Origin of the sequence: Actinocorallia aurantiaca, assembly GCF_039533685.1 — a bacterium.
In the GTDB taxonomy this organism is placed as follows: Bacteria; Actinomycetota; Actinomycetes; order Streptosporangiales; family Streptosporangiaceae; genus Actinocorallia; species Actinocorallia aurantiaca.
Genome location: NZ_BAAATZ010000009.1, coordinates 1 through 55,839, shown reverse-complemented (window position 1 = coordinate 55,839; position 55,839 = coordinate 1). Strand labels below are relative to the sequence as shown.

Annotated in this window: 54 protein-coding genes and 1 pseudogene (1 of these 55 only partly in view); 24 read left to right on the top strand and 31 right to left on the bottom strand. The window is 70.8% G+C overall.

Annotated elements, in window-relative coordinates; translation table 11 throughout:
- Window positions 1–426: the 5' end (the start) of a sensor histidine kinase gene (locus ABD327_RS13010; protein ID WP_344450588.1), read on the bottom strand. It extends 690 nt beyond the left edge of the window; only the first 426 of its 1,116 coding nucleotides appear in the window; the start codon lies at window positions 424–426; its stop codon lies beyond the left edge, outside the window.
- Window positions 423–1,097, bottom strand: coding sequence for a response regulator transcription factor (locus ABD327_RS13005; protein ID WP_344450587.1), 675 nt, complete (start codon window positions 1,095–1,097; stop codon window positions 423–425). The genes ABD327_RS13010 and ABD327_RS13005 overlap by 4 nt, the downstream gene beginning before the upstream one ends.
- A 154-nt stretch (window positions 1,098–1,251) precedes the next feature.
- Between ABD327_RS13005 and ABD327_RS13000 the strand changes: the two genes are divergently transcribed.
- Entirely contained in the window at window positions 1,252–1,797 is a 546-nt protein-coding gene (locus ABD327_RS13000; protein ID WP_344450586.1) for a M15 family metallopeptidase, read from the top strand.
- A 52-nt stretch (window positions 1,798–1,849) separates the two neighbouring features.
- Here the strand turns inward: ABD327_RS13000 and ABD327_RS12995 are convergent, their stop codons facing one another.
- From ABD327_RS12995 to ABD327_RS12980, 4 genes are all read right to left on the bottom strand, one after another.
- Window positions 1,850–3,430 carry a hypothetical protein gene (locus ABD327_RS12995; protein WP_344450585.1) on the bottom strand — a complete coding sequence of 527 codons (1,581 nt, stop codon included), beginning with the start codon at window positions 3,428–3,430 and terminating at the stop codon, window positions 1,850–1,852.
- On the bottom strand, window positions 3,427–4,323 hold the full coding sequence (locus tag ABD327_RS12990; protein WP_344450584.1) for an ABC transporter ATP-binding protein: 897 nt from the start codon (window positions 4,321–4,323) through the stop codon (window positions 3,427–3,429). Before ABD327_RS12990 ends, ABD327_RS12995 begins: the two co-directional genes overlap by 4 nt.
- A 168-nt stretch (window positions 4,324–4,491) precedes the next feature.
- Entirely contained in the window at window positions 4,492–5,748 is a 1,257-nt protein-coding gene (locus ABD327_RS12985) for a sensor histidine kinase (protein ID WP_344450583.1), read from the bottom strand.
- Entirely contained in the window at window positions 5,726–6,385 is a 660-nt protein-coding gene (locus tag ABD327_RS12980) for a response regulator (RefSeq protein ID WP_344450582.1), read from the bottom strand. The genes ABD327_RS12985 and ABD327_RS12980 overlap by 23 nt, the downstream gene beginning before the upstream one ends.
- A 100-nt stretch (window positions 6,386–6,485) precedes the next feature.
- Here ABD327_RS12980 and ABD327_RS12975 point away from each other — a divergent pair, with 100 nt between their 5' ends.
- From ABD327_RS12975 to ABD327_RS12965, 3 genes are all read left to right on the top strand, one after another.
- Window positions 6,486–7,556, top strand: coding sequence for a lipase family protein (locus ABD327_RS12975; RefSeq protein ID WP_344450581.1), 1,071 nt, complete (start codon window positions 6,486–6,488; stop codon window positions 7,554–7,556).
- A 314-nt stretch (window positions 7,557–7,870) separates the two neighbouring features.
- Window positions 7,871–8,317, top strand: a complete 447-nt coding sequence (locus ABD327_RS12970; RefSeq protein ID WP_344450580.1) for a hypothetical protein — start codon at window positions 7,871–7,873, stop codon at window positions 8,315–8,317.
- Window positions 8,318–8,573: 256 nt separating this feature from the next.
- A complete protein-coding gene (locus ABD327_RS12965) occupies window positions 8,574–11,501 on the top strand; it encodes a peroxidase family protein (RefSeq protein ID WP_344450579.1) in 2,928 nt (975 codons plus the stop codon).
- Between the two features lie 39 nt (window positions 11,502–11,540).
- On the opposite strand, the gene ABD327_RS12960 is transcribed toward ABD327_RS12965, so the two are convergent.
- From ABD327_RS12960 to ABD327_RS12945, 4 genes are all read right to left on the bottom strand, one after another.
- Window positions 11,541–12,461 carry a hypothetical protein gene (locus tag ABD327_RS12960; protein ID WP_344450578.1) on the bottom strand — a complete coding sequence of 307 codons (921 nt, stop codon included), beginning with the start codon at window positions 12,459–12,461 and terminating at the stop codon, window positions 11,541–11,543.
- A 120-nt stretch (window positions 12,462–12,581) separates the two neighbouring features.
- Window positions 12,582–12,911, bottom strand: coding sequence for a helix-turn-helix domain-containing protein (locus ABD327_RS12955; protein WP_344450577.1), 330 nt, complete (start codon window positions 12,909–12,911; stop codon window positions 12,582–12,584).
- Window positions 12,908–13,069 carry a type II toxin-antitoxin system RelE/ParE family toxin gene (locus ABD327_RS12950; protein WP_425547105.1) on the bottom strand — a complete coding sequence of 54 codons (162 nt, stop codon included), beginning with the start codon at window positions 13,067–13,069 and terminating at the stop codon, window positions 12,908–12,910. Before ABD327_RS12950 ends, ABD327_RS12955 begins: the two co-directional genes overlap by 4 nt.
- A gap of 31 nt (window positions 13,070–13,100) precedes the next feature.
- Window positions 13,101–13,880 carry a DUF2470 domain-containing protein gene (locus tag ABD327_RS12945; RefSeq protein WP_344450576.1) on the bottom strand — a complete coding sequence of 260 codons (780 nt, stop codon included), beginning with the start codon at window positions 13,878–13,880 and terminating at the stop codon, window positions 13,101–13,103.
- Window positions 13,881–13,957: 77 nt separating this feature from the next.
- Between ABD327_RS12945 and rpsD the strand changes: the two genes are divergently transcribed.
- Both rpsD and ABD327_RS12935 read left to right on the top strand, forming a co-directional pair.
- Window positions 13,958–14,566, top strand: coding sequence for a 30S ribosomal protein S4 (rpsD, locus tag ABD327_RS12940; protein WP_344450575.1), 609 nt, complete (start codon window positions 13,958–13,960; stop codon window positions 14,564–14,566).
- 49 nt (window positions 14,567–14,615) lie between these two features.
- Window positions 14,616–16,376 (top strand): WD40 repeat domain-containing serine/threonine protein kinase, encoded by a 1,761-nt coding sequence (locus ABD327_RS12935; RefSeq protein ID WP_344450574.1) that lies wholly within the window; start codon window positions 14,616–14,618, stop codon window positions 16,374–16,376.
- A gap of 3 nt (window positions 16,377–16,379) precedes the next feature.
- Here the strand turns inward: ABD327_RS12935 and ABD327_RS12930 are convergent, their stop codons facing one another.
- From ABD327_RS12930 to ABD327_RS12885, 10 genes are all read right to left on the bottom strand, one after another.
- Window positions 16,380–16,853, bottom strand: a complete 474-nt coding sequence (locus tag ABD327_RS12930) for a MarR family winged helix-turn-helix transcriptional regulator (protein ID WP_344450573.1) — start codon at window positions 16,851–16,853, stop codon at window positions 16,380–16,382.
- A 91-nt stretch (window positions 16,854–16,944) separates the two neighbouring features.
- Window positions 16,945–17,820: a hypothetical protein gene (locus ABD327_RS12925; protein ID WP_344450572.1), complete on the bottom strand. Its 876-nt coding sequence runs from the start codon at window positions 17,818–17,820 to the stop codon at window positions 16,945–16,947.
- Between the two features lie 19 nt (window positions 17,821–17,839).
- On the bottom strand, window positions 17,840–19,168 hold the full coding sequence (locus tag ABD327_RS12920; protein WP_344450571.1) for an MlaD family protein: 1,329 nt from the start codon (window positions 19,166–19,168) through the stop codon (window positions 17,840–17,842).
- A complete protein-coding gene (locus ABD327_RS12915; protein WP_344450570.1) occupies window positions 19,165–20,178 on the bottom strand; it encodes an MCE family protein in 1,014 nt (337 codons plus the stop codon). The genes ABD327_RS12920 and ABD327_RS12915 overlap by 4 nt, the downstream gene beginning before the upstream one ends.
- Entirely contained in the window at window positions 20,179–21,198 is a 1,020-nt protein-coding gene (locus ABD327_RS12910; protein WP_344450569.1) for an MCE family protein, read from the bottom strand.
- Window positions 21,195–22,253 carry an MlaD family protein gene (locus ABD327_RS12905; protein WP_344450568.1) on the bottom strand — a complete coding sequence of 353 codons (1,059 nt, stop codon included), beginning with the start codon at window positions 22,251–22,253 and terminating at the stop codon, window positions 21,195–21,197. Before ABD327_RS12905 ends, ABD327_RS12910 begins: the two co-directional genes overlap by 4 nt.
- The gene (locus ABD327_RS12900; RefSeq protein WP_344450567.1) at window positions 22,253–23,350 is read right to left on the bottom strand and encodes an MCE family protein; all 1,098 of its coding nucleotides are present in this window, start codon (window positions 23,348–23,350) and stop codon (window positions 22,253–22,255) included. The genes ABD327_RS12905 and ABD327_RS12900 overlap by 1 nt, the downstream gene beginning before the upstream one ends.
- Window positions 23,350–24,426: an MCE family protein gene (locus ABD327_RS12895; protein ID WP_344450566.1), complete on the bottom strand. Its 1,077-nt coding sequence runs from the start codon at window positions 24,424–24,426 to the stop codon at window positions 23,350–23,352. Before ABD327_RS12895 ends, ABD327_RS12900 begins: the two co-directional genes overlap by 1 nt.
- Complete coding sequence (locus ABD327_RS12890) at window positions 24,423–25,277, bottom strand: ABC transporter permease (protein ID WP_344450565.1); 855 nt, start codon at window positions 25,275–25,277, stop codon at window positions 24,423–24,425. Before ABD327_RS12890 ends, ABD327_RS12895 begins: the two co-directional genes overlap by 4 nt.
- Before the next feature lie 17 nt (window positions 25,278–25,294).
- Window positions 25,295–26,098 (bottom strand): MlaE family ABC transporter permease, encoded by an 804-nt coding sequence (locus ABD327_RS12885; RefSeq protein ID WP_344450564.1) that lies wholly within the window; start codon window positions 26,096–26,098, stop codon window positions 25,295–25,297.
- A 226-nt stretch (window positions 26,099–26,324) separates the two neighbouring features.
- Here ABD327_RS12885 and ABD327_RS12880 point away from each other — a divergent pair, with 226 nt between their 5' ends.
- Both ABD327_RS12880 and ABD327_RS12875 read left to right on the top strand, forming a co-directional pair.
- Window positions 26,325–27,518, top strand: coding sequence for a M20 metallopeptidase family protein (locus ABD327_RS12880; RefSeq protein WP_344450563.1), 1,194 nt, complete (start codon window positions 26,325–26,327; stop codon window positions 27,516–27,518).
- A gap of 54 nt (window positions 27,519–27,572) precedes the next feature.
- Window positions 27,573–28,229 (top strand): aggregation-promoting factor C-terminal-like domain-containing protein, encoded by a 657-nt coding sequence (locus ABD327_RS12875; RefSeq protein WP_344450562.1) that lies wholly within the window; start codon window positions 27,573–27,575, stop codon window positions 28,227–28,229.
- A gap of 4 nt (window positions 28,230–28,233) precedes the next feature.
- Here the strand turns inward: ABD327_RS12875 and ABD327_RS12870 are convergent, their stop codons facing one another.
- The gene (locus tag ABD327_RS12870; protein WP_344450561.1) at window positions 28,234–29,634 is read right to left on the bottom strand and encodes an ABC1 kinase family protein; all 1,401 of its coding nucleotides are present in this window, start codon (window positions 29,632–29,634) and stop codon (window positions 28,234–28,236) included.
- 104 nt (window positions 29,635–29,738) lie between these two features.
- On the opposite strand from ABD327_RS12870, the gene ABD327_RS12865 reads away from it, so the two are divergent.
- Both ABD327_RS12865 and ABD327_RS12860 read left to right on the top strand, forming a co-directional pair.
- On the top strand, window positions 29,739–31,202 hold the full coding sequence (locus ABD327_RS12865) for an AarF/UbiB family protein (protein WP_344450560.1): 1,464 nt from the start codon (window positions 29,739–29,741) through the stop codon (window positions 31,200–31,202).
- Between the two features lie 20 nt (window positions 31,203–31,222).
- Window positions 31,223–31,615: a hypothetical protein gene (locus ABD327_RS12860; RefSeq protein ID WP_344450559.1), complete on the top strand. Its 393-nt coding sequence runs from the start codon at window positions 31,223–31,225 to the stop codon at window positions 31,613–31,615.
- A gap of 220 nt (window positions 31,616–31,835) precedes the next feature.
- Here ABD327_RS12860 and ABD327_RS12855 read toward each other — a convergent pair whose 3' ends face one another.
- Window positions 31,836–32,429 (bottom strand): TetR/AcrR family transcriptional regulator, encoded by a 594-nt coding sequence (locus ABD327_RS12855; protein ID WP_344450558.1) that lies wholly within the window; start codon window positions 32,427–32,429, stop codon window positions 31,836–31,838.
- A gap of 130 nt (window positions 32,430–32,559) precedes the next feature.
- Between ABD327_RS12855 and ABD327_RS12850 the strand changes: the two genes are divergently transcribed.
- Both ABD327_RS12850 and ABD327_RS12845 read left to right on the top strand, forming a co-directional pair.
- A complete protein-coding gene (locus tag ABD327_RS12850; protein WP_344450557.1) occupies window positions 32,560–33,567 on the top strand; it encodes a carboxymuconolactone decarboxylase family protein in 1,008 nt (335 codons plus the stop codon).
- The gene (locus ABD327_RS12845; RefSeq protein ID WP_344450556.1) at window positions 33,567–33,926 is read left to right on the top strand and encodes a carboxymuconolactone decarboxylase family protein; all 360 of its coding nucleotides are present in this window, start codon (window positions 33,567–33,569) and stop codon (window positions 33,924–33,926) included. Before ABD327_RS12850 ends, ABD327_RS12845 begins: the two co-directional genes overlap by 1 nt.
- A 154-nt stretch (window positions 33,927–34,080) precedes the next feature.
- Here ABD327_RS12845 and ABD327_RS12840 read toward each other — a convergent pair whose 3' ends face one another.
- Window positions 34,081–34,728 carry a TetR/AcrR family transcriptional regulator gene (locus ABD327_RS12840; RefSeq protein ID WP_344450555.1) on the bottom strand — a complete coding sequence of 216 codons (648 nt, stop codon included), beginning with the start codon at window positions 34,726–34,728 and terminating at the stop codon, window positions 34,081–34,083.
- An 89-nt stretch (window positions 34,729–34,817) separates the two neighbouring features.
- On the opposite strand from ABD327_RS12840, the gene ABD327_RS12835 reads away from it, so the two are divergent.
- Window positions 34,818–35,438, top strand: a complete 621-nt coding sequence (locus tag ABD327_RS12835; protein ID WP_344450554.1) for a TetR/AcrR family transcriptional regulator — start codon at window positions 34,818–34,820, stop codon at window positions 35,436–35,438.
- Between the two features lie 47 nt (window positions 35,439–35,485).
- On the opposite strand, the gene ABD327_RS12830 is transcribed toward ABD327_RS12835, so the two are convergent.
- Window positions 35,486–36,076 (bottom strand): TetR/AcrR family transcriptional regulator, encoded by a 591-nt coding sequence (locus ABD327_RS12830; protein ID WP_344450553.1) that lies wholly within the window; start codon window positions 36,074–36,076, stop codon window positions 35,486–35,488.
- 137 nt (window positions 36,077–36,213) lie between these two features.
- On the opposite strand from ABD327_RS12830, the gene ABD327_RS12825 reads away from it, so the two are divergent.
- On the top strand, window positions 36,214–37,167 hold the full coding sequence (locus tag ABD327_RS12825; RefSeq protein WP_344450552.1) for an alpha/beta hydrolase family protein: 954 nt from the start codon (window positions 36,214–36,216) through the stop codon (window positions 37,165–37,167).
- Here ABD327_RS12825 and ABD327_RS12820 read toward each other — a convergent pair.
- The 3 genes from ABD327_RS12820 to ABD327_RS12810 are packed head-to-tail and all read right to left on the bottom strand — an operon-like array spanning window position 37,164 to window position 40,244.
- Window positions 37,164–38,084 (bottom strand): MBL fold metallo-hydrolase, encoded by a 921-nt coding sequence (locus ABD327_RS12820; protein WP_344450551.1) that lies wholly within the window; start codon window positions 38,082–38,084, stop codon window positions 37,164–37,166. The two genes, ABD327_RS12825 and ABD327_RS12820, sit on opposite strands and share 4 nt — an antisense overlap.
- On the bottom strand, window positions 38,081–38,776 hold the full coding sequence (locus tag ABD327_RS12815) for a dienelactone hydrolase family protein (protein WP_344450550.1): 696 nt from the start codon (window positions 38,774–38,776) through the stop codon (window positions 38,081–38,083). Before ABD327_RS12815 ends, ABD327_RS12820 begins: the two co-directional genes overlap by 4 nt.
- 34 nt (window positions 38,777–38,810) lie before the next feature.
- Window positions 38,811–40,244 (bottom strand): flavin-containing monooxygenase, encoded by a 1,434-nt coding sequence (locus tag ABD327_RS12810; protein WP_344450549.1) that lies wholly within the window; start codon window positions 40,242–40,244, stop codon window positions 38,811–38,813.
- 85 nt (window positions 40,245–40,329) lie between these two features.
- Between ABD327_RS12810 and ABD327_RS12805 the strand changes: the two genes are divergently transcribed.
- From ABD327_RS12805 to ABD327_RS12795, 3 genes are read left to right on the top strand one after another with little or no spacing between them, the layout of a single operon-like run.
- Window positions 40,330–40,968, top strand: a complete 639-nt coding sequence (locus ABD327_RS12805) for a TetR/AcrR family transcriptional regulator (RefSeq protein ID WP_344450548.1) — start codon at window positions 40,330–40,332, stop codon at window positions 40,966–40,968.
- A gap of 35 nt (window positions 40,969–41,003) precedes the next feature.
- Window positions 41,004–42,110 (top strand): ferritin-like domain-containing protein, encoded by a 1,107-nt coding sequence (locus tag ABD327_RS12800; RefSeq protein WP_344450547.1) that lies wholly within the window; start codon window positions 41,004–41,006, stop codon window positions 42,108–42,110.
- A complete protein-coding gene (locus tag ABD327_RS12795; RefSeq protein WP_344450546.1) occupies window positions 42,107–42,952 on the top strand; it encodes an SDR family NAD(P)-dependent oxidoreductase in 846 nt (281 codons plus the stop codon). Before ABD327_RS12800 ends, ABD327_RS12795 begins: the two co-directional genes overlap by 4 nt.
- A gap of 25 nt (window positions 42,953–42,977) precedes the next feature.
- Here ABD327_RS12795 and ABD327_RS12790 read toward each other — a convergent pair whose 3' ends face one another.
- Window positions 42,978–43,598, bottom strand: a complete 621-nt coding sequence (locus ABD327_RS12790) for a 4'-phosphopantetheinyl transferase family protein (RefSeq protein WP_344450545.1) — start codon at window positions 43,596–43,598, stop codon at window positions 42,978–42,980.
- Window positions 43,599–43,668: 70 nt separating this feature from the next.
- Here ABD327_RS12790 and ABD327_RS12785 point away from each other — a divergent pair, with 70 nt between their 5' ends.
- From ABD327_RS12785 to ABD327_RS12775, 3 genes are read left to right on the top strand one after another with little or no spacing between them, the layout of a single operon-like run.
- On the top strand, window positions 43,669–45,258 hold the full coding sequence (locus ABD327_RS12785) for a serine/threonine-protein kinase (protein WP_344450544.1): 1,590 nt from the start codon (window positions 43,669–43,671) through the stop codon (window positions 45,256–45,258).
- Entirely contained in the window at window positions 45,255–46,706 is a 1,452-nt protein-coding gene (locus ABD327_RS12780) for a VCBS repeat-containing protein (protein WP_344450543.1), read from the top strand. Before ABD327_RS12785 ends, ABD327_RS12780 begins: the two co-directional genes overlap by 4 nt.
- A 17-nt stretch (window positions 46,707–46,723) precedes the next feature.
- Window positions 46,724–47,908, top strand: a complete 1,185-nt coding sequence (locus ABD327_RS12775) for a PQQ-dependent sugar dehydrogenase (RefSeq protein WP_344450542.1) — start codon at window positions 46,724–46,726, stop codon at window positions 47,906–47,908.
- Between the two features lie 337 nt (window positions 47,909–48,245).
- On the opposite strand, the gene ABD327_RS12770 is transcribed toward ABD327_RS12775, so the two are convergent.
- A complete protein-coding gene (locus ABD327_RS12770; protein WP_344450541.1) occupies window positions 48,246–49,067 on the bottom strand; it encodes a hypothetical protein in 822 nt (273 codons plus the stop codon).
- A 58-nt stretch (window positions 49,068–49,125) separates the two neighbouring features.
- On the opposite strand from ABD327_RS12770, the gene ABD327_RS12765 reads away from it, so the two are divergent.
- Complete coding sequence (locus ABD327_RS12765; RefSeq protein ID WP_344450540.1) at window positions 49,126–50,637, top strand: ATP-dependent DNA ligase; 1,512 nt, start codon at window positions 49,126–49,128, stop codon at window positions 50,635–50,637.
- Here ABD327_RS12765 and ABD327_RS12760 read toward each other — a convergent pair.
- Both ABD327_RS12760 and cds1 read right to left on the bottom strand, forming a co-directional pair.
- Entirely contained in the window at window positions 50,634–51,923 is a 1,290-nt protein-coding gene (locus ABD327_RS12760; RefSeq protein ID WP_344450539.1) for a M50 family metallopeptidase, read from the bottom strand. The two genes, ABD327_RS12765 and ABD327_RS12760, sit on opposite strands and share 4 nt — an antisense overlap.
- A gap of 50 nt (window positions 51,924–51,973) precedes the next feature.
- Window positions 51,974–53,116, bottom strand: coding sequence for an L-cysteine desulfhydrase Cds1 (cds1, locus tag ABD327_RS12755; RefSeq protein WP_344450538.1), 1,143 nt, complete (start codon window positions 53,114–53,116; stop codon window positions 51,974–51,976).
- Window positions 53,117–53,345: 229 nt separating this feature from the next.
- Between cds1 and ABD327_RS12750 the strand changes: the two genes are divergently transcribed.
- The 3 genes and pseudogenes from ABD327_RS12750 to ABD327_RS12740 all read left to right on the top strand — a co-directional run.
- The gene (locus ABD327_RS12750) at window positions 53,346–54,668 is read left to right on the top strand and encodes a M50 family metallopeptidase (protein ID WP_344450537.1); all 1,323 of its coding nucleotides are present in this window, start codon (window positions 53,346–53,348) and stop codon (window positions 54,666–54,668) included.
- Between the two features lie 101 nt (window positions 54,669–54,769).
- A complete protein-coding gene (locus ABD327_RS12745; RefSeq protein WP_344450536.1) occupies window positions 54,770–55,534 on the top strand; it encodes a bestrophin-like domain in 765 nt (254 codons plus the stop codon).
- Window positions 55,531–55,839: pseudogene (locus ABD327_RS12740) on the top strand (hypothetical protein); the annotation flags it as partial. The gene ABD327_RS12745 and the pseudogene ABD327_RS12740, both read left to right, overlap by 4 nt.

Genomic DNA, 55,839 nt, shown 5'->3' with positions numbered 1-55,839 from the left:
GGCGAAGCGCCGCTGCTCCTCGAACGAGCGCTGCAGGCGGTCGAGCATGGTGTCGAAGGTGTCGGCGAGGTCGGTGAACTCGTCTTTGCGGCCCGTCAGCCGGATGCGGTGGTCGAGGGAGCCGTCCGCGGCGCGCACGGCGGCCCGGTTGATGTGCTGGAGCGGCCGCAGGACCCACCCGGCCAGCAGCCAGCCGCCGCCCAGACCGATCACTGCCAGCACCGCCAGCGCGGCGCTCGACGCCTTCACCAGGGCCTCGAGGATCTCCCCGCGCGAAGAGACCGTTCCCGTGGCCCGCGGGTTCGCCGCAGTGAGGGGATAGTCAGGTATGTACCGCATCCCCAGATAGATGATCGCCATGGTGACCGCCCCCGAACCCACGAGGAAGCACCCGTAGCCCAGGGTGAGTCGCAGCCTCGCGGTCACGGCCGGGGGGTCCCGTCGTCCATTCGGTAGCCGACGCCCGGCACCGTGGCGATGACGGAGGGTTCGCCCAGCCGGGCCCGAAGGGACGAGATCGTGATGCGGATGGCGTTGGTGAACGGGTCGGCGTTCTCGTCCCACGCCCGTTCCAGGAGTTCCTCCGCGCTGACGACGCCGCCGCGCGCGGTCAGTAGGATCTCCAGGACGGCGAACTGCTTGCGGGCGAGGGCCACGTAGCGTCCCGCCCGGTAGACCTCGCGACGGAACGGGTCGAGCCTGATCCCCGCGTATTCGACGACCGGCGGCGTCCCCCGCGCCGGGCGGCGGGCCAGGGCACGGAGCCTCACCACGAGTTCGGGCAGGTCGAACGGCTTGGTCAGGTAGTCGTCGGCGCCCAGCTGGAAGCCGTCGATCTTGTCGATGAGACCGACCGCCGCGGTGAGCATGAGCACCCGGCAGCCGAGACCCCGCTCGACCACGATCCGGCACACCTCGTCCCCGTGCACGCCGGGAAGGTCGCGGTCGAGCACCACGACGTCGTAGTCGTGGACGCCGAGCCGCTCCAGCGCCGCTTCACCGTCCGGAGCGAGATCGGCCGCGATCGCCTCCAGCCGCAGGCCGCTCTGGATCGCCTCGGCGAGATAGATCTCGTCTTCGACGACGAGCACACGCATAAGACCCCGATTCGACCTCGACCATCCCCGGCCACGTCACCTTATGCAAGCGCGTCTATCGAAAAGCTATGCGAAAAGGCATACGGCCCGGCAACACGGGCTGCGGTGCAGTGAGCACATGCGACCTCGTCTTCTTCCACCCCCGCTCGGAGCCATGAGCGCCCTGTTCCTGGCCCTGAGCGGCTGTGGCCTGCCGTCAACGCCGGACGCCCTGCCCCGTTCAGTCGTCCCGGGCCCGGCGACGGCAGCAGCGCCCCAAGGCGACGGGCACATCACCGCCGGCCGCGGCCTGGACCCCTTCGACACCGGCCACTCCGCCATCACCGGACTGGACCGGCGGCTGCTGCGAGCCGTCCGGGAGGCGGCGACGAAGGCGAAAGCCGACGGCGTGGACCTGTTCATCACCTCCGGCTGGCGCAGCACCGGCTACCAGCGCCGCCTGTTCGACCAGGCCGTCACCCGGTACGGCAGCCGAGAAGAAGCGGAACGTTATGTCCTCTCCCCCGAAAAGTCGTCCCATGTCCGGGGAAGGGCCGTCGACATCGGTCCGACCGATGCCGCCGACTGGGTCGTCCGCCGAGGCGCCGCGTTCGGCCTCTGCCAGATCTACGCCAACGAGATGTGGCACTTCGAACTCGCGACCCGCCCCGGAGGGACCTGCCCTCCGCAGCTCCCCGACGCCACCGCGGTGAAGTACTGACGCCGCCGTGATCTTGAGAATGCCGAGGTGCTGCCCGAAACGTTTCCGCCCGTCAGACGTGGCGGGTCGTCCAGGCGGAGCCCCGGGCGGAGGTGGTGAGCAGGGTGAGGACCAGCAGGAGACCCCCCAGGGCGGTCACGGCCAGGGGGTGGGGACCTGCGGGAGTGCCGTCGGTGCGGGCGGCGCCCATGAAGTCCAGAGGGGCAAGGCCGTTGAAGGCGCAATACCACAGGGCGGGGTAGACGGCCTGGAACAGGCGGGGGGTGCGGGTGAGGGTTCCCGCGGCCAGGGCCAGGGACGGGATCAGGAGCGCGCCGCCGAGCCAGGCGGCCATGCCGGGGCGGTCGCCGGAGGCTGCCATCCGGGCGAGCGGAGCCAGGCCCAGCAGGGCCGTGACGGCCAGACCGGCCGTCCACTCGGCCAGCAGGCGGCGGTGCGGCGCCGGGTAGGCGCCGATCAGGCCTTCCATGCCGTCGCGCTGGTGGCGGGTGCCCAGCCTCGACCAGAGTAGAACGGGCCACACCCATGCCAGCGGCAGCACCACGGGGGCCACGGATCCGATGGGGACCGCCAGCCCGACGGCGGCCAGGGCCGCAGCGCCCAGCCACCACCACCTGGTGGCCTCCCGCGCGATGATGGTCAGTTCGCCGGCCAGCAGCCTGCCGAAGGTGTTCCCGTACACCGGGGCGGTGGCGGGCAGGCCGCGGTAGGCGGGGGCGGGCGGGAGTTCAAGCTCGGCCGTCGGAGCCTGCTCGGAGGTTCGGCGGAAACCGCCACGGGCCGGGTCGAAGCGGGCGAACCACAGGGCGGGCAGCAAAGCCACGGCGAGGGCTGCCAAGACGACCAGGGCTCGGCCGCCCAGGAACCCGGCGGCCAGCGGGAAGCCGTCCCAGGGGAAGGACTCCAGGGGTTCGGGCTCCTGGGTCAGGCCCAGGCTGAAGGAGCTGCGGGGTTTCCACAGGCCTTGGTCGATCATCGTGGCGCGTAGTGCCTCGACGACGTGCTGGACGCCGAGGACGTCGACGGGGGCACGTTCGGACAGGCCGCCGACCGCCACGGTCAGCCACACGAAGAACCAGCCGACGTTGCCGATGCCGCCGCGCAGCACAGGGAGCGTCTCGAACAACAGCGCCGCGGCGGCGGTCGCCGCAGCCATCGGCAGGGCGATCACCACGAACGGGACCAGCAGCGCGACCGGGTCGATCGCACGGTCCTCGGCGCGGGCGAACTGCATCACCGCCGCCGTCGCCGCCAGGACGCCCACCATCGAGCCGAGCACCATGAGGTTGCTGAGGAACTTCGCGGCCAGGTAGGCGGGGGTGCGCAGCGGCGTCGCGGCGACGAGGCGTCCGACGCCGGTGCGTTCGTCGTGCCCTATGGCTCCGCGCACGACGTAGAAGCCGCCGAGGGTCAGCCACAGGGCGGCGGCCAGCGCGGCGGCCGTCCCGACGTAGGCGCTGTCGTAGACGCCGCGGTAGCCGCCGATGTTCATGATCGCCCAGGTGGACCCGGTGCCGGGGACGGCGAGGTAGCCCAGGATGACCGCGGCGAGCAACGTCACCGCGTAGACGGGACGGCGTACCCGGTCACGGAAGTCGCCCAGGGCCAGGCCGCCGATGTTCTGGAGCGTCACCGGAAGCCTCCTGAAGCGAAGCTCGGGGCGGGGGCCGGCTGGACGAGGCCCAGATACACGTCCTCCAGGTCGGGTGCCGCCGGAGCCGCGCCCCGGCTCGGGGGCGCATCCGAGATCACCCGCATCCGCACGCCTTCCGCGGTACGCACCATCCTGCTCACCACGCACCTCATCCGGACGGCGTCCGCCTCGGCCGGGGACACCAGCAGCTCCCAGACGCGGCCCTGTGCCAGGCGCAGCAGCTCGTCCGGGGTGCCGCGGCGCAGCAGCCTGCCGCCCGCCACGACCGCGATGTCGGAGGCCACCGACTCGATGTCGGAGACGATGTGCGTGGACAGCATGACCACCCGGTCCGCGGCCAGGTCGGCGAGCATGGTGCGGAACCGGACGCGCTCCTGCGGGTCCAGGCCCGCCGTCGGCTCGTCCACGATGATCACTCTCGGGTCGGCGAGCAGCGCCTGGGCGATCCCGACCCGCCGGAGCATGCCCCCGGAGTACTTGCCCAGCGGGCGCTTGGCAGCCTCTGTGAGGTTCACCGCCTCCAGTAGTTCCCCGATACGGGCTTTCGACGAGCGCGCCGACATGCCCTTGGCCGCCGCCAGATAGGACAGGAACTCGCGGGCCGTCAGGTTCGGGTAGGCGCCGAAGTCCTGCGGCAGGTAGCCGAGGTGGCGGCGCAGCGCGTCCGGGTGGGCGACGACGTCGACGCCGTCGAACAACACCTTCCCGGACGTGGGACGGGTGATGGTGGCGGCGATCCGCATCAGCGAGGACTTGCCCGCCCCGTTGGGCCCCAGCAGGCCCAGCATCCCCGGCCCGAGGCGCATCGTCATGCCGTCGACGGCGCGCTTGCCGCCCTTGTAGACCTTGGTGACGTCGATCAGTTCCAGCACCGCCGCCTCACTTCCCGTCCGTCGGCGGGCCGTCTGCCGGTGCCACGACGGGTGTGTTCTTGGGAAACATCGCAATCCTCCTGAAGCGCCGACTTGATCGGCTCCCCTTCAGACTCGCGTCCCCGAGGGTGCGTCCACATCTGCCGTTCGGCAGATATCCGGCGCGGCTCAGTCCGGAACGTCCGCCTTGCCGGCGTGCGGGACGCGTGCGGCGGGCATCGTGCACACCACCAGCCAGCCGCCCGCGTCGTCGGGGCCCGCGGACAGGGTGCCGCCCTGGCCCTGGACCCGCGCCTCCAGTTCGGCGAGGCCGGTGCCGCCCGAACCGCGCATCCGGTCCAGGCCCGTGCTGATCCGGCCGCGTGCGCCTCCGTCGTCGCGGACGCGGACCTCCACACCGGACGCGGTGCCTCGGGCGGACACCTCCACCCGGTTCGCCCAGCGGGCGTGCCGCCGGACGTTCGTCAGCGCTTCGAGCACCACCCGGTAGACGGTGCCGTCCGCCTCGCGGGTCAGGCGTCCGGCGGCGTCGGGATCGAACTCCAGCACGGCGTCCGGAAATCCCGGGGCCGCGAACCGGCCGACGAGCTCGGGCAGGTCGTCCAGCCCGTACAGGCGGGTCGGCGGCGGGCCGGCGGAGATCTGCTCGTCCGGGTCGCGCAGCGCCTCCAAGGTCTGGTCCATCGAGTCCAGGGCGCGCAGGGCCGCCTCCTCGATCCGCCGCTGCACCGCCCGCGCGTCCCCGGCGTCCAGGTCGCGGAGCTGGGCCGCCTGCGCCTCCAGGACGATGCCGGTCACCTCGTGGGCGACGAAGTCGTGCAGATCACGGGCCAGCGACAGCCGCTGCGCGCGACGGGCCTCGCCGACCGCGCGGACCCGCCGCCGGTCCAGTCCCCGCAGGTAGGCGCCGACCCCGACGGCGCACGCCACCGGGAACAGGAACAGCGCCGAGCCCACGAACGACGCCTTCAGCCACTCATCGTCCGACGTCAGCAGGGCCGGCCGCAGCGCCAGGGCGAGCACCACCACGCTGATCGCCGTGACCAGCCCGCCCGCGCGGCGCGGCGGCGTCCGCCGGACCGCCCGCCCGGCGAGCACCAGCAGCGCCGGGAACTCCACCATGCTCCACAGTTCGAGCGGGTCCTGCGGCCCACGGTAGGCCGCGCTCACCACCAGGGACACGGTGACGGTCGCCGCCACCGCCGCCGTCAGCGTGACTCCGCGGTACGGCCATCGCATCAGTGCGGCGGCCGCCGCCGCACATGCCGGGAGCCCCGCCGCCAGCGTGTCCGGAAGGACGAACAGCAGCGCGGCGGCCGCCGCTGCCGCCGCCGCGCACAGGAGCACCGGCCGCCCGGGTGAATCCCGTGCGGCGGAACCCTCCTCCCACCTTCCGCCGCGCTCAGCGCGGCCGTTGCGAGACATAGCCCAGCTCCCAGGCGTACACCGCGATCCCCACCCGGTTCCCCACTCCGAGCTTGCGCTGGATGTTCGCCAGATGCGTCTTCACGGTGCCGGGCGAGATGAACAGCTCCGCGGCGATGTCGGAGTTGCTCTTGCCCAGCGCGACCTGCCCGGCGATCTGCCTCTCGCGCTCGGTGAGGGGTTCGCGCGGCGGCGCGAGGGCGGGCTCGGGCTCGGTCACGTGCCGCAGCAGCCGCACCGTGATCGAGGGGCTGATGAGGCTGTCCCCGTTCACCGCCGCCCGCACCGCCTCCACCAGCAGTGCGGGGCCCGACCGCTTGAGCACGAATCCAGACGCCCCGTGCCGCAGCGCCGGATACACGTACTCGTCCAGGTCGAACGTCGTCAGGATCACCACCTTGACGGGTTCGGCCGCCTCGGGCCCGGCGAGCCGCCGGGTGACCTCCAGCCCGTCCAGACCGGGCATCCGGATGTCCACCAGTGCCACGTCCGGCCGCGACCGCCCCGCCAGCCGCAGCGCCTCGACGCCGTCGGCGGCCTCCCCGATCACCTCGATGTCGGGATGGCTCTCCAGAATGGTGCGCACCCCGCGCCGCACCATCTCCTGATCATCGGCGATGAGTACCCGTATAGACACGTCAGGCAGCCTATGTCGCACTGCACGAAATTCCTCTTCGGGCGGGTCGATCCGGTGTTCTCCCAGGTGAGAGGGGGAGGATGGAATCGGGGGTGTCGGCATGGGGGAATGCCGTACGTGGGAGGTGCAGGCTCCCGGTTACCGGGAGCTGCGGCCTTTCGACGAGGGGGAGAGTCCGGGGTTCCCGGTGTACAGGGGGCTGGAGGAGCTGCTGCTCTCCGCGGAGAGCCATCCGGATCCGGTGCTCCGGCACGTCATGGCGGTCTGCTCGGCGTACGCGTACGCGGGGCCCGAGACGGTCGCGATGATCATGGCCAGGCTGGGGCTGGAGGACAACCGGTGCCGGATCGTCCGGATGTCGGCGGACGGGATGTTCATCCGCTCGACCGCGTTCCTGGTGCGGAGCCGGAGCGGCCGGGTCGCGATCCTGTGCTACCGGGGCACCGAGCCGGTGAACCTCGTCAACTGGCTGGCGAACCTCGACTTCGAGCCGGAGCGCACGAGCTACCAGTTCGGAGACCCGTGCAACACGGTGCACGGCGGGTTCTACCGGAACACGCGGGCCACCCGCTACGACGTCATGAACGCGCTGAAGGGGATGGAGGACCTGGAGGCGCTCTACATCACCGGGCACAGCCTGGGCGGGGCGATGGCCGGACTGATGGCGGTCATGATCAGGCATGAGAGGAAGTACCGGAAGGCGCTCGGCAGACGGCTCAGGGCCGTCTACACCTTCGGGCAGCCGATGATCGGGGACCCGGGATTCACGAAGGCCTGCCAGGAGGACGGCTTCCTCGGCGAGAACGTCATCCGCTACATCTATGACCGCGACATCGTGCCCCGTCTTCCGCCCTCGGTCTCGGGGTCCTACCAGCACTTCGGACGCGAGTACGAGTACCGAGTCCCGCGTCTCCAGCGGGTGCTCTCGTCGGCGCCGGCGCCGACCGGCGCCGACTGCCACCGCCGGCCGGGAGCGTGGCGGGAGAACACCGACCTCACCGGCCAGGCGTGGGGACTGCCCGCCATCGTGCTGGCCGGCACGGCGTTCGTCGCGGGAAGGTTCCGGTTGACCCGTGCGCTGCCCGCCGTCTACTCGATCGACGACCATTTCCCCCGCCGCTACATCGCGGCGCTCACTCCCGAGTGCGTGCAGAACGAGTACGGCGACTGAATCCAGGCACCGGGCACAGACCCTCCCGATGGACGTTATGCAACCCCTGTCACAATCCGGACAACCAAGCTGGCGCTTGGTTGTTGACCATTCAGTCAACCGTGCTTACGTTCGTGGGGAAGCCGCTTCGACGAGGAAGCCAGCACCGGAACCCGAAGATCTCCGACCAGAACGACGAGTCCGGTGTCGGCTTTCCCGCGAGTCGTGGGTCGCTGTCGTCGTCCGCCCGGGAGGACCGAACGCGCCCCGCCTGAAGGAAGCGGCCATCCCACCCCCTCCGGCGTTCTCACGCGCCGTGGCAGAAAAGGAAGACCATGTCCCGCAGAACGAAGTTCGCCGCGCTCGCCGCGGCCTCGGCCGCCTCGGTCGCCGCCGTCGGCCTGACGGCGTCCCCGGCCATGGCCGCGACGGTGGCCACGGGCAGCCTGACGCTCAACAACGTGCCCCTCCTCGGCACCATCAACTGCAGCTCCACCCTGGACGGCACCAAGACCAGCACCACGTTCACCGTCACCGGCGCCACGGCCACCGGATGCGGTGCCACGGTCACCGCCCAGAACCTCCCCTGGAGCGGGACCTTCGGTCCCCCCTCCACCATGTACTTCGCGATGAAGGCCGCCGGCTGCACCTACAGCGGCACCCTCACGGGCACCACCAACGCCGGCCCCCCGCGCACCATCACCTTCACCAACCAGCCCGTCACCGGTTCGGGATTCCCCTGCTTCAGCGGAATCACCGTCAGCGCGACGTACACCTTCTGACCGTGATCCCCGGGCTCTCGCCGGTCGCCGACGGCTGAGTCCGACCGATCCCGCCATGGTCCCGGAGGCGGCCGACACCGGGACCATGGCACACCAGCTCACAAATCCCCGAAGACGGCCTTCTGCTGCTTGTCCGGTCTCTCCCTAGATTTTGACCTTTCCCCAGGGTGCTGGAAGAAGTGGCGGGAATTCTCCTATCTGGCGTTCTGCCCGGCGATCGTCGGGTCCATAACGGGTGGCACCGGTAGGAGAGTCGATGCACGAGACCGAACAGCGGGTGCGCTCTGCCCGCGAGACGACCACGGCGCCCGTCGCGCCCCGGGCCGGCGAGCGGTACGAGCGCTACGCCTGCGGCAGCCCCGAGTTCGAGCGCAGGCTCTTCGACCGGCTCGCGCGCGAGCTCATGATGGTCCAGCTGAAGACGAAGAAGCGGAGCGGCGCGCGAACCGTCGACCGGGCCTTCTACGCCAAGGGGCTCCTCGGCGTGGAGGACGCAAGGCTGCGCTTCCTTCCCGACCTCCCCGAAGACCTGCGGGTCGGCTTCGCACGGCCCGGCGCCGAGTACCCGGTCATCGCGCGGTTCTCCAACGCCAGCGGTCTCCGCCAGGCGGATTCCGAACCCGACCTCCGCGGCGTGGCCCTGCGGATCCAGGTGGGCCGCGAGGAGGCCCACGACCTCATCATGACCAACCACCCGGTCTCCCACGCCGGGAACGCGATCGAGTTCGTCGCGTTCGCGCAGGCCACGGCGGGCGCCGACACCGCCCCGCGCAAGGCCTTCGCGATGTTCGTCAAGCTGCCCCGTAAGGTCGGCTGGGCCACCGCCTCGCGGATGCGGCGCAACGTCCGGGCGGGCGCCGGACGCGAGGTCCGCAGCCTGGCGACGGAGACGTTCTGGAGCCAGGGCGCCATGCTGTGGGGCGAGGCGGGGCCCGTGCGGTTCCTCCTGCGGCCCGCGCCGGACGCCTTCCAGGCCCCTCCCCCGTCGAAGAGCGACCCCGATCATCTGAGCCACGAGATGGCCTCGCGCCTGTCCAGGGGGGACGTCGTCTTCGAACTGTGCGTCCAGCGGTACCGGGATCCCAGGCGCACGCCCGTCGAGAACGCGGCCGTCGCCTGGAGGGAGAAGGACTCCCCCGCCATCCCCGTCGCGACGCTGACCGTGCCGCGCCAGAACGTCGACACCGCCACGGCCCGCGCCGCCGCCCGGCGCGTCGACGGGCTCGCCTTCGACCCGTGGAACACCACGGACGACTTCCGCCCCCTCGGGAACATCAACCGCGCCCGCAAGGCCGCGTACGAGGCGGGCAGCGCCCACCGGCGCGGACACCGGTTCGTCACCCCCGTCCCGCGCCGCAACGTCATCGCCGTCAAGGTCCTGGACCGGGGGTTCGGCGTCCTCAACCGGTTCGTCCCGTGGCACAGGCTGCCCACCGGGCTCGGCCTGCTGAACCTCATCGCCGACCGGGAGAGGATGCGCCGACGCAACCTCATCGACACCGAGGTCCGCGAGGCCCCGCCGAAGCCGCGCCCGGTCCCTCCGCTCATCGACGAGGAACTGCTCACGCGGCGCAGTTTCGACGGCACCTACAACGACCTCTCCGAACCGGTGATGGGCTCCCTCGGCACCGCCTTCGGACGCAACATGCCGCCCGTCCGCCGGCCGTCCCTGGCCAACATCCCCAACCCGGTGACCGTCAGCAGGCAGCTGCTGCACCGCCGGGAGTTCATCCCGGCCCGCACCCTCAACCTGCTGGCCGCCTCGTGGATCCAGTTCCAGGTGCACGACTGGGTCAACCACAAGCGCTACCCCGCGGGCACCAGGAGCGTCGAGGTGCCGCTGCCTCCCGGCATGACGTGGGCCAACGTCCCGGGAGGGCCGCCCGAGCGGGTGATGCGCTTCGCCGAGAACCACGGCGTCCCCGTCGCCCCCGGCGAGCCGCCCATCCTGTTCGCCAACACCGCCTCCCACTGGTGGGACGGCTCGGAGGTCTACGGCGGCGACGAGGCCGTCGCCCGGTCCCTGCGCGACCCCGACGGCGGCGCGGAGCTCGACCTGGAGGAGGGCCACCTGCCGACCGGTCCCGACGGCGTCCCGATCACCGGGTTCCGGGACAACTGGTGGCTGGGTCTCAGCCTCATGCACACGCTCTTCGCCCGGGAGCACAACACCGTGTGCGGGGTGCTGCGCGCCGAGTACCCGCGCATGGACGAGGAGCGGATCTACCACACGGCGCGGCTCGTCGTCTCCGCGCTCATCGCCAAGATCCACACTGTGGAGTGGACTCCGGCGATCCTCGCCACCGAGGCGATCGACATCGGCCTGCACGCCAACTGGGACGGGCCGCCGAGCAACTGGCTGACGCAGCTGGGCCTGTGGCTGGCCGACCGGCACGCGCTCACCGGAATCCCCGGGACGCTGCCCGACCACCACGGTGTTCCGTACTCGCTCACCGAGGAGTTCGTCACCGTCTACCGGATGCATCCGCTGATCCCCGACGACTACGAGTTCGCCGACCACCGCTCCGGCCGTCCGCTGGGCTCGCTGGGGTTCGACGACCTGCAGGGTTCGGCCTCCGAGACCGTCCTGCGCCAGACGGGCTTCGCGAACGCGCTCTACTCGTTCGGCATCGCCCATCCGGGCGCGATCACCCTGCACAACTATCCGAGGTCGCTGCAGCGGCTGGAGCGGGACGGGGAGGTCATCGACCTGTCGGTGGTCGACCTCGTGCGCACCCGCAGCCGCGGCGTGCCCCGCTACAACGACTTCCTCTCCGGCCTGGGCAAGCCGCGCATCCGCCGGTTCGAGGATCTCGGCGCCGGCCCGGAGACGACGGCGCGGCTCAGGGACGTCTACCGGAAGGTCGACGACATCGACACGATGGTCGGCCTGTTCGCCGAGAACCCTCCGCAGGGTTTCGGCTTCAGCGACACGGCCTTCCGCATCTTCCTCCTCATGGCCACCCGCCGCCTGCAGAGCGACCGCTTCCTGACCGTCGACTTCAGGCCGGAGATCTACACTCCGCTCGGCCTGGACTGGATAGCCCACAACGGCATGAAGGACGTCCTGATGCGCCACTGCCCGGAACTGGCGTCCTTCCTGCCCCGGGAGGCGAGCGCCTTCGCCCCCTGGCGCCCGACCCTCCCCGAGGAGCCCCCGATAGGCGGCCCCAAGTTCTCCTGACCCCCGGCGGGCGGGCCCGCACGGCCCGCCCGCCGGGGGTCAGCCGAGGACGGTGCCGCAGACGGCCGTCCCACTCAGCTGCCATTCACTGGAGAAGCTCTTCAGCCGGTGGGCGGAGAGGGTGACGGACTTCAGGTCGGGGGCGACCCACAGCGAGGTGAGACCCAGTTCCTGGGCCGGGGAGACTCCCGTGGCGGAGCTGTCGCGACGGATGGCCCTGATGTCGGCGCCCAAGATGGACAGATCGAACTCGAAAGGGCACTTCACTTCGGTGGTCAGAGTGTCGCCGGAACTCTCCGTGCTTTCCACGGTGCTTTCGTCGGAGAGGAAGAGACGTACGGGGTCCGCGCACACCGCGTGGGCGGTGACGCCCTTCGCCTCGGAGATGAGGGGCGCGTAGGCCTTGGCGATTCCGGTCTCGACGCGGAAGCCGAACGACCGGATGCCGAAGGCGGGGGTGATGCCGTCCTCGTGGGAGGAGGCGTCGACACCGCCGCCGAGCACGGCGCTCCCCTCCCTGCAATCGGCTTCGGCGCTGCCCGCACGCGTGGAGGAGTAGGTGTCCTCACTGGTGGAGGTCACGTAGTCGAGGCCGATGAGAGGGGCGGCGCAGAGGGCGTAGGCCTCGAGTCTCCACCGCCCCCGGTAGCCGTCGTGGTCCTCGGCCGCGCGGACCCGGTAGGCGTTCTCCTCCTCCAGCGGCGCCAGCGAGGTCAGCCGGACCTCCCGGCCACCGCCGACGACCCGGCCGCCCCCGCTGATCACCCTCTTGTCGTCCGGGCACTTCGCGGACGCCGACCTCACTCCCTCCGACGACATGGGGGCGGAGTCGGTCACTTTCACCAACCCCAGAACCGGCTGCCCTTCCAGCGCGCCCTGGTCCTCGATCTCGCCCTGGCAACCAGCCACCAGCACCAGGGCGACGGCCCCCAGAATCCGGTGTCCCCGCCACCCGCCCATGTACGGCCTCCCTCGCCTCTGGGAAGACCCTCTCCGGTCCGGGGATGCCGGACCAGGGACTTCGGCCCCGAAGGGACCGGGACCGCGCGCCGGGACAAGGCCGGGGCCACCCCTGCCGCGTCAGGCGACCTTGACCGTATGGGCGCCCACGCTGATGGTGATGTCGAGGTGTCCTCCGAGCGCCGCCGCATAAGCACGGAGAGTCTCGAGTTCCATGGCCTCGATGTCACCGTTCTCGATCTGGGAGACGCGCGCCTGGGAGACGCCCAGGACCTGTGCCACCTCTCCCTGCGTCTTGCCCAGTGCCTTGCGGAGTTCCTTGAGGTGGTAGCCCGCCACCTGCGCGTCCAGTGCCGCAACCGCCCTCGCCTGGAGTTCCGGATCTGCCAGTTCCGGATGGCGGCGATGCGCCTCGGCCTTGACCTCTTGCCAACGACGTCCAACGCTCATCGGTTTTTCTCCTTCCCGATTTCGGCGCGGTAATCGGCATAACGCGCTTCGGCGAGCGGAATCGCCTCTTCATACCATCGCGACCACTGACCCGCTTTGTCTCCCGCAACCAAGAAGATCGCAGCCCGGTCCGGATCGAAGACGAACAGCATCCGCAAGAGGGAAGTCGAAGCAGGTGTCGCGGGCCGGTCAGGCGGCGGGGTGGCGGGCCTCGTGGAAGAGGTGGCGGTAGGCGCGGCGGAGGGCGGCCATGTCGGTCACGGGTTCGGGGAAGGGGAAGCGGAGGTCGAAGGGGGGCGGGGCGGAGGCGTCGGGGGGCGTGCAGCGGACTCGCAGGCCGAAGCAGTCCAGGCCCACGGCCCGGACGGAAGGGGCGGGGGTGACGTCGCCGAAGCGGTGCCCGAACAGGGCCTGGAGTTCGTTGCGGTGGTGGGAGTCCAGGTGGGAGACGAGGGCGGGTTCCACCGCGACGAACGGGTCGGGGGCCGCCTCGGCGTAGTCCTCCGGCTCGATGACGGAGTCGCCCCACATGTCGCGCAGGTGGACCTCGGCGACCTCCAGGGACAGGATCGTCCACTCGGGTTCGTCGCCCGGCAGGGGGATGCGCACCCCGATGTCGAGGAGGTCGGGGCGGGGGTGCAGGCGGGAGAGGCGGACGGCCGCCTCGCGCCGGGACTCCGCGGGGACCTCGGTGACCCAGCCGTGCAGCCAGGCCGTGCCGCGCACCCGGTCGGGGAGCGGCACCGGCGACAGGTCGGTGATCTGCAGGGTCACGGGCAGGTCGGGGGCGTGCCGCAGGCTCTGCACCACCGGGGAGGCGGAGGGCATGAGCAGCAGCGGGGCGCCGTCGGGGCCCGTCACGTGCGCGGCGACGAGCTCCTCGGTCAGGTCCAGCGCGGTCAGCGAACCGCCGGCGACGCCGTAGGCGAGGGTGCGTGCCCGCTCGGCGGGTCCGGGTCTGCAGGTCACCGAGGGCTCCTTCGGAAGCGGGATTGGCTTAGGTTAGGCTAGCCTTACTTAGGCATACCTAACCACGAAGGAGCACCATGAACAACCCCCGGCCGAAGGCGAAGCTCTCCCGCGCGCTCGGCATCCCGCTGACGCCCAAGTGCGTGAAGTACTTCGAGGCCCGCCCGTACCCGCCCGGGGTGCACGGCCGGGGCCGCAAGAAGGACTCCCCCTACAAGGCGCAGCTCCTGGAGAAGCAGCGCCTGCGCGCGCAGTACAACATCCGCGAGGCCCAGCTCCGCCTGGCCTTCGACCGGGCCCGCAAGGTGGAGGGCAAGACCGGCGAGGCCCTGGTGGTCGACCTCGAGCGCCGCCTCGACGCCCTGGTCCTGCGCGCCGGGTTCGCCCGGACGATCTACCAGGCCCGCCAGTTCGTCGTGCACCGCCACATCCTGGTGAACGGCAGGCGCGTGGACCGCCCCTCCTACCGGCTGCGGCCGGGCGACTTCATCTCCGTCGCGGAGAAGAGCCGCTCGCTGCTCCCCTTCCAGACCGCCGCGCAGGGCGGTTACGCCCCCGCGGTCTCCGCCCCCTACCTGGACGTGCGGGCCGAGGCGCTGCTCGCCCGGCTGGAGCGGCTGCCCGAGCGGCGGGAGATCCCGGTCGTCTGCGACGAGCAGCAGGTGGTGGAGTTCTACAGCCGCTGACCCGCGCTCGCGGTGCCGATGGTCCGTTTCATGTGCTTATGTAACTAGCGTGGAGCATGGAGACGGCCGGCTGGTCGCGGGACGCTATCGGCTGCTGGGACTACTGGGGGAAGGCAGCATGGGCGCCGCCTGGCGGGCCCATGACGAGCACATGCGCCGCGACGTGGCGCTGAAGCAGCTCCGCCTGCCCGCCACCGGAACGCACCAGCGGGACGTGCTGGTCGCCAGGATGGAACGCGAGGCCCGCGCCGCCGGAGGGCTGCGCCATCCCAACATCATCACCGTCTACGACCAGTTCCGGGACGAGGACGACCTCCCCTGGATCGTCATGGAACTGGTCCCCGGCCCGTCCCTGGCGGGTCTGCTGCAGTCCGCCGGGCCGCTCTCCCCCGAGGAGGCGGCCCGGATCGGCGCGCACGTGGCCGAGGCCCTCGCCGTCGCGCACGGAGAGGGCGTCGTCCACCGCGACATCAAGCCCGGCAACATCCTTCTGGAGAAGGACCGGTCGATCATCACCGACTTCGGCATCGCCGTCCTCGAGGACGCCACGACCGCGCTGACCGCCACCGGCACGATCGTCGGCACCCCCGCCTACCTCGCGCCCGAGCAGATCAGGGGCGAGAGCGCCACCCCCGCCTCCGACCTGTGGTCGCTGGGCGCCACGCTCTACACCGCCGTGGAGGGCCGCGCCCCCTTCCAGGCCCCCAACACCGCGGCCCTGCTCTTCGCCATCAGCCGGGCCGAACCCGAGCCCCCGCGCAACGCCGGCCCGCTGACCTCCGTCCTGCAGAGCCTGATGAACCCCGACCCGGCCGGCCGCCCCACCGCCGAGGAGGCCGCGGCCCTGCTGAACGACTCCTCCCCCGCCCCGGCCCCCGCCCGGGTCCGGACCGCTCCGGCCCCCGCGTATCCCGTCTTCGCGTCCTGCGGGCCGCCGCTCGAGGGCCACACCAACGTGATCAGGGCCGTGGCGTTCAGCCCCGACGGGCGGCACCTGGCCAGCGGCGACAGGGACGGCACCGTACGCCTGTGGGACGTGGAGCGCCGCACCCTGGCCGCTCCCCCGGTCCTCGCCCACACCACCGTGGCCGACTCGGTGGCGTTCAGTCCCGACGGGCGGCTCCTGGCCAGCAGCGGCGACCACGCGATCCGCCTGTGGGACGCCGCGACCCTCGCCCCCGCCGCGGAACCCCTGCACGGCCACACCCACGGGGTGCGCTCGGTGGCGTTCAGCCCCGACGGACTGCTGCTGGCCAGCGGCGGCACCGACGGGACCGTCCGCGTGTGGGACATGAACAGCCCCGCGCCCGTCTCGGTGTTCGAGCACCCCGGCTGGGTCCTGTCGGTCGCCTTCAGCCCCGACGGGCGGCTGCTGGCCGGCGGCGGCAGCGAGGGCGTCATCCGGCTGTGGGACATGACGGCCCACGCCCCCTTCGGGCTCCCCGTCCAGGACCACGCGGGCTCGGTCGCCCGCGTCGCCTTCAGCCCCGACGGGCGACTGCTCGCCGGCTGCGGCAGCGACCGGACCGTCCGGCTGTGGGACGCCGCCTCCCTCGCCCCCGTCGGCGGCCCCCTGGGCGAGAACGACGGCTGGGTCCTGGCCCTGGCGTTCAGCCCCGACGGGCGGCTCCTGGCCGCCGGCGGCGAGGAGGGCGCCGTCCGGCTGTGGGACCCGGTCGCCCGCACCCCGCTGGATCAGGTCCTGAAGGCCGACGACGGGTCGGTCGAGGCGCTGGCCTTCAGCCCCGACGGCTCGCTGCTGGTCGCCGGCGGCGGCGACCAGGTCCTCCGGCTGTGGAGGCTCCGCTGAGCCTCATCCCAGGGAGGGCAGTTCCCTGCGGCCCCTGGCCTCCAGCAGGAGCAGGGACTCCTCCAGCGCGGCCCGCTGCCCGTCGCTGAGCGGCCCGGAGAAGAACTCCCGCAGCACCTCGCTGTGCACGAGCAGGGCGCGGCGCAGCGTCTCGCGCCCCCTGCCGGTGAGGGAGACCTGCTGGACCCTGCGGTCGGTGGGCGAGGTGGCGCGGACGACCAGGCCCGCGCCCTCCATCCGGTTGACCAGCCGGGTCATGCCGCCGCTGGTGAGGATCATCTCCTGGGCCAGGTGGCTCATCGACCGGCAGCCGTCGTCCAGCCGCAGCAGCACCTCGAGCATGACGTGGGTGATGCCTGCGCGCCGTTCCAGCGCCCGTCCCACGATGCGCTCCAGGCGGGTCGTCGCGCTCAGCAACAGCCCGAACTCCCGGATCAGCTGCTCGTCCGGGATGTGCTCCGAGTCGGCGTCCACCACGGTCCCACTTTCTGTCCACCCGGGGCCCGTCTTACCGAAAACCCCCGGACACGAAGGTATCCGGGGGTTTCGTCGAGCGGAATCGAAAGCGTCAGTTCTTCTCGTCCTTATTCTCCGGCTTATCCGCCTTATCCGGGGACGCGGAGGGCGTCCCGTTCGGAACGGCTCCCGTCGGCGTGCTCGCGGAGGAGGCGCTCTCGCTCCCGGCCGGGACCATCGAGCTGATCATCCACTCGCCGTCCCGCTTGATCAGGCCGAGGGTCAGGTGGCTCTTGGCGATCGTCTGGGGCTCGGCCAGCGCGGTGGACTCGCCCCGCAGGTCGAACACCAGGACGGCGCTGGCCAGGTTCCCGTCGACCGAACCGACGTAGACGGCGTAGGTGGTGGACTTCAACCTGGTCTTCTGCGACTCCAGCTGTTCGCGGAGGGCCGTCAGGTCCACCTTCTTGCGCTCTTCGAGCGCGTCGCCCACGAGATAGGTCATCGCCTTCTTGTTGGCGCTCTCGACGTCGTCGTAGGAGTAGGTGGCCATCAGGTCGCCGAAGGCCGTGACGCGGGAGACGAGCTCCTTGCGCTCTTCGGCCGCTCCGGCCGCCGACCTCCACTGGAACAGCGCGAAACCGGCGAGCAGCGCCAGGACCACGACCGCGACCGTCAGCAGGAGGGGGGTCCTGCCGCCGGCGCCGGACGGGACCGCCGGGAGCTTTCCGCGTCCGGACGGAGTCTTCACGACGGGCTTCTTCACCGGCGCGGGCTCGGTGTCGGCCTCGGCCTCGGCCTCGGTGTCGGTGTCGGTGTCGGCCTTGAGGAGGGTGACCCCGGCTCCGGCCTCGTCCTTCGCCTCGCCCGGAACCCCGGGTTCGGCGGCCTTCTCGTCGGCCGTCCCGTCGAGCTCCTCGTCGTCGAGGATCTCGATTACCCGGACGCGCCGTACGGGCTTCTTGTCCGGCCCAGTGGTGGTGCTCACTCAGTTCTCCTCGGGGTGTTCACCGGCGACGGCGCCGAGCCCAGGCCAGGGCGGGGACAGAACGTACCGCAACTCGCACCAGCACCAAAAGGGCCAGGACCGGAGGGAGGTAGACCAGCCACGCGGGCGGTCCTCCGGGCTCCGACGCGGCGGCGGGACGGGCCACGACCGTGCTCGGCGTGCCCGCGGGGGTGACGGCGGGCGCGGCGGCCCGCTCGTCCGTACGGCTCTCTTCTCCGTCGCCGTCCTTCCGGTCCGCGTTCCGGGCGGGGACCGCCCGGAACGGGTCGGCGCCGTTGGAGCAGACCGGGACGTCCTGCACCGCGGGCTGCGGCAGCGGCGCCTTGAAGTCCTTGGGCGCCTCGCCCTTGGTGGCGATGATCGCCGCCAGGTTGATCGCCTTCTGGTACTCGGTCCCGGTCGGCCGGATGATGTCGTCGAGGGCGAGGACCAGCTGGTCGGCCATGCCGAGCGCGCTCTCCAGGTCCCGCAGGTTCCGCCGCGTGCCCAGCGGCCCCAGGGTCCCCGCACCGAGCGAGTTCAGGCTGCAGCCGACCAACGTGTCGGTCTGCTCGACGAAGGCGGCCAGCCGGGAGGTGTATCCGGGAGCGCGCTCGGTCAGCTCCTTGATCTCGGCGCGCAGGGCGGCCAGCGGCCCGACGATCGCCGCGGAACCGTCGATGGTGTTCCCCAGCGCGTCCTTGTGCCCGGCCAGGGAGCGGGTGAGCTTCGAGAGGTCCTCGGTGAGCCCGTCGATCAGCTCGGTCCGCTCGGCGAAGGTCGAGGTGAGCTCGTCACCGCCGTCGATGATCTGGCGCAGGGAGTCCTCGCGGCCCTCCAGGCCCTTGGCCAGCTCGCTCCACAGCAGCTTCGTGGCCTCCGGGTCGACGGCGTCGAGCCCGTCGATCACCTTGGAGAACAGGTCGCCGTAGGAGACCGGGACGGAGGTGTTCTCCTTCGGGATCATCCCGCCGGGCCGCATCGGCTCGGACAGGTCGGCCCCGGGCAGCGGGGACAGGTCGACGTACGGCTCGCCGACCGCCGACTTGCGCCCCGCCGCGGCCTTGAGCGCCGCGGGGAGCCGCACCCCGCGGCGGATGGCCAGCTCGGTCACCACCTTGCCGCCCTCGTCGTCCAGCCGGATCGACTTGATCTCGCCGACGCCGACTCCGAGATAGGCGACCTCGAAGTTCTCGTGCAGTCCCGGCGAGGAGACGAACTCCGCGCGGATCGTGTACGGCCGGTCCACGAAGTCGAACCTGACGACGTTCTGCACGGCCCACACCGCCATCACGGCCGAGAGGACCGCGAACACGGTGACGTTGATGAGGATGCGCCTGCCGTTCACCGCCCGCCTCCCTGCTGGATGATCTGGTCGAGGAACGGGAAGAGCAGGCTGGACGGGTCGTCCTTGGACGCGTCGTTGCGGAAGCCGGCCCGGATCGAGCCGAACAGCAGCAGCTGCCCGTCGTAGACGACCTTCGGCACGACCTCCTGGAACTCCGCCAGGCTGGCCACCAGCCGGTTCAGCTGCTCGGTGCTGGAGCCGATCGTCTCCAGTGTCGGGTCGAGTCTCTTGAGCATCGTCCGCATCTTCTCGGCCCGCCCGACGAACACCTTGTCGTTGAGCTGCCGCGCGGTGGCCGTCAGCCGGTCGACCGTGTGGATGATCTTCTCTTTGTTGTCGTCGATCAGGCCGATGGTCCGCTCGATGTCGCCGGACGCGAAGGAGGCCTCGTGCTTCTCCAGCATCCGGCCGAGCTTGGCCAGCTGGTCGATGGCGTCGCCGAGCTCCTCGCGCTGTCCGGCGACGATCGCCAGCAGGTCCCCGGACTGGGCGACCATGTCGTTGAGCTTGGGGCCCTGGCCCTCCAGCGCCGTCGCGCCCTCGTTGAGGAGGGTCGCCACGTCGTCGCCGCTGATCGCCCGGAGGATCTCCCCGGCGCTGTCGGCGACCTGCTCGAACTGCGGGGCGACGCTGGTCCGCTCGATCCGCGCGCCGTTCTGGAGGTGGGGGCCGCGCGCCATGTCGCCGCCCTCGGGCAGGGTCAGCTTCACGTAGTTCTCGCCCAGCAGGGAGGTCTGCGCGACCTCCGCCGACGTGCCCGCCGGGATCCTGTACTCGTCCTCGACCGAGATGGTGACCTCGGCCTCGTAGCCGACCAGCCGCACCTTCGTGACGCTGCCGATCTGGATGTCGCTCATCTGCACGCTGTGCCCGGCGACGAGGTTCTGCGCGTCGCTGAACCTGGCGACCAGGGTCAGCTTCCCGGTCGGCGCGCCGAGCGTCGAGGGGGTGCAGGCGCTGCTCGCTCCGAGGGCCGTCACCAGGGCCAGCAGCGGGAGAAGCCGTCTCATTCAGTCCTCCCACTCGCAGTTGGCGAACGCGGGCTGGGGCAGGATGCACTCGCTCCCGTCCGAGACGCCGAGCTCGCGCGCGAGGTTGCGCAGCGACGGGTCGAGCGAGAGTTTCAGCGTGGCGGTGTGCGACTTGGGGTCCCAGGTGTCCAGGAAGGCCTTGGCGACCTTGGGCAGCGAGTTGACCAGCTGCTCCAGTTGCCCGCTGTTGCCCTTCAGCACCAGGGTGACCTGGGTGAGGACGCGCAGGTCGTCCACGAGCGTGCCCTCGTACTTCTTCAGCAGGACGTCGCCGCTGCGCACCAGCCGCACCAGCGACTTCACCAGCTTCTCGATCTCGTCGCGCTCCTGGGCGAACACGGAGGTGGCCGCGGAGAGCTGCTCGATCATGTCGCCGAGCACGTCCTCCTTGCCCTTCACCACGTCCGACAGGACCGAGAGGTTCTCGGCCAGCCCGGCCAGGGAGTCGGCCTGCCCTCCGAGGGTCTCGGTGAGCCGCCCGCTCTCCTGCAGCACCTGGTTGAAGACCTCCCCGTTGCCCTCGAACGACTCGGCGGCGTTGCGGGTGGCCTTCCTCGCCTGCATCGGGTCGATGGCGTCGAGCACCTCGGTGAAGGCGGCGAGCGCGTCGTCGGTCTCGATCGGCAGGACGGTGTCCTTCTGCTCGATGACGAACCGCGACGGCGCCTTGGGCCCGCCGGCGTAGGCGGGGTAGAGCACCAGGTTGCGCTCCCCGACGAGGTTCAGCGGCACGATCGAGGCCTTCACCCCTGCGGGCAGCGGGACGTCCCCGTCCACGGTCGCCTCGACCCTGACCTTGTCGGCCAGGATCTCGACCTTCTCGACGGTACCGACGTCGATGCCCATCACCTTGACGTTCGAGCCGGCGTAAAAGCTGGTGGCCCGGTCGAAGTAGACGGTCAGGCGGGTCTGCCCCGCCCCGTCCAGGACCGAGCATCCGGCCGCCGGGACCAGCGCCGCGGCCAGGCCGAGGGCCGCCAGTCTCATTCGGGAGATCACGGTCGCGCCTCCGGGGGAAGAATCGTCCGGGTGGGCTGGAGCACGCCCAGGCCCGTCGCCACGAAGGCGAGGTTCCCGGTGCTCCCCGCGTTGGCCAGCGCCTCGAAGGAGGGGCCGAGCAGCGCCAGGGTGGTGTTCAGGTTGCCGATGTTCGGCTCCAGCCGCTCGGTGATGGTGTGCAGGTTGGCCAGCAGGTCGTCGAGCTCCTTGCCCCGCTTGTCCACCACGTCCGCCAGCACCGTGACGGTCCGGCTGTTGCCGCCGAGCGCGTCGGACAGCTCGCCCTTGTGCGCGGCGAGCGTCTTCAGCAGGGTCCGTGAGGCCTCGATCAATCGGGTGAGGTCGGCGTTCTTGGTGGCCAGCGTGCCGGTCAGCTCGTTGGCGTCGGCGATGAGCTGCTGGAACTGCGGGCTCTTCTCGTTCAGCGCGGCGTTCAGCGTGCTGATGTTCGTGAGCAGCTTGTTGAGGTTCTTCTGCGACGGGAGGGTGAGCTTCTCGGTCTCCTTCAGGACCTTGGTGAGCGACTCCATGTCGAGCGTGCCGAGGTCGCCCGTCGACTTGTTGAGGGCGTCCACGACCGTGTACGGGGTGCCGGTGCGCTCCTTGGGGATGCGCCTCTTCTCCGCCGGCAGTGTGTGCAGGTAGGGCTTCTGCACGGGTCCGGTGAGCTTGAGGAACCGGCCGCCGAGCAGATTGGACAGCTGCACGTCGGCGCGAGTCCTGGGACCGAGCTCCACACCGCTGTTCAGCCGGAAGGTGACGACGACGTAGCCCTTCTGGAAGTTCGGGTCGATGCCGGAGACCGACCCGACCTTCACCCCGGCCAGGCGGACGTCGTCCCTCGTCTGGATTCCGCCCGTCTCGGTGAACACGGCGGTCACGTCGTAGCCGCCGCGGAACAGGCCGAGCTGCCCGTACAGGAAGGCGAAGGCGAGCATGGCGCCGACGACGGCCATCGAGACGACCGCCACGAGCCTGCGGTCGAGGTCGCGCAGCGAGGCCAGGCGGGGGCGCCCGCCGCGCACGCTCACGACGCGGGAGAGGGCCTTCTTCATCACTGGCCTCCCTGTCCTGAGAGTTGTCCGAGCAGGTTGCGGAGCGTCGCCGTGCCGTCGCGCCGCTCCTGGTCGGTCGTCTTGTTCTCCGGTCCGGGCAACCGCATCGGGGTGGGGCAGGAGCCCTGGACGACGTTGAGGCACATCGCGTTGACCCGCAGATAATGGCCGCCGTTGACGATGCTGAACAGGGAGCGCAGCGCGGGCGGCAGGCCCTGCAGGACCTTCTCCAACTGGCCGACGTCGTCGGCCGCGGCCTGGGCGAACCGGTCGAGGTTGAAGATGGCGCGGTCCAGCTCCCGCTGGTTGCCGCTGATCACCTTGTCCAGCGTGCGGCTGACCTGGGCCAGCTCGCCGCTCGCCGAGCCGAGCAGGTCGGTGTTGCCGGCGAACGCCTCGCTGATGGCGACCAGGTCGTCGATGACCTGCTCGATCTGCCCGTCCCGCCGGACCGCCACGTTCGTCAGGCTGGAGTAGCTGTCCAGGATCGAGGTGAGCTGGTCCTTGCGGTCGGCGAACGTCTTCACGACGTTCTGCAGGTTGACCGTCATCAGGTTGATGTTCTCGGTGTTGCCCTCGAGCATCCGCGCGACCGCCTGGAGGATCTTGTTGAGCTGCGCGGGATCGAGGTTTCGGGTGAGCGGCCCGAGCGTGTTGACGATCTCGCCTAGGTCGACCACCGCCTTGGTGGACTTCAGCCGCGAACCGTCCTCCAGCCACTGGCCGGTCCGCGTGTTCCCCGGCACCAGGTAGATCATCCGCTGGCCCATGAGGTTGCGCCAGCGGATCTCCGCGGTGCTGTCGGCGGGCAGCCTCACCTCGCGGTCGACCAGCATGGTGACCTCGGCCCTGCCGCGCACCACCTTGACCCCGGTCACCTTGCCCACGGGCGCGCCGGAGACCTTGACCAGGTCGTTGGCGATGAGCCCGCCGACGTCCTCGAAGCCGGCGCGCAGCTCGTACCGCTCGTTGAAGCTGCTGCCGACGATCATCGCGCCGATGTAGTAGGTCAGGACCAGGCTGACGACCGTGAAGGCGAGCACCTTGACCAGGATGGAGGGGGCCGGGCCGTACCGCCCGATAGTGCGGCGCGCCATCAGCCGTTCCCCTTCTTCTTCGTCTTCTTCTTCGGGTCGTCCTTGTCGGTGTAGGTCCACTCCGGCGGACACAGGTCGGGCAGCTCGTCGCACAGGTTGAGCGAGACGTACAGGTTCGTGTTGCCCAGCCGGGTGCCCTGGGGGCCCGGCACCTGCATGATCGCGGCCAGCCCGCCGAAGAGGCTGCTGATCCCGTTGATCAGGCTGACCAGCTCCGGCTGGCGGCTGTAGAGGCTGTCGTTGAGCAGCGAGCCCTTGTCGATCAGCAGGGCGAGGTCGTCGCCGTTGTTCTCGAGCGTGGCGGAGAGCGCGTCGGCCAGGACCGCCGCGTTGTCCAGGGTCTGCTCGAAGCCTTCGGGATCCTCGGCGAGGGTCTTGTTGAGGGCGGTCGCGTCGTCCAGCAGCCGGTCGATCGTCTCGGTCCGGCTCCCGAACACGCCGGCCAGGGCCGTCGCGTCCTTCAGCGCCCGCGAGGTGCCCTTGCGGTTGCGGTGCAGGAGTTCGAGCACCTTCTGGCCGTTGTCGGTGGTCCGCCGCAGCTTCTCCCCGTTGCCGCGCAGGGCCTCGGCGAGGGTGTGCACCACGGTGGAGAGGTCCTCGGGGTCGATCGCCGCGGCGAGGTCGGCGATGGGGCGCCCGGTGTCGGAGAGCTCGGCCGGGTCGGAGGTCCTGGTGATGACGGCCTCCGACTTCAGGAAGGGGCCGACGCCCTCTCCCTGGCCGAAGTCCAGGGAGAGGTCCTTGGGCCCGAAGACCGAGGTCGGCTCGACCCCGACCGAGACCGTGGCGGGCACCCGGATGTCCTCGTCGACGCGGAACCGCACCCGGGCCCGGCCCTTGCCGTCCAGCTTCACCGAGACGACGGAGCCGACGGTCATGCCGCGGACCTTCACCTTCGACTGCCCGTCCAGGCCCTGCCCGGCGCGGTTGAAGGTGGCGTTGAAGTAGTGCGACGGGGGGTCCGACGGGGTGGCCGCCACCGCCGCGGCGACGGCGACCGCCGCGGCGATCCCCGTGCCGAGGAGGGCGAACCTCGTCCTGGCCGCCTTGGAGAGGGAGAGATCTGAGCTGCTCATCCGGTGAGGCTCACCGACCCTCCGTTACCCCAGAAGATGTAGGACAGCAGCAGGTTGACCAGCACGATCGCCACTCCGGACTCACGGATCGCGTTGCCCGCCGCGATGCCCACGCCGACCGGACCGCCGCTGGCGTAGTAGCCGCGGTAGCAGTGGATGAACATGACGATGAACGCGAAGACGATCACCTTCAGGACGCTGTAGAAGACGTCCTGAGGTGGCAGGTAGATGTGGAAGTAGTAGTCGTAGACGCCTTCGGACATCCCGAAGAACTGCACCGAGATGAACTTGGTCGCGAAGAAGCTGGCGAACAGCGCCAGCAGGTACAGCGGGACCAGCGCGACGACGGTCGCGGCGATGCGGGTGCAGACCAGGTAGGCGATGGAGTTGATGCCCATCACCTCCAGGGCGTCGATCTCCTCGCTGATGCGCATCGCGCCGATCTCGGCGGTGCAGGCGCTGCCCACCTGGGAGACGAGTGCGATGCCGGTGATGACCGGCCCCATCTCCCGGATGGTGGAGAAGCTGGAGACCAGTCCGGTGAAGGACTCGACGCCGATGCGCTCCAGGGACGGGTAGCCCTGGACGCCGACGAGCGCGCCGGTGAGGAACGACATCGCGAAGATGACGAACACCATGCCGCCGCCGATGAAGAGGGCGTTCACACCAATGGTCATGTCGCTCATATGGCGCACGACGGCTTTGCCGTATTTGCGGCGAATGATCAGATCGACCACCAGGTGGTGGACGACCCGGCCCAGGAAGATGGGCAGGTTCGCCGCCTCCGGCAGCCTCTTGACCCGATCCTGGACGGCGACGCCCAGTTTGCGCCCGGGGAGGATGGCAGCCAAGGGGGTTCCTCGCAGGTTCAGAACTTGGGGGGGACGAGAACGGTGTAGAGCGTCTCGATGGTGTAGTTCAGGGCGAAGACCAGCAGGGAGGTCGCGACGGTCGCCCGGGTGACCGCCCGTCCCACGCCGGCCGGCCCGTACTCGCAGTTCATGCCCATCATGCAGGCGACGGCCGCGGCGGTCAGGCCGAACATCCACGCCTTGAAGAGGGTGACGCCCAGGTCGGAGATCTGCAGCAGCGCGGCGGCCCCGTCGAAGTACGCGCCCGGGGTGACGCCCTGCTGGATGACGTTGAAGTAGAAGCCTCCCGCGGTCCCCGACAGGATCACCATGGAGCACAGCAGGACGCTGACGACGCTCGCGGCCCACAGGCGGGGGGTCACCAGCCGGTGGGTCGGGTTGATGCCCATGACCTCCAGCGCCGACAGCTCGTCGCGGATCCGCCGCGCCCCCATGTCGGAGGTCATGGCGCTGCCGCCGGATCCCGCGATCAGCAGGGCCGCCGCCAGCGGCGCGACCTGGCGCACCATGCCCGCGACGACCAGCGCGCCGGTGCTGGACTCGGCGCCGATCTGGCGGGCGATGTCACCGACCTGGAGCGAGATCGTCGCGCCGAGCGGAATGGCGATGAGCAGCAGGGGCACGGTGGTGACCCGGATCATGAACCAGCACTGCTCGATGAACTCGCCCCACCAGGTGCGGACGTCCCAGGTGCGCCGCAGCCCCTCGAGGAGGGTCACGAACAGCTCGCCGGTCTCGTCCAGGAGCTTGCCGGCCTGCTTGAGCGCGAGCCCGGGCCCCCGTTGCAGCAGCAGAGCCATCGCCGGACCCCTTCATTACCAAGAGCGACTTGAGCCACAGAGGGCGACACAGGTCACATATCGCGGATGAGGGGACTCTACTGGCATTCGGTCTAAGACGGGAATACCCGTTTCCAGATTTGGTGAGAACAACCGATCCGCCTGTTGTCACTGGTGAGAGCACACGAAACCAACATGAGGTTTCTTCACAATTGCCCCTCGGCCGGAACGAGGGTTGGATCAGTTCGTGAACCACACCCTCGCCGAAGCCGCCGCCCTCCAGGACGACCTCCAGGACCTCCGGCGCGACCTCCACACCGAACCCGAACTGGGCCTCCACCTGCCCGCCACCCAGGACAAGGTGCTGCGCTCCCTGGAAGGGCTCCCCCTGGAGATCACCACCGGCAGGGCGCTCTCCTCGGTGACCGCCGTCCTGCGCGGCGGCGCCCCCGGCCCGACGGTGCTGCTGCGCGCCGACATGGACGCCCTGCCGCTCGACGAGCACACCGGGGTCGAGTTCCGCTCCCGCCGCACCGGCGCCATGCACGCCTGCGGCCACGACCTGCACACCGCGATGCTCGTCGGCGCGGCCCGGCTGCTGTCACGCCGGGACGACCTGCCCGGCAGCGTCGTCTTCATGTTCCAGCCGGGCGAGGAGGGCTACGCCGGCGCCCGAATGATGATCGACGAGGGCGTCCTGGAGGCGACCTGGCAGAAACCGGTGGCCGCGTACGCCCTCCACGTCACGTCCTCGCTGCTGCCGTCCGGGTTCGTGCTGTGCAAGGACGGGCCCATCATGGCCGCGGCCGACACCGTCACGGTCACGGTGCACGGCAAGGGCGGCCACTCGTCCATGCCCTACGTCACCCGCGACCCCATCCCCGCCGCGTGCGAGATGGTCGGCGCGCTCCAGACGTTCGTCACGCGCTCCTTCAACGTCTTCGACCCGGTCGTCCTGACGGTCGGCAGCTTCCACGCCGGGGACGCGCCCAACGTCATCCCGCACGACGCGATGTTCACCGCGACCGTCCGCTCCTTCTCCGCCGAGTCGCAGAAGAAGGTGCAGACGGGCCTGCGCCGGGTCGTCGAGGGCATCGCGGCCGCGCACGACGTGTCGGCGGACGTCGACTACCGCGTCGACTACCCCGTGACGGTCAACGACCCCGGCGAGGCCGCGTTCCTCGGCGCCGCCGCCCGCGGGCTGCTCGGCGAGGACCGGTACATGGACGCGCCCCACCCCGTGTCGGCCTCCGAGGACTTCTCCTTCGTGCTGGACGCCGTCCCCGGCGCGATGGCGCTGCTCGGCGCCTGCGCGCCGGACCGGGATCCGCTGACCGCCCCCGGCAACCACTCCGCGGAGGCCGAGTTCGACGACTCCGTGCTGGCCCGCGGCAGCGCGCTGTACGCCGAACTGGCCCTGCGCAGGCTCCACCGCGGATGATTTTTCCGCTCCGGCTGTTCCACGCGCACGCCGCAGGGGGCATCCTTCTTGTCCATGCAGGACTCCCCTTTCCGCCGGGCCCTCGGCAGCATCACGGTCGTCCTGGTCGTGATGCTCGGGCTCGGCGCCGCCGTGCTGTACGTCGACTTCGGCGAGGCCGACCCGCCCGCCATCGCCGAGACGGAGGGCCTCTCCGCGAACGAGGCGCTCCGGATGGTGCAGCAGTCCGACATGAGGCCGCTGGAACCGCTCGTGGCCGACGCCATCGCCAACGCCAAGCGCCGCGCGTTCCTGAAGGAGAAGGCGGCCAAGGAGAAGGCCCGGCGCAAGGCCGCCTGGTACAAGAAGCACAAGAAGGAGATCGACGCCAAGCTCGCCGCGGAGAAGCTGGCCAAGATGCCGAACCCGAGCTCCGCGGAGAACAAGGAGGCCGGCCGCAAGCTCAACGCGGCCCGGGGCTGGGACGCCTGCTGGCCGGCCCTGCTGACCCTCTGGGAGCACGAGAGCAACTGGAACGAGCGCGCCGACAACCCCTGGAGCGACGCCTACGGGATCCCGCAGGCGCTCCCCGGCTCCAAGATGTCCTCGGCGGGCCCGAACTGGGAGACCAACGCCACCACCCAGATGCTGTGGGGGCTCTCCTACATCAAGGCGCGTTACAAGGATCCGTGCGGCGCCTGGTCGTTCTGGCAGCGCAACAACTGGTACTAGGCGCTCAGGAGGAGGCGGTCTTCGCCGCTTCCAGCTCGGCCGACTTCTTCGCGTACTCCTCGGGGAAGACGTTCTCGGCCAGCGCGATGTCCCCGAAGATCATCCAGTCGGGGGCGAGCTCCTTGGAGTACCGCTCGAAGTACAGGAACTGCTTGCTGACCAGGACGAGCTCCTGGGGCGAGTCGACCTGGTACTGCTTGGCCATGTCCATGATCAGGCCGATGGTCTTGCCGAGGCTGATGCCGGCCATGCCGGACTTGAGGATGGGACCGAAGATCATCTCCAGCCGCATGGCGATCTCGGCGTCCGTGCCGATGCCCTCGGGGATCATGCCGAGCGCGCGGTAGTGCGGGACCAGCCGGTTGAAGTCGGCGTCGAACATGCCGGTGTAGAACATGTCCTTCAGCAGTTCCCGCCAGGGGCCCGTCACCTCGCCCATGATGCCGAAGTCCAGGTAGCACATGCGGCCGTCGTCCAGCAGCCAGAGGTTGCCGGCGTGCAGGTCCCCGTGGAAGACCCCGCGCAGCAGCGCCGACTCCACCCAGACCTTGACGCCCCGCCGCAGCATCTCCGCGCCGTCCACCCCGCGGGCGCGGATCTCCTCGAACTCGTCCAGCGGGATGCCGTGCATGCGCTCCATGCAGATGACCTGCGGACCGCAGTAGTCCCAGTAGATCTCGGGGACCGCCACGTCGTAGTTGTCGTCGAAGTCGTGCAGGTGCGCGCGGTAGTCGTGCTGGCGCTGCGCCTCCAGCGCGCTGTTGAGCTCCTGGAAGGTGACCGAGTGCAGGTCGGCGACGGCGGCGGAGGGCTTCATCGCCAGCGCGTTCTTGGAGACCCGCTCCAGCAGCCGGGTGACGGCGTAGGCGACCCGCAGGTCGGTCGCCATGGTGCGGCTGATGTCCGGGCGCTGCACCTTGATGACCGCCTCCCGCCCGTCGGTCAGCACGCAGGCGTGCACCTGACCGATGGAGGCGGCGGACAGCGGCACGGGCTCGAAGCTCTTGAAGATCTCCTCCGGCGGCGCGCCGAGGCTCTCGGTGATGACGCGGCGCACCTCGTCGACGCCGAACGGCTTGACCGCGTACAGGCAGCGCACGGCGGCGTCCGCCAGCGGCTTGGGAAAGAGCCCCGGCGAGGACGCGATGACCTGGCCGAGCTTGACGAAGGTGGGGCCGAGCTTCTCGAAGGCGTCGATGACCCCGCGCGAGGCGGCGGCCTTCCAGTTCTTCTCGCCCCGCCGCACCAGCCACTTCGCCAGTTGCAGGAGCACCTGGGACGCGAGGACCGCCATCACGGCCGCCAGGCGCCCCGGATCCCGCCAGGTCAGCGTCTTCAGTGGAGGCGATTCGACCTTCAGGTCCGCAGCGGAGGGGCCGTCTGCGTAGGGGCCGTGAAACGCCATGTATGCCTCCGGGGTGTAAGAGAAGTCACTGCGAAAACTAGCTCATTGCGACAAAAGCGTCGATATGTTGCACGTCACTCCCGGTGTTGGCTAGGGTCCGGGGCATGGCCGCTGAGACTCCCGCTCCCGCCCTGGTGAACTCCGCCCGGACCTCCGCCTGGGTCGGCGCGCAGCCGGGTCTCGCCGACGAGGTCGAAGGCTGGGCGCGCGCCCGGAGCCTCCGCGACGCCGAACTCGACGAACGCGCCCGCGCCTGGGCCAGCCCCGGTCCCCCGTCCCTGACCCGGCTCGCCCGGCACGCGCTGGCCGTCCCGGCCGGGCAGGTGCGCTGGGCGGTGCGCCGGCTGCCCGGCGTGGTGCTGGACGGGCTGCTGTACCGGGACCCGCCCGAGGAGCTGTTCAGGACCGCCGCCTCGGCCTGGCTCCGCGACCAGTTCGAGGCCTTCGGGCCCTCGGGCGCGGAGGTCGCCCGGCTGCTGGAGCAGAGCGAGGGCCTCGTCCCCGGCTTCCTGGTCGAACGGTTGCGCAAGGAACCGCTCGTCCCGGCGCCGGTCCCCGCCGCGGAGGTGTGGCGCCTTCTCAACCGCGCCTTCCCCGCACGGGTGCGGGGCGTGGCGGACGAGCCGTTCGCCGTCTCACCGCTCAGCCAGCTCCACCGGGCCACCCTGTCCGACGGGCGCGAGGTGCTCTTCCGCGTCGCCCGCCCCGGCGTGCGCGGAGACCTTCTGCGCGACCTGCGGCTGGCCGCGACCCTGCTGGGCCCGGCCGAGCTGGTCCCGCAGCTGCGCGCGGTCCGCCCGCTGTCCGTCCTGCGCTCCACCGCCCGCCAGGCCATCGAGCACACCGACCTGCGGAACGACGCGCTGAACACCGTCGAGCTCGCCCTGCTGCTGGAGTCCGGCGGGACGGCGGGGCTCTCGCTCGCCCGGCCGGTGCCGGAGTTCGCCGCCAAGCAGGCGGTCGCCTTCGAATGGCCCGAGGGCGCCGTCCCCCTCGCCGAGGGACTCGACCGGACCGCGGCCAAGGCCGCGGTCCCCGCCCTGATGAAGCTCGTCCTGGAGAGCGCGCTGGCCGACGGCGTCTTCCACGCCGACCTGCGGCCGGAGCACCTGCTCGTGCTGCCCGACGGCTCGCTGTCCCTGGTCGGCTGCAGCGCGACCGGACGGCTGGACCGGCAGCTGCGCCTGGCCTTCCTGGACTACGTCACCGCGCTGTTCGGCGGGGACTTCGCCGGACAGGTCGACGCCCTGGTCCGGCTGGGCGCGGTGCCCGGATCCGTGGACCCGGTCGCGCTGGCCGAACTGGAGGAGGACCTGCGCGCGGCCCCCGAGCTGTCCCCGCTGCGGCTGATGCGCGACGGGGAGGCGGCGGGGCCCGTCCTGCGGGACATCGCGGTGCGGCACGGGCTCCAACTTCCGACGGGGTTGCTGCAATGGCTGCGCGCCCTCTTGACCTACCGGGCCCTCACTCGGCATCTTGTCCCAGATATGCCGTTCGTCCAGGCACTTCTTCCGTTGTTGCCCCGCCTGGGCGAGATCAACAAACGGCTTCGCCGAGACACCGTCTGACATCCCTCCAAGGAGACCCAGTGGCCAAGCACGTGTTCCTGTCCAACGGTTGGCTCGACGCCGTGGAGGCCCTGCGCCCCGAATGGCCCGAGCCCCCGGCCGAGGTCAAGGGCCTTCTGATCAACCTGGTCATCACCGGCGGCCCCGACGGAGAGGTGCAGGTCCACGCCGACTCCGGGATCGTCGAGCGCGGCCTGAACCCGGACGCCGCCACCACCGTGACGGTGCCCTACCCGGTCGCCGAGCGCCTGTACATCCAGAACGACCCGTCGCTGATCATGAGCTCGATCATGTCCGGCGAGCTCACCATCGAGGGCGACTCGGCCCAGGTCATGTCGATGATCAACGTCCAGGGCGACCCGACCCCCGAGCAGCTGGCCTTCCAGAAGAAGATCCAGGCCATCACCGCCTGAACCCTCCGGCCCCCGGACCCCCAGAAAGCGGTCAGACGATCCTCGCTTCACTGCGGTCGTCTGACCATGCTCCTCCAGGGGACGACCCCCAGACCCCCGAAAGGCGGTCAGACGATCCTCGCTTCGCTGTGGTCGTCTGACCATGCTCCTCCAGGGGACGACCCCCGGACCCCCGAAAGGCGGTCAGACGATCCTCGCTTCGCTGTGGTCGTCTGACCGCTCAGGGAGTGAGGGCCGGGACGAGCAGTTCCGCCAGGAAGCGCCGCAGCGGGGTGCGGGGCGGGGAGACCATCACCGTGACGGCGATCCGGGCCAGCCAGTCGGCGAGGATCGCCGGGTCCCGCTCGGCGATGACCCCCGCCCGGACGGTCAGCCCGATGAGCGGGGCGATGCGGCCGGAGATCTCCTGGAAGAGCTGGGGGATGCCGTCGGCCAGCAGGGTGCCCAGCAGTTCGCGCTCGTCGTTGAGCATCTTGCTCACCACCGGGTGGGCGAGCGCCTCCTCCACGACGGTCGCCAGCAGCTCGATGGCCGCTTCCGGACCGCTCAGCCCCACCATACGGGCGGGCAGCCCGGCGAGGATGCGGTGCATCTCGCGGGAGACCAGCAGGCGGGTCGCCTGCTCGACGTTGCCGACCTGCCGGTAGACCGTGGTGCGGTTGACGCCCAGCTCCCGCGCGATGTCCTGGACGGAGGTGCGGGCGATGCCGTAGCGGGTGAAGCAGCGGGAGGCCGCGTCCAGGTAGGGGTCGAGCGCCGGGGCGGGCCTGGGCGGAAGTCCCGGAATCCGGTTCCCTTGTGCCGCCTTCACCATTCCTCGCCTTCCTCCTACGGTGCAACAATGCTACAGCTTTGTTGCAGGTCGCCGCGATGTACCGTATGTGATCTGAGTGGCCCGTGATGGTCTCCGACGGATCCCGAGATCCGCGACACCAGGAGCGCCGATGAACGCTGGAGAACGGCTGGCGGCTTCCCCCCGCTGGCGGCACGCAGTCCCGCCCCGGATCCCTCCCGGCGGCCTCGCCGAACTCGGCCCGCGCACCTGGCTGATGGGCAGGGCGATGTCGCTGCTGGTGGGGACGGACGGAGCCCGGCTGTTCGACCTCCCCGGGCGCGACCCGCGGCTGATGCGCCGGTACCTGCGCTTCGCCGCCTCCATCGTGCTCTTCGGCAGGCTGGAGCGCGCCGACGTCGAACTCGTCACGCTGCGGACGGCCTGGAACGTCGGAGCCTGGTACGAGTTCTTCCACCACATCGCGCTCTCCCGGCTGGGCGGCCTGTCGATCGACTCGGTGGAGCGGGTGGCCGACGGCCCCGAGGCGGCCGGCTGGAACCCGCGCCAGGCCGCCCTCCTGCGCGCCGCCGACGAACTCCACGCGCAACGGATGATCAGCGAGCCGACCCTGGCCGAGCTGCGCGGCTTCCTCGACCGGTCGCTGCTGGTCGAGCTGTGCATGCTCGTGGGCCACTACGAGATGCTCGCCATGTTCCTCAAGACCGCCGGAGCCGTGCCTGAGCCGGGCGCCTGGGAGCACGGGCCGCTCTCCTGGCTGCGCTCCCCCGACGACTCCGACCGGCTCGCCCCGCGCTGGCTGCCCGCGCTCAACAAGCGCGTCACCAACCGCGTCCAGGGAGTGTGGGCGCCCTACCTGCCCCCGTACGCGGTGATCGTGCACCGGGGACGCGTCTCCGGCCGGGAGTACCGCACGCCCGTCCTGGCCGTGCGCTCGGGCCGCCTCCTCTTCGTCGCCCTCCCGTACGGCGACCGCACCGACTGGGTGCGCAACCTGCTCGCCGAGGGCAGGGGCGGGGTCGAACGGCTCGGCCGGCTGCACCGCGTCTCCGGCATCCGCGTCACCGACGTCCCCACCGCCGGGGAGCTCGTGCCGCGCCGCGCCCGCCGCGCGCTGGGCCTGACGAAGATACTCGTCGCCGAGTTCGAGGAGTCCTGATGCCGCACGCCATCGAGGTCATCGGCCGCCACCCGCGGCTGCTGTGGCCGTGGCTGTCCTTCTGGGTGCCGACCTACCGCCGCGGCGGCCTCCCCCGGGAGGACGTCGCGCTCGTCCTGCGGCGCACCGCGCGCCACACCGACCTGTACGACCGCCCCCGCGAGGAGGACGAGGAGCTGGACGACCGGCAGCGCCTCCTGCTGGCCGCCGTGGACGAGCTGTGCTCCGACCGGATGATCTCCGACACCACCTGGCGGGCGCTCGCGGAGTTCTACACCCCCCGGCAGCTGTCCGTCCTGTGCTTCATCGTGGGCAACCGGGCGACCCTGTCGATGGTGTCGAACACCTTCGACTCGTGAGGCGCTGCGACATCAATCCGGGGGACGACCCCCAGACCCCCGAAAAGGGCTGAACCGATCCTCGCTCCGCTGCGGTCGCCCGAACACGAACCTGGGGGACGACCCCCAGACCCCCGAGAAGGGCTGAACCGATCCTCGCTCCGCTGCGGTCGTTTCAGCCCTTGGGCTCGAAAAGCGGTGCGAGGTTGGAGACGAACGCGCGGATGACGGGGTGCTGCTCCTCGGGGCTCTTGCCGCGCAGGCCGAGGACCGGGTCGACGCCGTCGTAGTAGGGGGCGAGCGCCAGGTGGGGCAGGATCAGCATGAGCAGCGCGGTCGTCGCGTCGTCGTCGAGGTCGGGGCGGATGTCGCCGCGCTCCCGCCAGACCTTGGTGAGCGGCGGGATCGTCCGCATGTAGTAGTGGTTCGACGGCTTGCGCACCAGCGCCCGCACCGCGTTGTCGATCTCCAGGTTGATCGCGGCGGTCACCCCCCGCTCCAGGGGGTGCTCGGCGAAGTAGTCGGCCCACATGCAGCACACGTCGCCCAGCCAGTGCGTGAAGGACTGGTCGAAGTCGCTGGCGGCGATCCGGCGCTCCATCTCGGTGTGGATCCGGCTCGCGGTCTCCTCCGCCACGTAGGTGAAGAACTCCAGCTTGTCCTCGAAGTACTGGAACAGCGAGCCCTTGGCGATGTCGGCCTCGCGCGCGATGGTGTTGAGGCTGCCGGTCGAGTAGCCGTGCGTGCCGAACTCCCGCTGGGCGGCCTCGAGGACGCGCTCGCGCTTGACCGGGTTGAGCCGGTACCAGGTTGACGTAGGCATTTGACGGTCATCCTAGTGGCCGGGCACCCCGGGCGTGCCTGACCTCGGATGCCGGGCCAGATTCTAGAATCGTGCTCTAGAATCGCCTCATGACCGATTCATCGGCGGCTTCAGCGGCCTCCCCGCCGAGCCGGGCCAGGGTCGGCGCCCAGTGGGCCAGGGCCGACGCCACCCGGCAGTCCCTGCTGACGGCCGCCCGCGAGGTCTTCGCCGAGCGCGGCTACGAGGCGGCGGGCATCGCCGAGATCGTCGAGCGGTCCGGCATCAGCGTCGGCAGCCTCTACCACCACTACGGGGGCAAGGCCGGCCTCTACCTGGCGCTGTGGGAGGACTACACCGCCGAGCAGGAACGCCGCGCGACCCGGGCGGTCAAGCGCGCCAGGGCCGAGGGCGTCGGGGACCCGATCGCCCTGTTCATCCTGGGCGCCCGCGCCTTCCTCGAGGTCTGCTGGGAGCAGCGCCACACCAGCAGGCTGTTCTCCGGCGGCGAGGGCCCCGCCGGTTTCGGGTTGATGCGCCGCCGCCGGGTCCGCCAGTGGATCCAGCAGAACACCAAGCTCCTCGGCGAGCGGGAGTCCCGCATGCTCGCCCTCATCCTCACCACGGTCATGGGCGAGGCGGGCCGCGAGGTCGCCGTCGCCGAGACCGACGACGAGGCCGCCGCCCTCGTCGACGAGGTCGCCGAGATCCTCGGCCGCCTGGCCCGCTAGGCCCCGTCCGGCGGAAGGCCGTCGTGCGGCGGCGGGCTCCCGCCGGGTCAGTGCGGTCGGCGCAGGCCCGCGACGAGGAGTCCGACCAGTCGGCGCGCGTCGTAGCGGGGGTCGCTTTCCGCGCCTATGCAGAGGTTTCCGACGCCGCGCATGAGCTCGTAGGCCTCCAGGTCGGAACGGATCTCGCCGGAGGCGGCCGCCGCGTCGAGGAGCCGGGCGCACACGGGCAGGAGCCGGTCCAGGAAGTGGGCGTGCAGCGCGTCGAAGGCGGTGTCGTCGGACCGCAGCGCGGCGGCGAGCCCGTGCTTGGTGACGAGGAAGTCGACGAAGAGGTCGATCCATCGGCCCAGTGCCGCGTGGGGGGTCGGGCCGGCTTCCAGCAGGGCCGGGCCCGCCTCGGCGCAGGCTTCGATCTGGTGCCGGTAGACGGCGATGATGAGATCCGCCCGCGTCGGGAAGTGGCGGTAGATCGTGGCCGTCCCGACTCCGGCCCTGGCCGCGATGTCGCGCACCGGCGCCTCCACGCCCGACTCGACGAAGACCGCGGCGGCCGCGTCCAGCAGCGCCTCCTGGTTGCGCCGGGCGTCCGCCCGCCTGGGGCGGGCCTCACGCCCCGCGCCCGGGTCGCCTTCGTTCACCGCTTCGTTCCCTCCGTGATCGGGCTTGCTAAACGGGACGTCGTTCCGTATCGTCGAAACGGGACGAGGTTCCGCTTTCCATGATGGCAGAGCGGGAACCCGATGACCAGCCGCGCCTCACCCTCAATGGAGGACCCATGTCTGAATCGAGTACGGCGACCGTCCAGCCGATCACGAGCACGCCCGTTCCGGTCGTCTCCGTGAAACCGGTCGTCCTGTCCGCTCCGGACCGCGGCGAGGACCTTCAGGTCCGGGTGTCCGCGCCCGCGACCGGGCGCGACCTGCCCGTCATCGTCTTCTCGCACGGCCACGGCTGGTCGATGGACGGCTACGCCCCGCTGGCGGACTTCTGGGCCGCTCACGGCTTCGTGGTCCTGCAGCCCACCCATCTCGACTCGAGGACGCTCGGCCTCCCCGCCGACGACCCCCGCACACCGCTGATCTGGCGTTCGCGGGTCGAGGACCTGAAGCACGTCCTCGACCGGATCGACCTCCTGGAAGCCTCCGTGCCGGGCCTCGCCGGGCGCCTCGACCGGAACCGGGTCGCCGTGGCCGGGCACTCCTGGGGAGCCCAGACGGCGAGCATGCTGCTGGGCGCGCGGGTCCTCGATTCCGAGGGCGTGCCGGGAGAGGACATGTCCGACCCGCGGGTCACGGCGGGTGTGCTGTTCGCCTTGCCCGGCCGGGGCGGAGACGACCTGTCCCCGTTCGCGGTCGAGCACCTCCCCTTCATGAACCCGTCCTTCGACGGCATGAGCACGCCGGCTCTCGTGGTCGCGGGGGACCGGGACCAGTCCATGCTGTCCGTTCGGGGGCCGGACTGGTTCACCGACCCGTACTTCCTGAGCCCGGGGGACAAGAGCCTGCTGACCCTGTTCGGCGCGGAGCACTCGCTCGGCGGGATCCCCGGATACGAGGTCGCGGAGACGACCGACGAGAGTCCCGAACGAGTCGCCCTGATCCAGCGGCTCACCTGGGCGTTCCTGCGCAGCGCCCTCCGCCCCGAGGACTCGAGCTGGCTCGCGGCGTGCTCCGCGCTGGAGAAGGAGCCCCGTCCGCTGGGGCGGGTGCAGAGCAAGTCGCGGCGTTAACCGCCGAGACGGGGCGTCCGCACCTGGAACTCCCCGGACACCCGGGCGACCTCCTGGACGAATCCGGTGAGGTCGACGTCCGGGGCGAACCCCTGGGGGGCCTCCAGCGGCCGGAAGAAGTCGTCGTAGTGGGTGGGGACGACCCACTTCGGGGACAGCGCCGTCAGGGCCCGCCGCACGTACCGGTCGGAGAACTGGCGTCCGGCGATGCCGCACAGGAACACGTCGACGTCGCGGTGGCGCACCGCCTCGTCGATCATCTCGGCCGAGCCCTGGTGGTAGAGGGTGATCCCGGCGACCTCGATGTGGAAGGCCCACGTCTGCCCGCACCGGTAGGCGCGGGGAAAGAGGCCGTCCAGGTGCTCGCACGTCAGCTCGCCGCCCATCGGCACCTTCATCCCCAGCGTGATCTTCGAGTGGAGGCTGGGGATGAGCGAGAAGCGGAAGGGGCCTTCTTCGTAGACGCGGTACGGCTCGGCGTCGACGGAGCGGTCGATCAGGCCGTGCAGGCCCATGAGGTGGTGCATCGACGCCGAGCCGTAGACCGTCGCGCCCGTCCGGCGGGCGATCTCGGGGACGTCCAGCGCGTGGTCGAAGTGCGTGTGCCCGACGAGGACCGCGTCCGCATGGTGGATCCAGGCGTCCAGCGCGGCGTCGGAGGGCCGCACCACCTGGCGGGAGAGCATCTCCCTCAGCGGCATCCGGGTGACGTAGGGGTCGATGAGCAGGTCGAAGCCCTCGTACGACAGGGCGAACCCGGCGGTGCCCAGCCAGGAGACCTCCAGACCGGGCGGGAGCCCCTCCCCCGCCCATTCCAGGCGCGCGGCGGTCTCCCGGTCGGCCCCGTCCCGGGCGCGGCGGTCGGTGTAGTAGCCCAGCGTCTTGATCAGGTGGCGGACGGGGATCAGCGGGTTCACCGCGCCTCCGCGGCCAGGTGCTCTTCGAAGAAGGCGAAGATCCGGCCCCAGGCGTCGGCCGAGACCTCCGGGTCGTGGGTCATGCCCGAGACCTTCATGTAGAAGCCCCGCAGTCCGCCGTAGCTCTGGAAGAACGAGTGCGACGCCTCGGGGTAGACCTTGAGGTCGACGGGAACGGCCTTGCCCTCCAGCGCCTCCCGGTACTCCTCGATGTCCCGGGCGGGAATGAGCTTGTCCTTCCCGCCGAAGCTCGCCACGACCGGGCACGGGTCGGTGAGGAGGTCGGCGACCTTCTTCTTCCCGCCCTTGCCCGTCTGGATCAGTCCGTAGTTGACCGAGGCGGCGTCGAACATGCCGCGCCCGCCGGCCACGAGGGCGAACCTGCCTCCCATGCAGAAGCCGACGACCCCGACCCGTCCGGTGCAGTCCGGACGGGCCGCCAGCGTGTCGCGCGCCTGCTTGATCCGCTCGTAGACCGGCCCGTCGTCGTGCAGCAGCCCCCGGAAGACCTGCTGGACGCACCGGGGGTCGCCGCGCTGGTAGAGCGAGGGGATGTAGGCCAGATAGCCCTGCGACGCCAGATGGTCGCAGACCCGGCGCATCTCCGCGCTCAGCCCGAAGGCGTCCTGCAGGACCACCACTCCGGGGAAGGGTCCTTCCCCGGACGGTACCGACACATGGCCTTCGTGCATGAACGCTCCTGGAGACGGCCGGGCTCGGCGACGGTTAGCCGAGAATGTACTCCTCCGGCTTGGCCTTGCGGCTGCCCGCCCAGAACTCGAAGGTGAATCCGGGCCACAGGGTGCGGTTGACGCCTTCGGCGTCCAGGTACCAGGAGCTGCAGCCGCCCTCGTTCCACACGGCCTTGCGCAACCGCTTCTGGAGGCGCTCGTTGTAGGCGAGCATCGCCTCGGCCCTGGGCTCGATCGTGGTGGCCTTGTTCTCCGACAGCATCCGCAGGCAGCTGAGGATGTGCGCGACCTGCACCTCGATCATGAACACGACCGAGTTGTGGCCCAGACCGGTGTTGGGCCCCAGCAGCAGGAAGAGGTTCGGGAAGCCCGGCAGGGTGGTGCCGTGGTGGGCGACGATGCCGTCCGCCCAGGCCTCCTGGATCTTCTGGCCGCCGCGGCCGGTGATCTTCCAGTGGTCCATGGCGTCCACGACCTTGAAGCCGGTGCCGTAGATGATCGCATCGGCCTCGACCTCCTCGCCCTCGGTCGTCACGACGGAGTTCGGGCGGATCTCGGCCACTCCGTCGGTGACGAGGTCGACGTTGTCGCGGGTCAGCGCCGGGTACCAGTCGTTGGAGAGCAGGATGCGCTTGCAGCCGATGGTGTAGTCGGGCGTGACCTTGGCGCGCAGCTCCGGGTCCTTGACCTGCTTCTTGATCTGGCGCATGGCCATCCACTTCTGCAGGCCGGACAGCCGGGGGTCCACCGCGAAGCCGACGGCCCTGGCCTCCAGCACCCAGTAGACGGCGTCGCGGACGACGCGCGGCACGCCGGGGAGCTTGAAGGCCGCGGGCATCTCGATGTCGGGCTTGGCCTGGATCCAGTTCGGGGTGCGCTGGAAGACGGTGAGGCGGGAGGCCTCCTTGGCGACCTCGGGCACGAACTGGATCGCCGAGGCGCCGGTGCCGATCACCGCGACCCGCTTGCCGCGCAGGTCGTAGGAGTGGTCCCAGCGGGCCGAGTGGAAGACCCTGCCCTCGAACGCCTCCATGCCGGGGATCTCGGGGTAGCTCGGCACGTGCAGGGCGCCGACCCCGGAGACGACGGCGCGGGGCTTCAGCTCCTCGCCTTCGGTGGTGGTGACGGTCCAGCGCAGGGCCTGCTCGTCGTACTCGAGGGTGTCGACCTCCACGCCGAAGCGGATGTGCCCGGTGATGCCGTACTTCTCGGCGCAGTGCGCGAGGTAGTGCTGGATCTCCGGCTGCGGGGCGAACAGGCGCGACCAGTCCGGGTTGAGCTCGAAGGAGTAGGAGTACATCGGGGACGGCACGTCGCAGGCGCAGCCCGGGTAGGTGTTCTCCCACCAGGTGCCGCCGAGGTCCTCGTCCTTCTCCAGGATCACGAAGTCGTCGTATCCGGCCTTGCGGAGCTGAATGCCCATGCACAGGCCGGCGAAGCCCGCTCCGATGATGACGATCTGGCTCATGAACCCGCTCTCCTCTTGGTGCCCCGCCGTATGTTACCGCGAGTAAGTTACCCCGAGTAAGTTACCGATGGTAGAGTACTGCTTTGTGACGCCGAACACCCAGGCCCCAGTTCGCCGCAAGCGCATGTCCCGCGCCGAGCGGGAGAGCCAGATGCTCGACGTGGCCGAGGAGGTCTTCGCCGAGCGGGGCTACCGCGCCACCTCCATGGAGGAGATCGCCGAGCGCTGCGGCGTCTCCAAACCGATGCTGTACGAGTACTTCGGCTCCAAGGACGGGCTGCTGCTGGGCTGCCTGGCCCGGGCCCGCGCCGAACTGCACCGGGTCACCAGCGAGGCGATGGCGGGGGGAGGCGACCCGCTGGACGTCCTCAGCCGCGGCCTGGTCGCCTACTACTCCTTCACCAGCGAGCACAGCCGGTCGTTCGCCCTGCTCATGCACGAGCCCATGGCGCTGCCCGACGCCACCATCGAGGCCGTCGAGGGCGTGCGCCGCCAGCAGCACGACCTCATCGCCCCGGTCCTGGCCGCCTGGGCCCCGCATCTGGAGCCGCTCCAGGTCGAGGCCTACACCGAGATCATCATCGGCGCGTGCGAGCGCATCTCGCTGTGGTGCGTCCGCCGCACCGACGTCACCCCGGAACAGGCCACCCGGTACACCCTGGACTTCTGCTGGGGTGGACTGAGCGGAACACTCCACCCGGAAGGGGGCCCTTCCGGCCCCTGACCCGCCCCCGACCCCCGACCCCCGAGGAGGACTCGGTGCCGACCCGCGACCTGTACAGCCGTCCGGTCGAGACGGACGAACGCTGGGAGATCCCCATGGCCGGGGACGCCCGGTTCACCTGGGAGTACGACGAAGGGCGCGCCCGGCTGCTGGACCTCTACCAGAAGGGCAAGGACAAGCAGTGGGACGCCGACAAGCGCATCGACTGGTCGATCGAGGTCGACCCCTACAACGCCTTCGGCACCCCCGACCACGCCAGTCCCCTCTACGGCACGGAGTACTGGGACAGACTCGGTGAGAGCGGCCGGCGGGAGCTGCGGCTGCACCAGGCGTCCTGGCAGTTCTCCCAGTTCCTGCACGGCGAGCAGGGCGCGATGATCTGCGCCGCCCGCATCGTGGAGGCGGCTCCCGACCTCGACGCCAAGTTCTACTCCGCCACCCAGACGATGGACGAGGCCCGGCACGTCGAGACGTTCTCGCGGTTCCTGCACACCAAACTGGGACTGGTCTACCCGATCAACGACCAGCTGCAGTCCCTGCTGAAGGAGACGCTGAGCGACGGCCGGTGGGACATGCCGTACCTGGGCATGCAGGTGCTCATCGAGGGGCTGGCCCTCGCCGCGTTCGGCGTCGCCCGCGACATCACCCGGATGCCGCTCCCCAAGCAGATCCTCACGTACGTGATGCAGGACGAGGCCCGCCACGTCGCCTTCGGGCGCATGGCCCTGCGCGACCACTACAGGCAGCTCTCCGCGCCGGAGCTGCGGGAGCGCGAGGACTTCGTCATCGAAGGCTGCCACCTCATGCGCGACCGCATCCGCCAGTACGAGGTGTGGGAGAACTTCGGCCTTCCGGTCAAGACCATGACCAAGGTCCTGGAGGACGGGAAGTTCTTCAACATGTACCAGAGCTTCCTCTTCAGCCGGATCGTCCCCTGCGTGAAGGACATCGGGCTGTGGAGCGAGCGGGTCCAGGACGCCTACGACCGGATGGGGGTGCTCGACATGTCGCGCCAGGACCTCGACGCGCTGATGCGCCGGGACGAGGAGGCGGCGGACTCCCTCGACGCCGAGCGGTTCGCCGCCGAGGAGGCCGAGCGCAAGGCAGAAGTGCACGCCGTCATCGAAGGAGCACGTCCGTGAAGGAATTCCGAGGCGGGACCGCCGTGGTCACCGGGGCCGCGAGCGGATTCGGCCGGGTGACGTCACTGGCCCTGGCCGAACGCGGGATGCACGTCATCGCCGCCGACATCGACCTCGAGGGCGCCGAGCGGACCGCCGCCCGGGCCGGGGAGCTGGGCGGCAAGGGATCCGCCCGATGGGTGGACGTCGCCGACGCCGCCGCCATGGAGGAGTTCGCCGCCGCGGTCGAGGAGGCGCACGGCGTCCCCGACCTCGTCATCAACAACGCGGGCATCGCGGTGATGGGACCGTTCCTGGAGACCGGCGCCGAAGACTGGGACGAGATCATCGGGGTGAACCTGGTGGGTGTGGTCAACGGCTCGCGGAGCTTCGGCCGGCGGATGGCCGAGCGCAACCGGTCCCTGCCCAGGGCCCGGAGGTCCGGGCACATCGTCAACATCGCCTCGGCCGCCTCCTACCAGCCGGTCCGCTCCCTGTCCTCCTACTGCGCCACCAAGGCCGCGGTGCGGATGCTCAGCGAGTGCATGCGCGCGGACCTGGCCCGGGACGGCATCAAGGTGAGCTGTATCTGCCCCGGCTTCAGCGGCACGAACATCGCGAAGAACGCCCGGGTCGCCTCCGGGGTCTCCGCGGAGAAGGCCGCCAAGGTCAGGAAGTGGAGCGAGGCCGGGCTCCGGATGCGCCACTATCCGCCGGAGAAGGTCGCCGCCCGCATCATCAAGGCGATCGAACGCGACGAGGCGGTGGTCTCCATCAACCTGGAGGGCCACCTGTCCCACCTGGTGTCCCGGGTGTCGCCCTCGCTGGGACGGCTCGTCGCCCGCGTGCCCGCCCCGTTCTGAACGGGCCGACCGGAACCTCCCGGCGTCAGGGCAGGATCAGCGCGATCGCCGCCGCGTAGGCCGGGTCGGGCTCCAGGTCGCGGAGCCTGATCCGGCCCGGCAGCTCCGGCCTGCCGCGCCAGTCCAGCAGCGCGGCGGGCGCGTCGGCCGCCGAGACGGTCAGGTCGGTCATCGGCACCCGCAGGCCGTCCCCCGTCGCCTTGAGCAGCGCCTCCTTGCGCGTCCAGTAGACGTGCAGGTCGCCGGGCGGCTCCCCGGCCGAACGCACGTGGGAGTCCAGCTCGCCCATCGGCCGCCCCCGCTCCTCCACGTCCAGCCCGACCGGGACCTCCGCGACGGCCACCCCGACCAGGTCGCCCGAGTGGCTGACCGACAGGTGGAGGCCGGGGTAGAGGGGACGCCCGTGCGGGGCTCCGCAGTCCGGGCAGGTCCGGTCCAGGGAGATCCGCTCCGGCGGCAGGCCCGTGCGCCGGGCCACCTCCCGCTTGCTGAGGTTCACCCCCAGGGTGAAGCGCCTGCGGTCGTCATCCCGGACGTAACGCTCCCGCCGGGTCAGCTCCGTTCCGTCCAGCAGATCGAGCACCGAGGCGTCAGCGGAGCGGATACGCCCCCAACGGACATCGTTTCCGAACTCTGGAACACCCATGACCATCAAAATACGGGATAGCGTGATGCCGAACTTCGGCGCATCGGGGACTGATATCTAGGAGTCCGGTTTGCACAACGATCCGCCGCCGGGCAAGACGGAGCCGCTGACGGCCTCCGACCCGACAGCCGTAGGGGCGTACACGATCGTCGGCAGGCTCGGCGCGGGCGGAATGGGCGCCGTCTACCTGGGGCGCGGCCCCGGCGGGGCGCCCGTCGCGGTCAAGATGATCCGCGACGAGCTGGGCGTGGACCCGGGGTTCCGGGCCCGCTTCGAGCGGGAGGTCCGGTCCGCCGAGCGCGTCGCCTCGTTCTGCACCGCGGCGGTGCTCGACCACGGGCTACACGAGGACCGGCCGTACCTCGTCACCGAGTACATCGAGGGCCCGACGCTGCTCGCCCAGGTGCTGGAGCGCGGCCCCCTGTCGGCCGGCACCCTGCAGGGCTTCGCGGTCGGCGTCGCCATGGCGCTGAACGCCATCCACGGGGCGGGGCTCGTGCACCGCGACCTCAAGCCGTCCAACGTGATCCTGTCGGTCTCGGGACCCCGGGTCATCGACTTCGGCATCGCCCGCGCCGAGGACGCCGCCACCGGCGTCACCCGCACCGGGCAGCTCATCGGCAGTCCCGGCTGGATCGCGCCCGAGCAGCTCCTGGCCGACCGCGCCACCACCGCCGTGGACATCTACACCTGGGGCTGCCTCGTCGCCTTCGCCGCCCGCGGACGGCACCCGTTCGGCGGCGGCGAGCCGATCGCGATGGCATCCCGGATGCTGCACGGCGAACCGGAGCTCGACGGGGTGCCCGAACCGCTGCTCGGGCTGGTCGCCGCCGCCCTGGACAAGGACCCGCTGCGGCGGCCCACCGCGCAGCGGCTGCTGCTGGCGCTGACCGGCGGCTCCCCGCAGAGCCTCGACGACCAGGCCACCCGGGTGGTCGCGCAGAACTGGCAGGCGCCCCCGCCCGGGCCCGACCCGGTGACCCTGCCGCCGGAACCCCTGCCCACGCTTCCCCCGGGGCCCCGGGAGCAGACGCGGCCGCCGTACCCCGGCCCGCCCTTTCCGGAGGTCCAGCCGACGCGGCCGCCCGTCCCGGGCGCGGGCCCGAAGGGCCGCCGCACGGTCCTCGCGCTCTCGGGGGTGCTGGGCACCCTGCTGGTCGCGACCGCGCTGGTCTTCCTGTTCGACCTCGACGACCTCGGCCGGGACTCCGGCGGCGTCGAGACCCCGAAGGCCGTCAACCCCTTGGACAAGGCCGGTTTCAAGGCGATCGACCTCGACGAAGCCACCGACGTGAACCGCGGCGTCACCGACGCGGGCGTGGAGTTCACCGTCGGCGTTCCCCGCTGCGGAGGCGGGTCCTACCGGGGCGTGACCGCCGGGAACGACACCGAGCTGTGCCTGGTGCCGCTGACCGTCCGCAACCTCTCGTTCGAGGACGGCAGCGAACGGATCTTCCGCAGGAACCAGGTTCTGGTGACCGAAGAGAGCACGATCACGACCACCGAGATCACCGACGGCTTCCTCAACACCGCGCCCTCGGTGCCGCCGGGCGGCCGGATCGCCGGAGAGCTGCTGTTCGAGATTCCCGACAACGCCGACCCGGTCTCCGTGAAGCTCCACGGCGCCGACGGCTCCACCGGCGTCGAGGTGAGACTGTGAAGAAGTGGAAGCCGGTCGGCGCCGGGATCCTGGGCGGCTGCGCGCTGCTCGCCGCCGCGTTCCTGGTCCCGACGGGCCCGGCCGGCGCCGCCTCCTGCAAGCAGGCGTCGCGGGCGGACTTCAACGGGGACGGACGTGACGACTTCGCCGTCGGCGACGCCAAGGCCACCATCGGGGACGCCGTCGCCGCCGGGCAGGTGACCGTCCTCTACGGCGGGGACCGCCCGGGCCGGGGCGAGCTCGTCCCCCTGGCCGGAGAACCCCAGCCGGGAGCCGGTTTCGGTTACTCGGTCACGACCGGGCACCTCAACGGCGACGGCTGCCTCGACCTGGTCGTCGGCTCCCCCTGGGCCGACGAGGGCACGGGCAGCGTCCGCCTGTTCCTCGGCTCGCCCGAAGGACTCAGGCCGGGGGCGGTGCTCAAGCCCTCGCGCGCCACCCGCACCTTCGGCTGGTCGGTGGCCACCGCGGCCGGGACCGGCCCCGACGGCGTCACCATCGCGGTCGGCGCCCCCTACGAAGAGGTCGGGAGCAAACCGTCCGCGGGCGCGGTGCACCTGTTCTCCCTCGACGGCGGGGCCGCGGCCACAGCGCGGGGCGTCATCGACCAGGACGACGACCGGGCCGAGGGGGTCTCGGAGGCCGGCGACCTGTTCGGCTGGGCGGTGGCGCTCGGCAGGATCCGGGGCGACGCCGACCGGCACGACCTAGTCGTCAGCGAGCCCGGCGAGGACGTCGACGGGCAGGGAACCGACGTCGGCTCCTTCAGCGTGGTCGAGGACGTGTTCACGGACCGCGTGTCCAAGGGCGAGCACTGGCACTACAAGAACCTCGGGATCGGCGCCCCCACTCCGGGCGGGAACATCGGCTGGAGCCTGGCCCACCTCCGGGAGGGCGAGACCTCCTACGTCGCCGTCGGCGCTCCCGGCCACACCGTCGACGGGAAGGAACTCGCCGGCACCGTCGTCGTGCTCACCTCCACCGGCGGAGGGCTCGGCTCGCCGAAGATCGTCCAGCAGAACCGCGACGAGAAGCCCTACATCGAGGCGGGCGACCGGTACGGCTGGTCCCTCGCGCTCGCGGGGAACGACGTGACGGGCGGCGGCGTCCACCTCGCGGTCGGGGTGCCCCACGACGGCCCCGGCACGGGGAGCACGCCGGAGAGCGGCTGGGCCCACCTGGTGCCGCTGGCCCGGCCCGGCGAGGCCCTGCTCATCGACGCGCTCAACTCCGACGTCCCCGGCGATCCCGAGCCCTACCAGCACTTCGGCTGGTCCGTCTCGTTCATCACCGGCGCGCTGGTGATCGGCGTCCCGGAGGGCCGGGACGCGCCGTGCGGATCGCTGATCGTCCGCCCGTTCCGGGACGGCGACCCCGTCCGGATCGTCCCCGAATCAGAGAATGACGAGGCCGATTTCGGCGGGGCGCTGGCGGGCGCACCCGGTTGAGCACCGATGATCGGAGTATGCACAGATCCTTCTGGTTCGTCTCGGCGGTCACGGCGGGCGCCCTGCTCGCCGGCTGCGCCGGAGACGAGAGCGTGACCGAGAGCCCCTCCCCCGAGGCCTCCGCGAGCAAATCCACCGGCCCGCAGCGGGCCGCGCCCGGCAAGGTGAAGCTGACCGAGCTCGCCGAGGTCGAGCAGCCCACGGGGATGGCCGTCCGCGAGGGCGACTCCGCCCTGTACGTGATCGAGCAGCCCGGCCGGGTGCGCGCGATCCGCGACGGGAAGCTCGTCCCCGAACCGGTGCTGGACCTCGCCCAGGTCGCCGGCGGCATCGCCGTCGGCGGCGAACGGGGCCTGCTCGGCCTGGCCTTCTCCCCCGACGGCGAGTACCTCTACCTCGACTACACCGCCGGGGACGGCACCATCACCGTCGTCGAATACCCCGTTCGCGAGGACGGCTCGGTGAAGCAGGACGGCCGCAGGGTCCTGCTGGAGCAGCCGCACCCGCGGACCAACCACAACGGCGGCCAGCTGGCCTTCGGCCCCGACGGCCACCTGTACATCAGCCTCGGGGACGGCGGCGGGGCGGGCGACCCGGACGGCAACGGCCAGAACCTGGGCAGCCTGCTCGGCAAGATCCTGCGGATCGACCCGCGCGGCGGCAGGCCCTACGAGGTCCCCGCCGACAACCCGTTCGCCGACAAGGCCGGAGCGAAGCCCGAGATCTGGGCGTACGGGCTGCGCAACCCGTGGCGGTTCTCCTTCGACAAGGAGACCGGAGACCTGTGGATCGGTGACGTCGGCCAGGACGACTGGGAGGAGGTCGACTTCCAGCCGGCCTCGTCCAAGGGCGGGGAGAACTACGGCTGGCCGCTGCGCGAGGGCAGCCACGAGTTCCGCTCCGGAGAGCGGACGGGAGTCGTCCCCGTCCACGAGTACGAACTGCATCAGGACAACGAATGCTCGGTCATCGGCGGCTACGTGTACCGGGGCGAGAAGCTGACGGGGCTGAAAGGGAACTACGTCTACGCCGACTTCTGCGCGGGCTGGGTGAAGTCCTTCAAGCGGGAGGGCGGAAAGGCCCAGGACCACCGCACGCTGTTGAAGGACCTGAGCAACGTGTCGGCATTCGGCCAGGACGGCTCAGGCGAGCTTTACGTGCTCAGCCTGAACGGGCAGATCTACCGGATGGAACCGGCCTGAACATTCGGATGGAACCGGTCTGAACATTCCCGTACCCGAAACGGCGGTGGCCGGTGATAAATCACCGACCACCGCCGAAATTCGCCCGTCGCCCCCTGTGCCTAAACCCAGGACACCCCGGCCTCATCGACGGCCATGCCCTTCGCCTCCTCTTACGTACTGGTCATCACGTACTAACCAGCATCTTGCGTAACCAAACCCGTGCATTGCGTGGCCACTATCCATAACTCATGGATTACCAGGCAATATCGCGGGAGAGAGCTTTGATAATACCTGTAAAACCGCCAACCGGGACGATCGTTTCTCTACCAATAAGTAACCACATCGGAACCGGCAGTCAGGAGTAAGCGCGCAGCGCCTCTTCGGCCACTTCCAGCGCCCCGTCGAGGCAGGCCTTCTGCTCTTCCTGGGGCTTCTTCCCATAGGTCCGGCTGTAGCTGACGGTGACGATCACATTGCGCACCCGCACCTCGACCCGGGCCGTCGTCATACGCGGTTCCCCGACATCGGCGTACACCCGCCTGAAGGCCTCCTCGCCCAGACCGGGAATCCTTTCGAGAAGCAGGGTCCTGGTGATCTTGTCTTCTTTCTGCTGCTGGTAGTCCTGGGAGAACGACCATTGGGCGGTGCTGATCGGATCGAGATCGCCGGTCGGCTCCCCCAGCCGCGTCTCCAGCCTCAGATAATGGAAATCGTCTCCGCCGCCTCCGGTATAACCGCAGGAACCCGCGCGGGAACCGCCGTACTCCTCGACCTCGCCCTTGGGCACCCATCTGAGGAAGACCTTCTCCGGCACGCTCTCGCACACCTTCTTCGGCAGTTCCGTCAGCGGCCCACCGCCGGGGTCCACCGCCGCCGGCGAGGAGGCCGTCGGCTCGGGCCCGGCCGTCTCGCTCGGCTCGCCCGTGCCCTCCTCACCCTCCTCCGTGCCCGGATCGGCCCGATCCGGCGGATCGGCCGAGGTGTCCTCCTGCTCCGAGGTCAGGGTCGGCATCGCCCCCTCCTCAGGAGAGCCGGAGAAGAGCAGAGGAGCCACGAAGAACACGGCCCCCGCGGCCAGGAGGAAGGAGACGAGCGCCACCTGCCAGCCGCGCGGCCGCCAGCGGCTCTCCTCCGGCGGTTCCGGAGGCGAATAAACCCGGTCGAAATCAGCGCGCACGCCTCGAAAGTACGGACCCGCACGGTGGTTTGTCAGTACCCCGAACGATGATGGCACCATGTTGCTAGCCGATCTCGTGGCCGCCTGGCAGGCCGTCGCGGGCACTTCCTCGCGGAGGGAGAAGGCCGATCTCATCGCCGCCCTCCTGCGCGGCGCCGGGCCCGGTGAGGCTGCCCTGGTGGTGCACTACCTCGCCGGTGAGCTGCCGCAACGCCAGATCGGCATCGGGCCGGCGGCCCTGGGGGAGCGGCCGCCCGCGGCCGCGTCGCCCGCCCTCGGCGTCGGCCGCATCGACGCCGTCTTCGGGGAGATCGGCGCGGTCTCCGGGCCCGGATCCGTGGCCGGAAAACGACGCCTGCTGCGCGCCCTGCTGGCCGAGGCGACCGCGCCGGAACAGGAGTTCCTCATCCGTCTGCTCGCCGGAGACCTCCGCCAGGGCGCGCTCGAAGGGGTGATGGCGGAGTCGGTCGCCAAGGCCGCCGGGGTGCCGCTCGCCCTCGTCCGCAGGGCCGCCATGCTGAGCGGCTCGCTCTCCGCCGTCGCCGTCGCCGCGCTGTCGGGCGGGGCCGAGGCGCTCTCCCGGTTCGCGCCGAGGGTCGGGCGGCCGGTCCGGCCGATGCTCGCGGTCTCCTCCCCCTCCCTGGAGGAGGCCCTGAAGGGCGAGACGGCGGTCGAGTGGAAGATGGACGGGATCCGCGCCCAGCTGCACGTGGAGGGCGAGGAGGTCCGGGTCTTCACCCGCACCCTGGAGGAGATCACCTCCCGGGTGCCCGAGGTGGTCGAGACCGTTCGCGGCCTGGGCCTGCGGTCGGCGATCCTGGACGGCGAGCTGATCGCGCTGCGCGAGGACGGGCGGCCCCACCCCTTCCAGGTCACCTCCGCCCGCACGGCCACCCGCTCCGGCGCGGGCGGCGGATTGTCGCTGTTCGCCTTCGACGTCCTGCACCTCGACGGCGCGGACCTCCTGGACGAGCCCGGAGCCGTCCGGAACGAGGCGCTGGCGCGGGCCCTGCCCGAGCCGCTGCGCATGCCCAGGATCGTCACCTCCGACCTCGGCGAGGCCGAGGCGTTCCTCGCGGACGCGCTCGCCCGAGGCCACGAGGGGGTGCTGCTGAAGTCCCTGGACTCCCCCTACACGGCGGGCCGCAGGGGCGCGGGCTGGATCAAGGTCAAACCCCGCCACACCCTCGATCTGGTGGTGCTCGCCGTCGAGCGCGGCAGCGGCCGCCGCCGGGAGTGGCTGTCCAACCTCCACCTCGGCGCCCGCGACCCGCGCACCGGCGGGTTCGTCATGCTCGGCAAGACGTTCAAGGGCCTGACCGACCGCGTGCTGCGGTGGCAGACCGAGCGCTTCACCGAGCTGAAGACCGCCGACGACGGCTGGACCGTCACCGTCCGGCCCGTCCAGGTGGTGGAGGTCGCCTTCGACGGCCTCCAGCGCAGTCCCCGCTACCCGGGCGGCCTGGCGCTGCGGTTCGCCCGGGTGCTGCGCTACCGCTCCGACAAGACGGCGGAGGAGGCCGACACCATCGACACCGTGCGCGCGCTCGCCGGATTCGAGCCCGGCTAGCCGCTCAGCCGGATCGGGTTGACCAGGTCGGCGTAGGCGATGAGCAGTCCCATGACCAGCAGCAGCGCCCCCACCACGTAGGTGAGCGGCAGCGCCTTGGCCACGTCCACCGGGCCGGGGACGGGCCGGCCCGCCAGCCGGGCGAAGGTGCGCTTGACGCCCTCCCACAGGGAGCCCGCGATGTTGCCGCCGTCCAGCGGCAGCAGCGGGATCAGGTTGAAGGCGGCGAGGCCGAAGTTCAGCGAGCCCAGCACCAGCAGGAACAGGACGACCTTGTCGACGGCCCGTACGTCGGCGGCCAGCACCTCGCCGCCGATCCGGCTCGCGCCGACGACCCCGACGGGGCTGTCCGGCGCCCGTTCCGCGCCGCGGAAGGAGGCGTCCCAGACCCCTGCCATCTTCTGCGGCAGGGTCGCGAACGCCTCCAGGGTCCGGACGGTCATGTCGCCCATGAGAGCCAGCACGTCGAACGGGCCCTGCCTGACGTACTCCTGGAGGGGGACGATGCCCAGAAAACCGGCGGTGACCGTCCCGGAACGTCCGTTCAGCGTGGCGACGCGGTTGGCGATCAGGGTGGGGGTGAGCACCAGCTCCCGGCCGTCGCGGCGGACCTCCAGCCGCACCTGGCGCCCCGCGGAGTCGCGCACCAGCCGCTGGAACCTCTCATACCGGGTGACCGGCACGCCGTCGAAGGAGACGATCTCGTCTCCCGGCCGCAGTCCCGCCTGCGCGGCGGGTGTGGGCGGGTCGCCCGGGCGGCATTCCCGGGCCGCCTGCGCGGCTGGGACGACGCACTTGGCGACCGCCGAGACCGTCATGGTCGGCTCCTTGACGCCGAAACCCATGAGCGCGATCCCCAGCAGCACGAACGCCAGGAAGAAGTTCATCAACGGCCCCGCGAAGGAGATCAGCGCCTTCTGCCACCACTTCTTGGCGTAGAAGACGCGGTCGCCGTCCTCGGGCCCGACCTCCTCCAGCGCCTCCTTGCGGGCCGAGTCGACCAGTTGCCCGAACCTCCCCGTAGAGGAGCGCCGCAGCCTCCCCTCGGGGTCCTGGGGGCGCGGCGGCAGCATGCCGATCATCCGCACGTAGCCGCCGAAGGGGATCCACTTGATCCCGTACTCGGTCTCCCCTCGCCGCCACGACCTGATCGTCGGCCCGAACCCGACCATGTACTGCGGGCAGCGCACCCCGAACCGCTTGGCCAGCAGCAGGTGCCCCAGCTCGTGGAGTGCGATCGAGGCCATGAGCAGCAGGAAGAACAGCACCACACCCAGCGCGAGCACGCCGCCCCCTCCCCGTCCCGGCCGCCTCGGCGGACGGGACGGGCACGGGCCTACCCGTGGGGCCGCGCGCCAAGCGGCCGGACGTCGGTCTTGGGCGTACCGGGGGCGGAAGTTGACGCGGGCCGGTCCAGCAGGGCCCGCAGCTCGGCGAGGTGGGGGGCCGGGTCCAGGCCCTGCCCGGCCACCCAGTCGTCGGAGAGGTAGGTGTGGGTGTAGCGCTCTCCGCCGTCGCAGATCAGCGTGACGACGCTGCCCGTCTCGCCCCGTTCCCGCATCTCCTTGATGATCTGCAGGGCGCCCCACACGTTGGTGCCGGTGGAGCCGCCGACACTGCGGCCGGTCACCTCGGACGTCCAGCGCATGCAGGCGATCGTGGCCGCGTCGGGCACCCGGTACATGCGGTCGATGACGGCGGGCAGGAAGGACGGCTCCACGCGGGGGCGCCCGATGCCCTCGATCCGGGAGCCGGGGGCCGTCAGCGACGGGTCTCCGCTCACCCAGGAGTCGTAGAACGCCGAGCCCTCGGGGTCGACGACCGCCAGCCGCGTCTGGTGCCTGCGGTAGCGCACGTACCGGCCGATGGTCGCGGCGGTGCCCCCGGTGCCCGCGCTGACCACGATCCAGGACGGCTCGGGGTGCGGTTCCAGCGCGAGCTGCTCGAAGATCGAGGCGGCGATGTTGTTGTTGGCCCGCCAGTCGGTGGCGCGTTCGGCGTAGGTGAACTGGTCCAGGTAGTGGCCGCCGGTCTGCTCGGCGAGCCGGGCCGCCTCGGCGTAGATCAGCGACGGGTCGTCCACGAAGTGGCAGCGCCCGCCCTGGAACTCGATCAGCGCGATCTTCTCGGGGCTGGTGGTCCTGGGCATGACCGCGACGAACGGCAGCCCCAGGAGGCGGGCGAAGTAGGCCTCGCTCACCGCGGTCGAGCCGCTGGAGGCCTCGATGACCGTGGCGCCCTCGGTGATCCAGCCGCTGGAGAGCGCGTAGAGGAAGAGGGAGCGGGCGAGCCGGTGCTTGAGCGAGCCGGTCGGGTGGACCGACTCGTCCTTCAGGTAGAGGTCGATCCCCCACTCCCGGGGCAGCGGGAACACGTGCAGGTGCGTGTCCGCGCTCCGGTTGCTGTCGGCCTCGACCTTGCGGATCGCCTCGGCGATCCAGGCGCGGCCGGCCGGTTCGCATCGGTCCAGGGAATCCATGGCACCTCCCCCTTCAGTCGAGCTCAGGCTATGTCCTGGCAAATGGCGTTAAACCAGCACCCAGTGGGGTTCAGACGTCCGCCGGCCCAGGCGGAACCCGGTTCCGGAGCCGATCACGGGACGGTACGATCCGCGCGAGCATGAGCCGGAATCGTCCGCATCGCTTAGTCTGGCACCGGGTAACGGGTGGAAACAGCCATCCACAGGGGCGGACTGGGGTCGTTGACACATGGAAACACTGATCGTGCTCGGTGGCGCGCTGCTGTTCTTCGTGCTGCTGATGGGTTCGATCGCCTTTCACGAACTGGGGCACCTGTCGTTCGCCAAGCTCTTCGGCGTCCGCACCACCCAGTACATGGTGGGGTTCGGCCCCACCATGAAGTCCTGGCGCCGCGGGGAGACCGAGTACGGGATCAAGTGGATCCCCCTCGGCGGCTACATCCGGATGATCGGCATGCTGCCGCCGCGCAAGAGCGACCCCGAGGGGATGATCCGCAGCTCCTCCACCGGCCGCTTCCAGATGCTCATCGACTCCGCCCGGGAGGGCGCGCTCGAGGAGGTCGGGCCGGGGGACGCGGACCGCGTCTTCTACGCCAAGAAGTGGTGGCAGAAGCTGCTCGTCATGTTCGCCGGACCCGCCGCCAACCTGCTGCTGGCCGTGGTGTTCTTCGCCGTGCTGATCATGGGTCTGGGCACCATGCAGTCCACCCCGACGATCTCCACCGTCTCCAAGTGCACCATCGCGGCCAAGGAGGCCTACCTGGCCGACGGCAGCCTCCGCGAGTGCACGGCCGAGGAGACCGCGCGCTCCACGCCCGCCGCCAAGGCCGGGCTGCAGCCGGGTGACACCTTCATCTCCTTCGGCGGGCAGCGGATCGAGGACTACCCGCAGCTCCAGCAGCTCATCCGGAAGTCGGCGAACAAGACGGTCCCCGCCGTGGTCGAGCGGGACGGCAGGCAGATCCCGGTCAGCCTGGACGTCACCGCCAACCAGATGCAGGACCTGAAGGACTCCGACAAGGTGGTCACGGTCGGGTTCCTGGGCATCAGCCCGCTGGTCGACCGCGTGCAGGGCGGGCCCGGCGACGTCGCCGCCCAGATGGGCGAGATGACCACCCGGACCCTGGAGGCGTTCACCCATCTCCCGCAGAAGATGGTCGGCGTCTGGCACGCCGCCTTCAGCGGCGAGGAGCGCGACCCCGAGGGGCCGATCGGCGTGGTCGGCGCCAGCCGCCTGGGCGGCGAGATCCTGGCCTCGGAGAACCCGGGGATCGCGAAGCTCTCCTGGTTCGTGGCGCTGCTGGCCTCCATCAACTTCGCGGTCGGCATGTTCAACCTGATCCCGCTGCTGCCGCTGGACGGCGGCCACATCGCAGGCGCCCTGTGGGAGGGCCTCAAGCGCGGCGTCGCGCGGCTCCTGCGCCGGCCCGACCCCGGCTACGTGGACGTGGCCAAGCTGCTGCCCCTCACCTACGCGATGAGCATCATCCTGCTCGTCATGGGGGCGCTGCTGGTCTACGCGGACCTCATCAACCCCGTCAGGTTCACCTGAGCCGGGTTCACCTCAGAGAGACTGTCTGGTTACTTTCGGCACATGGGTGGAACTCTCCGGTCTAGGGTGGCTACATAACGTAGCCATCCCCCGGAGGCCTGATGCTCCCGCGTCCCCCGCGCCGCCGCGACCACCCCGACGACAAGCCTCACGAATCCGATGAGGCCGACAGGCCCAGAAGGCCGGGCGCCCACGCCGACGGCGAACCGGACGGGCCGACGGCCTCCCACTCGGGCGCCATGTTCTCGGCGCTCTTCCTCCTGGTGTTCGCCATCGCGATCATCGTGCCCTGGACGGTGGCCGACTCCGCCCGCCAGAACACCTACGCCGAGGCCCAGGCGCTGACCGAGGCCTACTGGAACGCCGGCGACCTGCCCTCGGAGAGCTCCCTGGCCACCCGGGAGGCGCTGCGGGAGTACACCGCCTTCGTCGCCGGGCGGGAATGGCGGCTGCTGGCCCGGGGCGAGCTCGCCGAGGCGGGCTGGGCCCGGCTGAACGCCCTGCGCGCCGAGCTCGGCGCGCTCGATCCGAAGGACAAGACCGAAAAAGAGGCGCTGGCCGCGGTCGAGGCCCAGCTGGAGCAGGTCTACGCCGCCCGCAGACAGCGGGCCGTGGACGCGCAGGCCAGCCTGCCGACCGGGGTGCTGGTGCTGACCGTCCTCACCGCGGGGCTGGTGCTGGCCTTCCCGCTGCTGAGCGGGGCCCGCCCCAGGGGCCCGGTCCGGTTCACCTACCTGCTGCTGGCCGGAAGCCTCGCCTTCGGGGTCTACCTGGCCTTCGCCATCAACCACACCTTCACCGGACCGCTCGGCGTCGACTCCTCGGCGTTCGAGAGCGCCGAGCGGGAGTTCCAGCAGATCCCATGATGATCAAGCGCTGTGCCGCGCTGGGCGGTGTGCTGTGCGCGCTGACGGCCTCCGGGCCCTCCGCCTCGGCCGACCCCGGGCCGGGAGTGGGCGTGGTGGTCTGCGTAGGCGCCGACCTGGTGCTCATCGAGCTGGACGTCAGCCTCGTGATCGGGCCCGGTCAGTGCAAGCCCCCTCCCCAGCAGCCCGCACCCCCTCCGCCCCCGCCGCCTCCCACACCCGAACCCCCGCCTCCCGCACCCGAGCCGCCTCCGCCGCCTCCCGCACCCGAACCGGCGCCTCCCGCGCCTGAGCCTCCCGCTCCC

Excerpts from the sequence above, each read along its gene's own strand:
- ABD327_RS12955 (WP_344450577.1), bottom strand. The coding sequence starts at position 12,911 with ATGAGCGTTGGACGTCGTTGGCAAGAGGTCAAGGCCGAGGCGCATCGC.
- ABD327_RS12855 (WP_344450558.1), bottom strand. The coding sequence starts at position 32,429 with ATGGTGAAGGCGGCACAAGGGAACCGGATTCCGGGACTTCCGCCCAGG.
- ABD327_RS12885 (WP_344450564.1), bottom strand. The coding sequence starts at position 26,098 with ATGGCTCTGCTGCTGCAACGGGGGCCCGGGCTCGCGCTCAAGCAGGCC.
- ABD327_RS12895 (WP_344450566.1), bottom strand. The coding sequence starts at position 24,426 with ATGAGCAGCTCAGATCTCTCCCTCTCCAAGGCGGCCAGGACGAGGTTC.
- ABD327_RS12975 (WP_344450581.1), top strand. The coding sequence starts at position 6,486 with ATGGGGGAATGCCGTACGTGGGAGGTGCAGGCTCCCGGTTACCGGGAG.
- ABD327_RS12790 (WP_344450545.1), bottom strand. The coding sequence starts at position 43,598 with ATGGGTGTTCCAGAGTTCGGAAACGATGTCCGTTGGGGGCGTATCCGC.
- ABD327_RS12905 (WP_344450568.1), bottom strand. The coding sequence starts at position 22,253 with ATGAAGAAGGCCCTCTCCCGCGTCGTGAGCGTGCGCGGCGGGCGCCCC.
- ABD327_RS12870 (WP_344450561.1), bottom strand. The coding sequence starts at position 29,634 with ATGGCGTTTCACGGCCCCTACGCAGACGGCCCCTCCGCTGCGGACCTG.
- ABD327_RS12835 (WP_344450554.1), top strand. The coding sequence starts at position 34,818 with ATGACCGATTCATCGGCGGCTTCAGCGGCCTCCCCGCCGAGCCGGGCC.
- ABD327_RS13000 (WP_344450586.1), top strand. The coding sequence starts at position 1,252 with ATGAGCGCCCTGTTCCTGGCCCTGAGCGGCTGTGGCCTGCCGTCAACG.
- ABD327_RS12840 (WP_344450555.1), bottom strand. The coding sequence starts at position 34,728 with ATGCCTACGTCAACCTGGTACCGGCTCAACCCGGTCAAGCGCGAGCGC.
- ABD327_RS12845 (WP_344450556.1), top strand. The coding sequence starts at position 33,567 with ATGCCGCACGCCATCGAGGTCATCGGCCGCCACCCGCGGCTGCTGTGG.
- ABD327_RS12825 (WP_344450552.1), top strand. The coding sequence starts at position 36,214 with ATGTCTGAATCGAGTACGGCGACCGTCCAGCCGATCACGAGCACGCCC.
- ABD327_RS12815 (WP_344450550.1), bottom strand. The coding sequence starts at position 38,776 with ATGCACGAAGGCCATGTGTCGGTACCGTCCGGGGAAGGACCCTTCCCC.
- cds1 (WP_344450538.1), bottom strand. The coding sequence starts at position 53,116 with ATGGATTCCCTGGACCGATGCGAACCGGCCGGCCGCGCCTGGATCGCC.
- ABD327_RS12775 (WP_344450542.1), top strand. The coding sequence starts at position 46,724 with ATGCACAGATCCTTCTGGTTCGTCTCGGCGGTCACGGCGGGCGCCCTG.
- ABD327_RS12900 (WP_344450567.1), bottom strand. The coding sequence starts at position 23,350 with ATGGCGCGCCGCACTATCGGGCGGTACGGCCCGGCCCCCTCCATCCTG.
- ABD327_RS12745 (WP_344450536.1), top strand. The coding sequence starts at position 54,770 with ATGCTCCCGCGTCCCCCGCGCCGCCGCGACCACCCCGACGACAAGCCT.
- ABD327_RS13005 (WP_344450587.1), bottom strand. The coding sequence starts at position 1,097 with ATGCGTGTGCTCGTCGTCGAAGACGAGATCTATCTCGCCGAGGCGATC.
- ABD327_RS12965 (WP_344450579.1), top strand. The coding sequence starts at position 8,574 with ATGCACGAGACCGAACAGCGGGTGCGCTCTGCCCGCGAGACGACCACG.
- ABD327_RS12985 (WP_344450583.1), bottom strand. The coding sequence starts at position 5,748 with ATGTCTCGCAACGGCCGCGCTGAGCGCGGCGGAAGGTGGGAGGAGGGT.
- ABD327_RS12865 (WP_344450560.1), top strand. The coding sequence starts at position 29,739 with ATGGCCGCTGAGACTCCCGCTCCCGCCCTGGTGAACTCCGCCCGGACC.
- ABD327_RS12970 (WP_344450580.1), top strand. The coding sequence starts at position 7,871 with ATGTCCCGCAGAACGAAGTTCGCCGCGCTCGCCGCGGCCTCGGCCGCC.
- ABD327_RS12765 (WP_344450540.1), top strand. The coding sequence starts at position 49,126 with ATGTTGCTAGCCGATCTCGTGGCCGCCTGGCAGGCCGTCGCGGGCACT.
- ABD327_RS12850 (WP_344450557.1), top strand. The coding sequence starts at position 32,560 with ATGAACGCTGGAGAACGGCTGGCGGCTTCCCCCCGCTGGCGGCACGCA.
- ABD327_RS12750 (WP_344450537.1), top strand. The coding sequence starts at position 53,346 with ATGGAAACACTGATCGTGCTCGGTGGCGCGCTGCTGTTCTTCGTGCTG.
- ABD327_RS12960 (WP_344450578.1), bottom strand. The coding sequence starts at position 12,461 with ATGGGCGGGTGGCGGGGACACCGGATTCTGGGGGCCGTCGCCCTGGTG.
- ABD327_RS12810 (WP_344450549.1), bottom strand. The coding sequence starts at position 40,244 with ATGAGCCAGATCGTCATCATCGGAGCGGGCTTCGCCGGCCTGTGCATG.
- ABD327_RS12915 (WP_344450570.1), bottom strand. The coding sequence starts at position 20,178 with ATGAGACGGCTTCTCCCGCTGCTGGCCCTGGTGACGGCCCTCGGAGCG.
- ABD327_RS12875 (WP_344450562.1), top strand. The coding sequence starts at position 27,573 with ATGCAGGACTCCCCTTTCCGCCGGGCCCTCGGCAGCATCACGGTCGTC.
- rpsD (WP_344450575.1), top strand. The coding sequence starts at position 13,958 with ATGAACAACCCCCGGCCGAAGGCGAAGCTCTCCCGCGCGCTCGGCATC.